The organism is Nocardiopsis oceani, assembly GCF_054777395.1.
Genome location: NZ_BAAHAR010000035.1, coordinates 55,721 through 101,008 on the forward strand (window position 1 = coordinate 55,721; position 45,288 = coordinate 101,008).

A 45,288-nucleotide genomic window follows, 5' to 3' on the forward strand; every position below is an offset into this window, starting at 1 on the left:
GAGGAACTCTTCTTCGTCTCCCACAGCGGACTCCTCGGCGAGATCATCGAGATTCTCGACCAGAACCCGGGAACCCGCCTGGGTGCACTGGCCGAACGCCTGGCGGACCAGAGGGAACGCGACCCCGGGGAGCTGCGCGCCTACCTGAGGTCCCTGCTCAGACTCAGCCTGCTGACCCTGCCCACCCTGGATATCGACATCCACAGCCCGGACCCGCTCCGCACCTTCCGGGACGGGATGGCCGGACTCGACCGTGCTTGGGCGGACCGTGTGGTCGTCGGGCTCGACCGGGTCGCCGAACTCGTCGCTGCCTACCCCGGAGCCGGGACGGACCGCCGCCGCGACCTGCGGGACGCCGTGCACGAGGCGCTGGGACAGACCCTGGAGTTCCTGGATCCGGAGGCCGCACCCATGCCCCAGGGGGTGCTCTACGAGGACGTCTCCCTGCCCGAGATCGGTGTACGCGCCAACCGGAACCGCTGGGACGAAACGATCCTCAACGACCTCCGCGGTCTCACCGGCATCCTGCCGTTGTTCGACATGATGCTCCCGCACCGGCTGGTCCTCCTCGGCTTCTTCCGTGCCCGTTTCGGGGAGAACGGGACCTGCGACGACGTCCTGAAGTTCGTCCACGAGTTCCACCTCGATATCTACGACCAGTTCCTCCAGGCCAGCTCCCAACGCACCCCCTTCGACGAGCAGGGCGAGTACGTCCCCCTCGACAACTGGCTGCGGATGTCGGAGATGACGGCGCTCGACACGGCCCGGGTCGAACTGGTCCGCCGCATGCGCCTGGCCCACGCAGAGCTCCCCGGGCCGGACGCCGATCTTGTCCTCGACGACGAGTTCATGGAGGCCGTCGCCGACCTGCTCCCGCTGCCCGTCCACCAGCTCGACTCCCGCAGCTTCTTCCTCCAGGTGGGGCGAGCGCCCCGGGGGGAACAAACTGCAGGGGGGCAGGCCCGGCCACAACCGCCCGAGGAGGACGGGCCGGAGAGCGGCGAAGAGCGCCCCCTGGCGGTGGTCAATCGCTCCTACAGCGGCCTGACCCTGCTCTACTCCCGTTTCCTGCACTGCTTCGAGCAGACCGGGGAGCCGGCAGTCCTCGACGAACTCCGGCGCACCCTTCTGGAGGTCTGCCCGGACGGGGCCGTCCTCGCCGAACTGACGGGCGGCTACGACAACACCAACCTGAACCTGCACCCCACCGTCACCGAATACGAGATCGTCTGCCCAGGTGAGGTCAGCTCCCGTCCGGAGCAGGAGTGCGTCCGGGTCGAGGAGCTCCAGATCCGGCACAGCGACGAGACCGGGCTGTACCTGTACTGCCCGCGGATCGAGCGCACCGTGATCCCCGTGTACCTGGGTTTCCTCCTGCCGTTGGCGCTCCCCGAGGTCCAGCGCGCCCTGCTCCTGTTCACCCCCACGGCGATGGCGCCGCTGGACCTGTGGCAGGGCACCCGCACGCTGGCCACGGACACTGATGTGACCAGCCGCCCCAGGGTGCGCTACCGCGGCCTCGTACTCAGCAGACGGGCCTGGCAGACGTCGTCCGGCCGGATGCCCGTCCGGACCAGCGAGCAGAGCGACGCCGACTGGTTCCTCGCCTGGCGGCGCTGGCACACCGCGCAGGGTCTCCCCGAGCGGGTGTTCGTGTCCGTTGACCGGCCGGAGCCCGGTGCCGACGACGCTCCGGAGACCGCCACACAGTCGACCAAACCCCAGTACGTGGATTTCACCAGCTTCTTCTCGCTCCAGCTGCTGGAGCGAATGGTGTCCGGACCGGACCGGCAGGTGGTGCTGACCGAGATGGAGCCGGGCCCGGACGAGCTCTGGCTGCGGGGCGCGGACGGCACTCACGTCACCGAACAGACCATCGAGATCACCAGGTCCGTCAGGCCCGCTGAGGGCCCGGCCGACGGGAACGGGAGTTGACCGCAGTGAGTGAGGCCCACGAAACCGGAGAGTGGATGGCCATCCACATCTTCTACGCTGCCGACTCCCGACCCGTGCTGACCGAGTGTCTACGCCCGCTCGTGCGCGACCTGCGGGAACGCGGGGTGCTGGAACGCTACTTCTTCATCAACTATTGGCTGGAGGGGCAGCACGTCCGGCTCCGACTCAAGGCCCGCACCCCGGAGCTCACCGGCACAGTGCGCGCGGCCGCAGAGGAGGCCATCCAGGCGTACCTGGAGCGGCGCCCGGCACTGTACGACTACGACTCCGAGTTCCTGCTCGAGATGTACGAGGACATGTTCCGGCTGGAGTACTCGGATGAGGAGCGGATCGCCCGTTACGGCGAGGACGCCCCGATGCCGCTCCGTCAGAACAACACCTACGACTTCCTGCCCTACGAACCCGAATACCGCAAGTACGGCGGGCCGAAGGGAATCGAGCTCGCGGAGTGGCACTTCGAGCACTCCAGCGACCTCGTGCTGTCCGTTGTTGACCAGGCCAACACCCACCTGCGTACGGTCCTGCTCGGGATCGCCTCCCAGCTCATGATGGTCATGGGCACCACATTCCTCAGCGACCGCGCGGCATTGAGGGCCTTCTACAGCGGCTACCACGACTTCTGGCAGAACGCCTTCGAGCTCACGGACCTGGCGGCGGTGGACCGGTACGAGGAGAACTTCGGGCTCATGGCCGCCCGGCTTTCCCCACGATTCTCGGAGATCGAGTCGGCGGTCCACGGCGGGGATGCGGCTCGGCTGAGTTCGTTCGTGCGGGCCTGGGCCGACCACTGCGAGGAACTGCGAGCCCGAGTGACTGCGCTCGCCGAGGCCGGAGAGCTGCTCTTCCCGGCTTGGGACCCGGCCCGGCCGCGGGAGCCCCGGGACGAGGGCGAGCCGAGGCCGGTGACCGACCCCGCGCTCGCGCTGCGCATCCTGCTCATGCCGTACATGCACATGACCAACAACCGGCTGGGCGCGACGATCGTGGACGAGGCCTACCTCTCCTACCTCCTGGGGCGGGTGGTCGACGAGGCCGAAAGGCCGCACGGGGAGAACAGGGTCTCCGCGGCGGCCGAGGCGGACCGCGTGGACCAGGTCGGCACAGGGGCCGTGGAGTGAACGCCCAGGACGAGGCCGGCGGTGCGGACACCGGCGACGGGGCCGCACCGATGCGGCCCAGCATCCGGGACGACATCGTCGTCGGACCGCCCCTGATCCGGCGCGGCCGGAGCATCCACGTCATCAAGGACCCGGTAGCGGATCGGCTGATGACGGTGGGCACCCGCGAGCACTTCATCATCACCAGGCTGGACGGCAGGAACAGCCTCCGCGACATCGCGGACGAGTACCGCACGGTGTTCCACCGCACCCTCGACGACCGTTCGTGGGGCACGATCATGGGCACGCTTGCCAGGCGCCGTCTCCTGACGGGCACCGCACCGCGGGCCCCAGGCCACACCCCTGACCGGCAGACCGAACCGCAGCGGGGCCTGGTCCGTGCCCGACTGGCGGTGGCTCGCCCCGACGTGCCACTGGGCGCGCTCGCCCGGCGGATCGGCCTGGTGTTCTCGCCGTGGTTCGTCGTATCGGCCCTCGTTGCGGTCGCGGTGACCCTCCTCGTGGCCGTACTCAACGCTCCGGTCCTGGTCGAGGCGGTTCAGGAGACCTGGAGCCGCCCCTGGATCGGGCTCCTCGTCTTCGTGGTCCTCTGGGGTTTCTTCGCGCTGCACGAGATCGGCCACGGCGTGGCCGCCAAGCACTACGGGGCCCGGGTGGCGGAGATCGGGGTCCAGTGGCGGCTCCCCTTACTCTCCCCCTACTGCGCTGTGGAGGACGTCCAGGTCCTCCCTCGCCGCCAGCGGGTCCATATCGCCTTCGCCGGGGTCTTCGTCAGCCTCCTGGTGATGCCCCCGGTCCTCCTGCTCTGGTGGGCGGTTCCGGAGGGCGGAACGGCGCACACGTTCGTGTCGCTCCTGCTGTTCTGCGGGCTCGTCGCCGGACTGGTCAACTTCCTGCCCTTCCTGGGACTGGACGGCTACACGATGCTCAACCACGCCTTGGGGATGGAGAACCTCGCGCGGGACTCTTTTGCACACGTCGGAGCCTCTGTGCGCGGCCGATTCGGAAAGGGCGCGCAAGGCGTGACGGGGAACGCCCGGGACGCAGGGGACGGCCAGGGCCTGGGAAGTGCTCAGTCGCCCCGGTGGGTTCGGAGCGTGTACGTCGCATACGCCGTCACAGCCGGCTTCTTCTACACAACGCTGGCGGCGGCGGCCCTGGTCCTGTGGTTCGTACTGCTGGAACTGGTGTTCGGTGCCCTGGCCGCCGTGCTCATCTTGGCGGGGACCGCGCTGGTCATCACCGGACTTTACCGCTTAGTGGCGTTACGGCAGCGAAGAAGTAGGACGGCCGGGGCGAAGGAAGACAGCGACACCACCCAACCGCGAAACCAAGAATCGGAGAAACGGAAGCCATGACAGAAGTGAACGGTGGCCGGCCCGCGATCACCGTCTCGGGCCTCACCAAGTCCTATGCTGGGAAACGGGTGGTGGACGACGTCTCGTTCACCGTTCGCAAAGGCGAATTCTTTGGGATTCTGGGCCCCAACGGGGCGGGAAAGACGACGACACTCGAACTGGTGGAGGGGCTGCGCAAGCCGGACGGCGGCTCCGTGAACCTCCTGGGCGCCTCCCCCTGGCCCAGGAACACCGAGCTACTGCCCCGCATCGGAGTGCAGCTCCAGTCCTCGGCGTTCTTCGAGCGCCTCAACGCGCGCGAGCAGCTCGTCGCGTTTGCCGCCCTCTACGCGGCCCCTGTCAGTCGGGTCGACGACGTCCTTGAACTGGTCGGCCTCACCGAGCACGCTCACGTGCGGGAGGACAAGCTCTCCGGCGGCCAGCGCCAGCGCCTCTCCATCGCCTGCGCACTTGTGCACGACCCCGAGGTCCTCTTCCTCGACGAGCCCACGGCCGCGCTCGACCCCCAGGCCCGCCACAACCTGTGGGACGTCCTGCGAGGGATCAAGGAACGCGGTAAGACGATCGTCTACACCACCCACTACATCGAGGAGGCCGAGCGCCTGTGTGACCGGATCGCGATCATCGACAGCGGCCGGATCATCGCGATGGACACCCCGGGCGCACTCGTCCGGGACCTGGACCGGCCCACCAGTATGGAGCTGCCACGGGAGGTGATCGAGGCCGACGCCATCCGAGGCATCGCCGGTGTCACCTCGGTGGTGGAGGAGGACGGAGTGGTGCTCTTCTCCGTCCTCGACCCGGGGCCCGTCATGAAGGAGATCACCGAACGGGGCGCCGCCGGGTCCCTCCAGGTCCGCACAGCCACCCTCGAGGACGTCTTCCTCGAGCTCACCGGACGGGAGTACCGCTCATGACCGCTCTCCAACAGATGTCCATAGCCGTGACCAAGGGGTTCGTGCGGGACCGGGCGGCGCTCTTCTTCGCCTTCCTCCTGCCGCTGTTCATCCTGATCCTGTTCGGCGTGCTCTTTGCCGATATGGGAGAGGGGCAGGATGCCGACCTCATGCCCATCCAGTACATCGCGCCCGGCATCCTCTCGTTCGGGGTCGCGATGTCCGCCGTCTTCGCATCCGCGCTGACCCTGGTCACGTGGCGGCAGAGCGGACTGCTGCGTCGACTCCAGCTGGCCCCGGTGCGGCCGATGACCATCCTCGTGTCCAGGTTCGGGGTGACGGTCGGGGTGGCGGTCGTCCAGGCCGTGCTGTTCCTGTCTGTGGCCTTCCTGCCGTTCTTCGGCCTGCGTCTGGAGAGCGGATGGTGGATGGCCCTCCCGCTCTTCCTCCTCGGTGTCGTGGCGTTCTTCTCACTGGGGATCATGCTCGGTACCCTCTTCCGGAGCGAACAGGCCGCCTCCGCCGCGTCCAACCTGATCGTGCTCCCGCTGGGCTTCATGTCCGGGACCTTCTTCCCCCTGGACTACGCGCCCGACTGGATGGACACGGTTTCGTTGGCCAGCCCGCTCCGGCACATGAACGACGGAATGCTGGCCCTTCTGGTGCGCGGTGAGGGGCCTGAGGCACTGATCGTCCCGAGCCTCGCGCTGGTGCTATTTACGGTGGTCACCCTGGGAATCGCAGCCTTCCGTTTCTCGCGGCAGGAGAACTGACCCGTCCGGATTGCACATCAAAAGCAAGGGTAGTGCCAAGAAGATGCAATCAGGGTTTGTCATTCTATTTGTTGAAGGGAGCGGCGGACTTCCGGAAGGAAGTGTGGCTCCTTTCGTCTAGGGATTTCGAGAAACAGGAGAATTTCATGAGCATGAACCAGACCAGCAAACTGTCCTCCCTGCAAAACGAGCTGGAGTTGCTGGAGTCGGAGACTTTTGAGGTCCTGGACCTTGTCGAGGCCCGTGAGGAGATGCTGGGCAGCACGACCTCCACCACGAGCACCTGCTCCAGCTGCTCCAGCTCCAGCTGCTCCAGCACCAGCTGCGGCTAGTTCTCTCCGAACCGAGTCAGGGCGGGCCGTGTGTTCGCGGCCCGGCCTGGCCCGGTCCGCGGCACCGACCGCGGTACTGACCGCCGTGTTGACCGGAGACGGTCCGCACGGTGGTCTCTGTGCGATGGGTCAACAAGATCGAGGGTGCTCCGTGTCCACTGCCCGCCACGAAACCAGGATCGATCCGGCGAACGGGGTCGCGCTGCTCGAGGACGGGCTGCGTCGCCGCTGGCGGCCCACCACGGGAAGAAACCCGGTGGTGACCGCCCTGGGGTGGGAGGACGTCACCGGGGCCGAGTTCGACCACACGGGGCCGGGGGTCTTCCTCACTCCGCGTTCGATCCTGGTCGGTCCGGTGGGCGGACAGGACTCGTCAGGGCCGTGTACGCACTGCCTGGCCGTCCGCTGGCAGCGACTGCGGCCGGAAGGTGAGCGGGCCGTCATCGAAGCTGGAGGGCGCTTCCAGGGCTGGTCAGAGCTCCCCTGGATCACCGACTTCGTTGTGGACACCACCCACCAGATCCTGGTGGCCGCGTCGGCGATGGGGGAAGGGGACGTACGGCCGGGCACCCCGAGCACGGCCGAGGTCGTCGAGCTGTCCCTGACCACGCTGGCCCTGCGAGTCTTCCCCCCTGCTGGCGGACTCCGGGTGCCCGAACTGTTCGCGCCCCGTGCCCGCCACGGCTGAGCACGGGCTGCCCGCCTTCACCACCCGCACCAAGCGGGGCCCCGACACCTACCGGCTGCGCTCCGCCGGGGACTTCGACGCGGACCCCGCCCTCTTCGCCAACCCCGTGTGCGGGGCGCTCGGGGACAGCGTGCACCTGGACCTGACCTCGCCCACGATGGCGCCGGCCGCCGGGCAGCTACGGATCTCCGCGGGCGGCCGACTCCTGGAGGTGGGTTGGTCGGGCCAGACCGACTCCTACCGGTCGAGCCGGACCGCCTCCGTGTTCGAAGGGTTGGAGCGGCACGCCGGAACCCAACAGCGCCGCCACAAGTCACTGGTTACCGGCAGCTATCAGAACTTGGTCGACCAGGGACACCGGGTGCTGGACCCGCGCGAGTGCGGACTCTACGAACCCGCGCTCTACGTGAGATCGGACTGGTTCCAGCAGTTCGATCCCGACCGCGGAATGGCCTGGGTCTGGGGTCGCTCGCTCAGCCACGGCCACCCGCTTCTGGTACCGGAACAGCTGGTCTACTACGTGCGGGACGGGGAGCCCGGTGCGTTCGTGAACGAGTGTTCCAACGGCTGCGCGGTCGGCGGAGCACCGGAGGAGGCCGCCCTGTACGCCCTCCTCGAACTGGTCGAACGGGACGCCTTCGTCCTGGGCTGGTACGGCTCGCTTCCGCTCCCGGAGATCGACGTCGATTCAGTGCGTTCCCCACGTACCAGGCACATGGCGGACCGGATTCGCTTGCACGGGTACGACGTACGCCTTTTCGACAACCGGATCGACTTCCCCTTTCCCGTGGTCAACGCGGTGGGGGTGCGTCGGGGCGGCGGTCTGGGAACCCTGTGCTTCGCAGCCGGTTCGGCCATGGACGCGGAGGGCGCCGCGGCCTCTGCACTGTCCGAGATCGCGACCTACATCCCCTCGCTCGCCGACAGGGTCACTGAGCTCAGGCCGGAGGTCGAGGCCATGGCCGAGGACTACGGCCTGGTGCGGGAGCTCAGGGACCACCCGCTTCTGTTCGCCCTGCCGGAGATGGCCCCGCACGCGGACTTCCTCCTCCGGTCCGCTCCGGTGCACCCCCTCGAGGACCTGTACCGCGACTGGGAGGAGCGGCGCCCGCGCAACACGGACCTGCTCGAGGATCTCGAACACTGTGTGTCGTTCGTGACCGCCGCAGGGTTCGACGTCGTCGCCGTGGACCAGACCTCCCCGGAACAGGAGGCTGTCGGGCTCTCCAACGTTCGCGTCATCATCCCCGGGCTGGCCCCCATCGACTTCGGTTGGGCGAAGCAGCGGGTGCTGTCCATGCCGCGTTTCCGGGCACTGGTCGAGAGGGAGAAGGTGCGTGGGGAAGGGATGCCCGAGCGCGTCCCGAACCCGGTTCCGCACCCCTTCCCCTAATTCCCAGGGCCAGCTGATGGCCGTGGGGGTTCTTCAGCCGACGCCGTTGGGCGGGGTGTTCGTGATCGGGTGATCCAATGGCCGCGCGGTATCGGCCGTTTCCACGGCGAACTTCTGGAGCAGCCGGAAGACCCCGATGCTCCCGGTCCCGCAGTGGTGGATCAGGGAGGCCGAGTACAGCTCGCTGAGGGCGAGGTCGAGCTCCTGCGGGGTCCCCTCGAAGCGGTCGAACAGCCTCTGGGTCGCGTCTTCCCTGGGCGCGGCCGTCGCGATCTCCAGGAACAGGGACCGCGCCTGCGGGCTCACCTGCGTGTAGCACTGGACCAGCTGTTCGCGGAGCGAGGTCCCGGACTCCTCAGCGATGGAGAGCTGGTCGAGCGGGGAGACCTCCAACAGATCGGAGAACTGGGTCAGGGTCAGGTGCGGGCTGGCCACGAACTTGGCCCCGGCCAGCCGCAACGCTCCGGGGAGCCCACTGCACACGTCGGCGATGCGCGCCAGGTCCTCGGGGGAGGCCGCCTCGGCCGCAGGACCGATGATGAGGTTCAGGAGCCGGATCGAATGGGCGCGTCCCAGTGGGAAGAGGGGGTGGTGACGGGCGCCGTGGAAGGCGATGAGCTGGGGCAGGCTGTTGCGGCTGGTGATGATGGTTCGGGACTCGGCGGAGCCGGGCAGGAAACGGGCGCACTCGGCAGAGTTCGCGACACCGGCGAGGATGACCAGGCACGGCCGACCGGTCACCGTCTCCCGCCACAGGGCCATCAGGTCCGACTCGTGTTGGTCGTCCGTGGCGGACCCGGACCCGGGCGCGGGGTCCGCGGAGTTCGCCCCACTCCGTAGCAGGAGTTCGCCCAGGATCCGGGTGCTGCTTCGCGGGCTCCCGTCCGGGTTCCTGAACCGGGCGAAGTGGACACCGCCGGGGAACCTCCCCGCGCAGCGGCGCGCCACCTGGAGCGCAGCCTCCGTCTTGCCGACACCCGGCGGCCCTGACACGATCACGGCGGGGGCGTCCGAGTCGGTGACCTGCTCGACCAGGGTGTCGACGTAGTCGTCCTTGCCGAGGAAGTCCGGTGACGCGGGCAGTCCCTGTGGGACACGGGTGGCCTCCATGGTGTTCGCCGATGTGCTGAGCGAGCCGTGGACCAGCTCCCGGGGCTCGGTCGCGACCTCGGCCTGTCGGAGAACCTGCAGGTGCAGGTGTTGGAGACTGGGGCGCGGCTCGATGCCGAGTTCCGTGGTCAGGTAGTCGTGGACCTTGCGGTACTCCTCAAGTGCGTCGCTGGTGCGCCCGGTCCGGTAGAGGGCCTCGATCATCTGCTCCCAGTAGCGTTCCCGCTCCGGCCGGTGGGTGATGGCCCGCCGAATCTGGGGGATGATGTCCTCGAGCCTCCCCATCGAGAGGTCGATGGTGAACCGCCGCTCCAGCACGTCGAACCAGCTGTCGTTGAGCGCCGGTGTCTCCTCTCGGTGTAGCGCCTCGGAGGGGATGTTGGAGAGCGCGGGGCCGCGCCACAGTTTCTCCGCCCTGGAAAGAACCGCACGTTCGCTTTCCAGGTCACCGGAGGCACGGTGCAGTGCGCCCTTCTCCAGTAGGCGCTGGAAGACGATGAGGTCGAGGGAGTCCCCGTCCGAGGGGATGGCGAAACGGTAGCCCCGCGACATCGTTTCGATCGGGTCGGAGCCCGGGTCGTGCTTTCGGAGTAGCCGGCGGAGTCGCAGGATGTATGTCGGGAGCGTGACATCCGCGTTCGCCGGCGGGCTCTCACCCCACAGCGTGTACTTCAGGTACTCCAGAGAAACGAAGGCATTGGTCTTCACCAGGAGGCTGGCGAGGATGGCGCTCGGCTTGGTCGGCGGGAGTACCGCGTCCTCACCATTGGAGACAATGGTAGCTGGGCCCAGTATTCTGAATTTGTATCTCATGCAGGCTCGAGATCATTCCTAGTCTGTTTCCAGGTGTGCTGGGGGAGTGCTCCCTGGGTTTGGAATGCGGGAACCGCGGGAAGTCTCTCCTGTTGGTCCGGGGCTGCTGGGCCGAGGCTTCAGATCTCGAGGTCTGGGAGCGGGGGGTGAAGTGCGACGCGCTTCGGCCTGCTGTTCGGCTTCTATTGAGTTGTCCTGATTCCGGGGGTCGGGTTATGCGTGGACCGGCGATGCGAGCTTGCGTGTGCTGGATTCAGCGTGGCCTGTTTTGCTGAGGGTTTCGGCGAGAAGTCTAGTTATTGCGGGCGGTGTGCGCAAAGGCTCCCCTTGGTTGTGAATATTTGTTACTCAGGGTTGGCAATGGTAAGTTTGCGCCCCCCGTCGGAGGGTGTCGGTTCGGGTGGAATTACCCTCCGTGGCTGTGCTCGTTCGGTTTATCGCGTCGGTGCAGAAGGAGGGGTGTTTCACGATTTTGTTACCGGCTGTTCGCCTAACGTCGTTCGGTTTTCGTGGGATTCAATGGGGCGGCGAAGCCGTTGTCCGACACCCTTTCCGGCGCAACCCGATCGCCCGCGAGCCCCCATGGATGGCCGCATGTGGCCACCTGTCGACTGCTCTGAGTGACCGGAGCGGGTGGCCGTTGCCGGGTGGTGCTGACACGACGTTCGGGACACCGGCTACCAGGGCAGACACGGGGAGCCCCCGCACCTAACGTCGAAGGGTCGTTGATCAAAGGTCCTGGAGGGTGGTCATGCGCGAGTGGCGCTCGGCCGTGGCCGCCGTCGCCCTCCTGACCGGCGTGATCGGCCTGGTGGGGGCGCTGCCCGCGCAGGCTTCCGGGCATGCTCAGGTGTCCGAAGCAGCGCAGACGGACTTCACCCCCGCCGAGGCAGTGGAGTTCGTCGACGCCCGGCTGTCCGAGCTCCTCAGCGAGCAGGGGATCCCCGGCGCGGTGGTCTCCGTGGTCTCCGACGGGGAGACGGTCCACTCCGCGGGTTACGGCTACGCCGACCCGGAGTCCGGTGCGGAGATGGATCCGGAGGGCACCGCCGTCCTGACCGGGTCGGTGGGCAAGTCCTTCACGGCCGCGGCCGCGTTGGAACTGGTCGGGGAGGGCCGGATCGACCTCCATGAGGACGTCAACGCCTACCTGCCCGAGGATACGCGGGTCCGGGACGCCTTCCCCGGGCAGCCGGTCACCCTGCACCACCTGCTCACCCACACCGCGGGTTCGAGGAGCACAGTGAAGGTTCGGCCACCGAGGAGCCGGCCGACGCCCTCGCGCTGGACGAGTACGTTGCCCGCTACCAGCCCGAGCGCGTATACCCGCCGGGCCGCTTCACCGCCTACTCCAACTTCGGCTACAGCTTGATCGGACACCTGGTGGCGGAGGTCTCCAGGATGCCGTTCGAAGAGTACACGGAACAGAGCGTGTTCGAGCCGCTGGGGATGGCCGACACCTCCTTCCAGCGGGGGGCTGGAGGACTGGCGGAGGTCCTGGAACCCGCGGTCAACCATGTGCTGGCACCGGACGGGGAGCTGACGCCGGCTCCCAGGGTGGGAGCCAACGAGTACGCGGCCGGATACGCGTTCACCACCGCCGCCGATATGTCCAGATTCATGAACGCGCTCCTGGACGACGGCCCCCTGGGCGGGGCAGTGATGCTCGACCGGCACGCCGAGCCGCACCCGGAGGCCGCCGCCGTGGGATACGGGACCTACGAGCGGTACACCAGCGAACCCCGCGTGGTCGGGCACTTCGGCAGCTTCCTGGGCGCCAACACCGAGTACGCCCTCGTGCCCGACCTGGACCTGGGGATCTTCGTCGCGGTCAACAGCGACGCCGACGCCGGCATGTTCGAGTTCGCCTGGACGCGGCTCGTGGACGAGTTGCTGACCGAGGTCGCCGGAGTGGAACCCGGCATCGACGCGACGGAGCCGCTGGAACTCACCGAGGAGGAACTGCGCAGGTACGAGGGCGGATACCACGCGGCGAGGGTCAGCGTCACCGAGGTCACCATGCTCCCCGCAATCCTGGGCAGTTACCGACCCGCCCGGGTGGCCGACGGCGCACTGTGGATGTCCTGCTCCACGGCTATGGACGACCAGCGGTGGTTCCCGGTGGGGGACGGCCTGTTCCGCTCCGAGGACGGTGCCGAGCAGGCGGCCTTCATCGAGGAGGACGGCGAAGTGGTCGGGTTCGTCTGCGACCGGGCGCCGACCCACCCGTACGTGAAGGTCGGCTGGTGGGAGACCCCGTTCCCTTGGCTGGTCGCGTGCGGGTTGTCGGCGCTGGTGCTGGCGGGGATGCTCGGCTGGCCGCTCGCCGCACTGGTCCGGAAGGTGCGCGGTCACCCCGCGCCGAAGCGCGGGTCCGGCGCTCGGACATGGGTGCGCCCGCTTGCCGGGGCGACCGGGCTGCTTACCCTCGCTGCCATGGCCGCTGTGGGGGCCTTGGCGACCAGCGAGGCGATGCCGTTGATGGTCTTCACCGGTGCGGGCGCGCTCGGGGTGCCGCTGGCCCTGGTGACACTTCCGGCCGCCGGTGTGGTCGCGTGCGCGGCCCTGGCCTGGTTCCAGGGCTGGTGGGACATCTGGGGCCGGGCCTCGTACACGGCGGTGGCGCTGGCCTTCACGGTCTTCTTGTCCGTGGCGTACCACTTCAACCTCGTGTGGATCCCCTGGGAGTGACACCCGGACCGGCGCCGGCACCCTCCTGGGTGCGCGTGGGCAGCGGGGTGCTGCCGAAGCGCACATCCCACGGAGAGCGGGGTCTGGTTGGTCACAAACAGGGAGAAGGGATACCGGCGTCGGGTGACCGGATGAAACACTCCGCTCATGCTCGGCGTCACCGACCTGCCCACTTACCTGGCAGGGCTCATCCTCATCGTGCTCCTCCCGGGGCCCAACTCCCTGTACGTGCTCTCCGTAGCGGCGCGCAGCGGTACCCGCACCGGCTACAAGGCCGCCGCGGGCGTGTTCACCGGAGACGCGGTGCTGATGCTGCTCGCCGCGGCCGGTGCCGCCTCGCTCCTCCAGACCAACGAGCTGCTCTTCTCGATCGTGAAGTTCGCGGGCGCCGCCTACCTGGTGTGGATGGCCATCGGGATGCTGCGCTCGGCGTACGCCATGTGGACGACCCGGCACGAGCGGGCCGAGGGGCAGCGGGCCGCCGACGCCGCGGCCGACCGGACGGGAACGGCGACCGCGGAACGCCCCTACCGCCGGGCGCTGGTGGTGTCGCTGTTCAACCCGAAGGTGATCCTCTTCCTGATCTCCTTCTTCGTGCAGTTCGTCGACCCCGCCTACGCCTACCCGGCGCTGTCCTTCCTGGTGCTGGGCATCCTCATGCAGATCGTCAGCTTCCTGTACCTCTCGGTGCTGATCTTCAGCGGGACGAGGCTGGCCGCGGCCTTCGGCCAGCGGCGCGGACTCTCGGCCGGGGCGACATCTCTGGCGGGCGCCCTGTTCCTGGGCTTCGCGGTGCGCCTCTCCGTCAGCAGCGCCTGACGACGGGAAACGGTCCGCGAGAGCGCTCGGCCGCGCGCCGTTCTCCGGAGGGCCGACCCGCGAGATTCAGCGCGGGGCGAGTCCGGTCATGAGGCGTTGGACGACCGTCTCCAGGTCCTCGTCGACGTCCCCGGTGGCGTTGTCGGCGCTGAAGGACGCGAAGCCGTGCAGGGCCGAGGCCACGGTGAGGGCGATGGCCCCCGGGTCGCCCTCGGTGATCTCACCCTGGCGCTGCCCCTCGGTGATGGCGTGCAGGACGATGGCCAGCAGGTCGCCGACGGCGGCGGAGAGCTGTTCGGAGATGTCGGCGTCGTGTTTGCGCGCGTACATCAGGTCCAGCAGGGCGGCGTTGTGCAGGGCGAAGCCCACGTAGGCGCGGGCCAGGGCGAGGAGGTACGCCTCGGTGCTCTCACCGGGGCGCGCCGCCTGTTCGAGCGCGGCCCGCAGGCGCTGGAAGCCGTTCAGTGCCAGGGCGTCGAGGAGCGCCTGCTTGTCCTTGAAGTGGCGTCCAGGGGCTGCGTGACTGACGCCCGCTCCGCGGGCGAGCTCGCGCAGGGAGAGCGCCGCGGGGCCGCGTTCGGCGAGGGTGCGCTCGGCGCTCTCCAGGAGGGCGGCGCGCAGGTCTCCGTGGTGGTAGGGACGGTCAGCCATGCCGGACAGCATAGCCCGATGTTTGCGATGACATCATTGTTGTCATTGACAACTTCCGGAAGTCGAGCCTAGGTTGGTGAGATGAGCGAGAGAAACGTCAGCCTCCCTGACCTGAGCGGCAAGACCGCCGTCATCACCGGCGCCAACAGCGGACTGGGGCTGGAGACCGCCAAAATCCTGGCCCGGCGCGGTGCCCGGGTGGTCCTGGCCGTGCGTGACACCGCCAAGGGCGAGGAGGCCGCTGGGGAGGTCCAGGGGGAGACCGAGGTCCGCCGCCTGGACCTGGCCGACCTGTCCTCCGTGCGCGAGTTCGCCGACGGGTGGAAGGGCGACCTCGACCTGCTCATCAACAACGCGGGCCTCATGGCGATCCCGGAGTCCCGCACCAAGGACGGCTTCGAGACCCAGTTCGGCGTCAACCACCTGGGCCACTTCGCGCTCACCAACCTTCTCCTGGAACACGTCACCGGGCGGGTCGTCACCGTCTCCTCGGGGATGCACCTGACGGTCCGCGGCATCAACTTCGCCGACGTCAACCTGGAGAGCGGCTACATGCCCTACCGGGCCTACGGGCAGTCCAAACTGGCCAACCTGCTGTTCACCCTGGAGCTGCAGCGCCTGCTGGAGGAGGCCGGATCGCCGGTGCTCGCCACCGCCGCGCACCCCGGCTACGCCGCCACCAACCTCCAGACCCGCAGCGAGAAGCCGCTCCAGGACAAGTTCATGTCCGTGCTGAACAAGGTCGCCGCGCAGAGCGCCGTGGCCGGGGCCCTGCCCACGGTCTACGCCGCCACACAGGACGTGCCCGGTGCCGCCTACGCCGGCCCCCAGGGAGTGTTCCTGAACGGCGCACCCGGCCTCGCGCGTAGGGGTCCCGCCGCCCAGGACCCCGCCGCGGCCCGGCGCCTCTGGGACCTGTCGGAGGAGATGACCGGCACCTCGTTCCCGCTCTGAGAGGCTTCGGACCGAACACCGTGAACGGCTCCGCCCCGGGCACAGCCCGCGGGGGAGCCGTCCTGTTCTGCGGCCCTCCCGCAGCCCCTTCCCGCGGCCCTCCCGCGGCTAGGGAACCAAGGTGAGTTCGTCCGTGCTGGCCTCGCGGACGGCCTCCTCGGTCACCGCCCAGGGCAGGGTCTCGCCCTCGGCCCACAGCTCCAACTGGTCGTCGTAGTTGGGGTGGAAGGCGTGGCCGGAGTTGCCGGTGAGGTTGATCCACGTGGAGGAGTCGCGGTCGGACAGGTCCACGACCATCCGCATGGACGGGACCGTGGTGACGCCGAAGCCCTCGGACGCGTCCCAACCCGTGGCGTTCACGATGTCGGACCCGCCCGAGGTCTCTACCGGGCCGCGGTTGAACAGCCACTCCACGGGGCCGATCCCCGACGTGCCGAACGACTCGTGTGTGGCGGTGAGGGTGTGCAGGTCGCCCCAGCGCCAGTCGGCGGGGTCGTCGCCGAGTAGTTCGGTGAGTTCCTCGACCCCCGCGTCCATGGCCGCGGCCAGGACCTCCTCCCGGCCGCTGGCCTCGTCGCCCTCCCACCAGGAGGACCCGGGGTCCTCGAGCAGCTGGGACACCACGTGCATCGCTCTTGAGCCGCCGCCCATGGCGTGCTCGCCCCATTCCCCGGCGCTGTCGGGGTCGTCCGGCTCACCCGGCTCACCCAGGTCGACCAGTTCGTCGAAGAGCAGCGGCAGGAGCTGGCGCCAAGTGGCGTTGTAGAAGGCGGCCCCCGCGGAGTCGGGCTCGTTGCGGTGGTCCCATTCGCGCAGCAGCTCCTGGGCCTCGGCGGTCGTGCCCTCGACCTCGGTGTCCAGCAGGAACGGGGTGACCTCCATGGCGCTCGTGTGGAGCGAGTCCATGAGGATCTCCTCCATGTTTTCGGTGGTCACCGGCCCGTCGGCGATCGCCTGGTCCAGCAGGTCGTTGATCCGCTGGCCCCGGTAGCCGTAGTTCCAGTCCGAGGTCAGGAAGTGTTCGTAGTCCTCGTCGACGACCGACTCGTTCGCCGTGGAGATGACCCCGGATTCGGGGTTGTACACGCTGGGGAGTTCCTCGAACGGGATGTACTCGTCCTCCCAGTCGTAGTCCGAGTCCCACCCCGGGGCGGGCCAGCGGCCGTCGCCCTCACCCCGGACCGGTACCAGGCCGGGTGCCTGGTACCCGATATTGCCCTCGTTGTCGGCGTAGACGAGGTTCTGCGACGGCACGTCGAACTGGCTGGCGGCCTCGCGGAAGCCGTCCCAGTCGCGGGCCCGGTTCATACTGAAGATCGCGTCAGCCGCGGTGCCCGGTTGGAGGGCGGTCCAGCGCAGGGAGACCTCGTACGGGCCGTCGTCGCCCTCGTCGGCGTTGGCGCCGATCTCGCCCAGGTTCTCGCCGGGCGGGCCCGCCTGCTCCGTCGACAGGATCGGTCCGCGGTGGGTGGAGCGGATGGTCACGTCGACGTCCTCGCCCCCGGAGACCTCGACCGTCTCCTCGATGACCTCAAGCGGGTGCTCCTCGCCGTCCACCACGTAGTGGTCGTCCTCGACCTGCTCAAGGTAGAGGTCCATGACGTCGGGGTTGAGGTTGGTGAAGCCCCAGGCGATGGACTCGTTCTGGCCGATGACCACGCCCGGCAGGCCGGAGAAGCTGAACCCGCTCACGTCGAACGGGCACTCCTCGGTGATCTCCGTGCAGTGCAGGCCCATCTGGTACCAGGTGGACGGCATGGAGGCGCCGAGGTGGGGGTCGTTGGTGAGCAGGGGCGCGCCGGTCTCGGTGTGCTCACCGGAGACGACCCAGGAGTTCGAGCCCAGGTCGGGGCTGTCGGAGGGGCCGACGAGGTCGGGGATGGCCTCGCTGACACCGGAGAGCTCGGCGAGCGCGTCGGAGGCCCCGTCCGGCATGTCCGGGGCCGGGGACAGGTCGGCCTCGGGCTCGGCACCGTTGTGCTCTTCGGTGGCGGTGATGGGGTCGTGCTTGTCGGAGGGATAGGCGGGATAGAGCTCATCGATCCGGTCCTCGTCCATCCCTTCGGCGAGGAGCAGTGCGCGCTCGGTCTCCTGTTGGAGGTTGCCGCCGAGGTCCCAGGCCATGGCCTTGAGCCAGGCGAGGCTGTGCACGGGGGTCCAGGGCTCGACCGTGTAGTCGTCGGCGGTGACGTTGAGGAGTCCGTACTCGAGGCTGGCGGCGAGCCCCTGGTTGTCGTCGATCCAGGCGTTCACCCCGGCCGCGTAGGCGTCCAGGTAGCGCTGCGTGTCCTCGTCGAGGAGCTCGTACTCCTGCTCGGCGATCCGGTGCCAACCCATGGTGCGCAGGTAGACGTCGGTCTCCACCTGGTCGGGACCGAAGAGTTCCGCGGTGCGCCCGGCGGTGACGTGGCGGCGGAAGTCCATCTCCCAGAAGCGGTCCTGCGCGTGGGTGAACCCCTGGGCCGTGAACAGGTCGTCGGCGTTGTCCGCGTAGGCGTGCGGGACCCCGTGGTCGTCGCGCAGCGCTGAGACGGGGGAGTCCAGCTCGGAGAGGGAGAGCTCGCCGGAGGTCTCCGGGAAGGAACTCCGTACCGCCCAGACCCCCAAAAGGGACGTGACGAGGGCAAGTGACGCGACAACGGCGACAGACCCCAAGAGGACACGAAGAAGGACACGCTTACGCATTACACCCATGGGCGGAACTCTAGAGTGGCCCGGGTCACGCCCACCAGAGTCCCGAAGGTGACAATCCCAATTGTTACCAATCGGTAGGAAACGCGGCTTCCGTGCGCTGCGTGCGGCGTCCGGAAATCGGTGGCGAATCCGACCAATACCCGGGCGCTCCGGTCACGAATACCTCACGGGCCCCTTCGCTCACGACGCGGGAGGTCCCGTCCAGCCACCTCGTGAAGGGAAACCGCTGCCATGGGACGCACGTGCCGCCGCGCCACCGCCCTCCTGTTCTCCGCCTTCGCCGCCACGGCCCTGCTGGGCCTGGCCGCCTCGCCCGCCCAAGCGGCCTCCGCCGACGCCGGGGCCGCCGACGCCGAACCCTCGGCGTCCTCGCCGGGCGTGCTCGGGAGTCTCGTCGGGGACGGCGGTCTGGCCGGAGACGGCGGCCTGGTCAACATCTTCATCGGCAACTACCAGGTCAGGAACTAGCCAGCTACTGCATCCCCGTGCGGCCGGAGCGAGACAGTCCCCGGCCGCACGGACATGTCCGGGACGAGCTGGCGGCGAGGGCCCCGCATGCCATGTGACGCGCCTCACGCCATCCTCTTCGCGCGACGCCCCGAATCACCCGTGAACCGAGTTAAGAGAGTGAAAGCGGTCAACCTTCAGCAATGGGGCGATCGCTTGGGAGGCGGGGCACCGCCTCCGGGCCAGCAGACCCGGCCTCCCACGAGCCCCACACCCGCGTCCCCTCCGCTGCTCGCACGGAGGCGCCGAAGCGATTGGAAGGTTTTCGATGACGAACACCGGCCACCCCCACCGCCTGCCGCTCACGGCCGCCCAGAAGGGGCTGTGGTACGCCCAGCAGATGGACCCGGGAAACCCGGTGTACGCCATCGCCGAGTACCTGGAGCTCAATGGTCCGCTGGACGTGCCGACCCTGTGTTCCGCTATCCGTCGGGCGGTGCTGGAGACCGAGTCGCTGCACCTGCGCTTCGGCGAGGACGAAGGGGTTCCCTGGCAGGAGGTCCGCCACCCCGAGGACTGGTGGCCCGACGTCGTCGACCTCACCGCTGAGGACGACCCCGCCGAGGCGGCCCGCAGGTGGATGCGCGAGGACCTCGCCCGGTCCCTCGACGTGCGCGGAGACACCCTGTTCGCCGAGGTCGTCTTCCAGCTCGGCCCGGAGCGCCACTTCGTCTACCAGCGTGTCCACCACCTGCTCCTCGACGGCTACGGGGCGATGCTGGTCCTGGGCCGGATCACCGAAGTCCACGACGCCCTCGTCGCCGGAACCGAGCCCGGACCCAACCCCTTCGGGCCGATGAGCCGGCTCCTTGACGAGGAGGCGGCCTACCGCGAGGACGGAACCGCCGCGGAGGACGAGAGCTTCTGGGCGGAGCGGATGGCCGACGCACCCGAAGCGGTCGGCCTGGCCGGTCAGCCCACGCGGATGCCGACCAGCCTCAACCGGGCCACCGCCCACCTGCCGCGCACGGTCGCGGCCGGGCTCCAGGCAGCCGCCCGCGAGCAGCGGACCAGCCTGCCCGCCGCGGTCCTCACGGCCACCGCCGTCTACCTCCACCGGCACACCGGCGCCCGCGACATCGTCCTGGGGCTGCCGGTGACCACGCGCCGCACCCCGCACGCCAGGTCGGTCCCGGTCGCGGTTTCCAACATCATCCCGCTGCGCGTGCGGGTCCGGCCGGACCGGCCCGTGTCCGAACTCATGGGGCAGGTCGCGCGGGAGACCCGGCAGGTCCTGCGCCACCAGCGGTACCGCTACGAGGAGATGCGCCGGGGCGGCGGCTCAGGCAGTACCGGCCGAAGGGTGACCGGCCCGTCGGTGAACATCATCCCGCCGCTGGGGGAACTGGTCTTCGCGGGCCTGCCGGCCACCACGCACAACCTGTCGGTCGGGCCGATCGAGGACCTCTCCGTCATCTTCCACGGGCTCAGCGCCGCCAGCGACATCCGCGTGGACTTCGACGGCAACCCCGACCTCTACACCGCCACCGAGCTCGAGGACCACCAGCAGCGCCTGTTCCACGTCATGGGGGCCATCGCCGACGACGCCGCCACCCCGGTGGGCGTCCTCGACGTGCAGTCCCCGCGGGACGAGCGGGAGGCGCTGGAGCGGGCCGGCGGCGCCACCCGCACGCTGCCCGACCACACCGTCGCCGCCGAGTTCGAGCTCACCGCCTCGCGCACACCCGGGAACACCGCCGTCGTCGCGCCCGACGGCAGCCTGACCTTCGCCGAACTCGACGACCGCTCCGACCGCTGGGCGGCCCGGCTCGCCCAGCACGGAGTAGGACCGGGCAGCGTCGTCGGTATCCGCCTGGGGCGGCACACCGACCTCCCCGTGGCCCAGCTGGCCGTACTCAAGGCAGGCGCGGCCTGCCTGCCGCTGGACCCCGGCTACCCCGAGGGCCGCCTGGCCGCCATGGTCCGGGACGCCCGACCGGACGTGGTCCTGGCCCACCGCGCGACCGTGCCCGGCACCGCCGCCACCGACACCGGCACCGTGTTCATGGACGACCCGGCCATCCGGGCCTGCGTGGAGCAGGGGCCCCGCCCCAGCCTCGCCGAACTGACCCGAACCGCCACCGCCGACGACCTCGCCTACGTCATCTACACCTCCGGTTCCACGGGCACCCCCAAGGGCGTGGCCGTGGCACACCGGTCCCTGCTCAACCTCCTGTACTCCCACCGCGAGCGCGTCTTCGGCCCCGCTCAGGACCGCCTCGGCAGAAGACTCAGAGCGGCGCACACCGCCGGACTCTCCTTCGACGCCTCCTGGGACCCCTTCCTGTGGATGGTGGACGGCCACGAACTGCACCTGGTCGACGACGGACTCCGCCGCGACCCGCAACGGCTCACCGCCCACCTGCGCGAGCGCGGACTGGACGCCGTCGAGACCACCCCCTCCTTCGCCCGCGCGCTCCTGGACGAAGGGCTGGGAGGGCCCGGCGGGCCATCGGTCATCGCCCTGGGCGGCGAGGCCGTGGACCGCGAGCTGTGGGACACCCTCGCGTCCCTGGAACACGTGAGCGCCCACAACCTGTACGGCCCCACCGAGACCACGGTGGACAGCCTGACCGCGCCCATCACCCCCGGCACCGAGCCCGTGATCGGGACCCCGGTCGCCAACGCGCGCGCCTACGTCCTGGACTCGGGGCTCAGGCCCGTGCCCGAAGGGGCCACAGGAGAGCTCTACGTGGCGGGCGAGGCCGTCGCCCGCGCCTACCTGGGCCGCCCCGTCCTGACCGCCGAGCGGTTCGTGGCCGACCCCTTCGCCGCTGACGGCGGCCGGATGTACCGCACCGGCGACCTGGTGTCCCCGGGCCCCGGCCACACCCTGCGCTTCCTGGGCCGGGCCGACGACCAGGTCAAGGTGCGGGGCGTGCGGGTCGAACCGGGCGAGGTGGAGGCGGTCGTCCGGGCCGCGCCCGGTGTGCGCCGGGCAGCGGTGGTCCCGGTCGGCGACGGCGCCGACACGCGCCTCGTGGCCTACGTGGTCGCGGCGGACACCTCCGACATCGAGGTGAGCCCCTCCGGCACAGAGCAGGTCCGCGCGCACGCGGCCGACCGGCTACCGGGCTTCATGGTCCCCGCGCAGGTCGTGGCGGTTCCCGAGCTCCCACTGACCCCCAGCGGCAAGCTGGACCGCGACGCCCTGCCCGCGCCCACCACCCAGGACTCCCGGTCCCGCCCGCCGCGCACGGAGCGCGAACGGCTGCTCTGCGCGCTCTTCGCCGAGGCCGTCGGTGTGGACACCGTCGGCGTGGACGACGACTTCTTCGCCTTGGGCGGCCACTCACTGCTGGCCACCCGGCTGATCGGCCGCATCCGCTCCGAGTTCGGAGCGGCCCCCGCCATCCGCGAACTCTTCGAGAACCCGACCGTCGCCGCCTTGGCCCGGTCGCTGCCGGAGACGGCCGAAACGGGTCCCCGCTTGGAGGTACGCGAACGCCCCGACCGCATTCCCCTGTCACACGCCCAGCGCAGGCTGTGGTTCCTCAACCGGTTCGCGCCGGGCTCGGGCGCCTACAACATCCCGGCGGCGCTGCGGTTGCGCGGCGAGCTGGACACCGGTGCCCTGCGCCGCGCCCTGGACGACGTCGTCGAGCGCCACGAGACCCTGCGCACCGTCTTCCCCAGCCACGGGGAGGAGCCCGAGCAGCGGGTGCTGGCCTCGCGCGCAGCCGACCTCGACTACGCCGCGGTCACCTGCCCGGAGCAGGACCTGGAGCGTGTCCTCGCGGCGGAGGCCGGGCGGGGGCTGGACGTCACCGCCGAGACTCCGTTCCGGGTCCGGCTCCTGCGGGTCGGCGACAACGACCACGTCCTCCTGCTCGTCCTGCACCACATCGCCGGAGACGGCTGGTCACTGGGCCCGCTCGCCCAGGACCTGGCCGCCGCCTACGCTGCCCGCTCCGAGGGCCGGGCACCTGAATGGGCGCCCCTGCCGGTCCAGTACGCCGACTACACCCTCTGGCAGAACGAGGTCCTCGGCTCCGCCGACGACCCCGACAGCGAGATGTCGCGGCAGCTGGGCTTCTGGCGCGACGCCCTGCGCGGTGCCCCCGAGGAGGCGCTCCTCCCGGTGGACCGCCCCCGCCCCGAGCGGTCCAGCGGCCGCGGCGGCTCGGTACCGCTGGCCCTGTCCCCGGAACTGCACGAGCGCCTGAACGAGCTGGGCGACCGGCACGGCGCGAGCCTGTTCATGGTGCTCAACGCCGGGCTGGCCGCCCTGCTGTCCCGCCTCGGCGCGGGCCCCGACCTGACCGTCGGCACACCCACGGCGGGCCGGTCGGAGGCCGAGCTCGACGCGCTGGTCGGCTTCTTCGTCAACACCGTCGTCATCCGCACCGACGCATCCGGGAACCCGACCTTCGACGACCTGGTCATCCGGTCACGGGATGCCAGCCTCGCCGCGTTCTCCCACCAGGACGCGCCCTTCGACCGCGTGGTGGAGGAGCTGCGGCCGCCGCGCCGCGGCTCGCGCCACCCGCTCTTCCAGGTCATGCTCGCCCTCCAGAACATCCCGGCCGCGCAGCCGTCGCTGGACGGGCTGGAGACCAGCGTGCAGGAGGGGGCCGGCACCGACCAGGCCAAGTTCGACCTCACCCTGAACCTCACCGAGCACCAAGGCACCGACGGCTCCGCCGACGGGCTCCTGGGCGACCTGGAGTACGACGCGGACCTGTTCGACGGCGACACCGCCGCGTCGATCGCTGCGCGCTTCACCCACCTGCTGTCGGTGCTGGCCGAGGCGCCGGACACCGGCGTGGCGGAGGCCGAGCTCCTCCTGCCCGGCGAGCGGGACGCACTGGCCGCGGGTGCGGCCGGACCGACCCGCCCACACGAGCCCGAGACGATCCTGGACGCGTTCACCGCCCAGGTCCTGTGCACCCCGGACCACACCGCCGTGGTCGCCGGCGACGTCACCCTCACCTACGCCGAACTCGACGCCCGCGCCGAGAGCCTGGCCTGCCTGCTCGCCGACCGCGGTGCGGGCCCCGGAACGGTCGTGGCGACGATGCTGCCCCGCTCGGCCGACCTCGCGGTCGCCCTGTTGGGCGTGCTCCGCAGCGGAGCGGCCTACATGCCGGTCGACACCTCGTACCCGAAGGAGCGGATCGACCACATGCTGGCCGACGCCGCACCCGCGCACGTCCTCACCACCACGGGCGACCGGACACGCGCGCCCGCCGACAGCACGGTGCTGCACCTTGACGCCCTGCCGCCGGACACGTCGATGAACGCCGCCCCGCCCGGGCCCGGCCCCCACGACGCGGCCTACGTCGTCTACACCTCCGGTTCCACCGGCCGCCCCAAGGGCGTGGTCGTCGAGCACCGCTCGCTGGCCAACCTGTTCCGCTCCCACCAGGAGCGCGTGTTCGAACCGGCCCGCGCCGCCGCCGGCCGGCACCTGCGGGTCGCGCACACCGCCGGGGTCTCCTTCGACGCCGCGTGGGACCCATTCCTCTGGATGGTGGACGGCCACGAACTGCACGTCGTCCAGGACCCGCTCCGAGGGGACGCCGAACGCCTGGTCGCGCACCTGCGCGACCGCCGGATCGACGCGATCGAGACCACCCCGTCCTACGCCCGCCAGCTCCTCGCGCTGGGACTGGTCGCCGGCGGTACCGACGACGGTTCCGGCTCCGGCCCGAGCGTGATCGCCCTGGGCGGCGAACCCGTCGACCCCCGGCTGTGGCGGGAACTGGGCGAGGCACCGGGACTTGTGGCCCACAACCTCTACGGGCCCACCGAGTGCACGGTCGACAGCGTCACCGCCCGCTCCGACGAGGAGGACGAACCGGCCATCGGCAGACCGATCGCCAACACCGGCGCGCGCGTGCTGGACACCCGGCTGCGCCCGGTCCCCGCCGGGGTGGTCGGCGAGCTCTACCTCACCGGCGCCGGGATCGCCCGCGGCTATCTCGGCCGCCCGGGCCTGACCGCCGACCGCTTCGTCGCCGACCCGTTCGCCGCCGACGGATCCCGCATGTACCGCACCGGCGACCTGGTCACCCGGCGACCGGACGGGGTACTGCGCTACGTCGGCCGCGCGGACGGCCAGGTCAAGATCCGGGGCCACCGGATCGAGCTCGGCGAGGTGGAGGCCGTGGTGGCCGAACACCCCGACGTCGCCCAGGCCGGGGTCGCCCTCACCCGCACCAAGGACGGTGACGCACGGCTGGCCGCCTACGTCACCGCCCGGTCCCGCGTGGCTCCGGACACCCGCGGGGTCCGAGACCACGCCGCCCACAGGCTCCCCGCGGCCATGCTGCCCGGCGTGGTCATGGTGCTGCCCGAACTCCCGCTGACCCCCAACGGCAAGCTCGACCGGTCGGCGCTGCCCGAACCGGAGGCCGTCGCCGGCGGCGGCCGGGGTCCGCGCGACCGGAACGAGGCCGTGCTGTGCGAGCTCTTCGCCAAGGTCCTGGACGTGCCAGAGGTGGGCATCGACGACGACTTCTTCGAGCTCGGCGGCCACTCCCTCCTCGCCGTGCGCCTGGTCGCCCGCATCCGGCACGCGGTAGGCGCCGAGGTCGCGGTCCGCACCCTGTTCGAGGCGCCGACCGTCTCCGGCCTGGCCGCCGCGCTCGGCACCGGACGGCACTCCCGTCCGCCGCTACAGCCGGTCTCCCGGCCCGAGCGGACTCCGCTGTCCTTCGCGCAGCGCAGGCTCTGGTTCCTCAACCGCATGGACACCACGGCGGCCGACTACAACCTGCCCATGGCGGTGCGGATCACCGGAGTACCGGACACGGAGGCCCTTCGCGGGGCCCTCGGCGACGTGACGGCACGCCACGAGAGCCTGCGCACCGTCTTCCCCGACGCCGACGGCGAGCCCTACCAGCGCGTGCTCCCGCCGGAGTCCTCGGCCCCGGAGACCGGATTCACCGAGGTCGCCTCCGAGGAGGAGCTGCACCGGGCCCTGGCCCGGGAGGCAGGAAGGGGGTTCGACCTGGCGGTCGAGACACCCCTGCGCGGGCACCTGTTCAAGGCGGGACCCGACCACGTGCTGCTGCTGGTCCTGCACCACATCGCGGGCGACGGCTGGTCGACCGCGCCGCTGGCACGCGACCTCTCCACCGCCTACACCGCCCGCGTGCACGGCACCGCCCCGCTCGGCCGGGACCTCCCGGTCCAGTACGCCGACTACGCGCTGTGGCAGCGCGAGGTGCTGGGCGACGACAACGACCCCGAAAGCCCGCTCCGGCACAGCCTCGACGCGTGGGCGCGCCGCCTGTCCGGCGCCCCCGACGAGCTCAGGCTGCCCTCTGACCGCCCCCGGCCGCGCACCACCTCCCAGCCGTCCGACAGTGCGCCGGTCGACCTCGGCGCGGACCTGCACGAACGGCTGCTGCGCGTGGCACGGTCCACTTCCACGAGCCTGTTCATGGTGCTCCAGGCCGGTCTCGCCGCCCTGCACACCCGCCTGGGAGCGGGCGAGGACATCGTCATCGGCACCCCGGTCGCCGGGCGCACCGACCCCGCGCTGGACGAGCTGGTCGGGTTCTTCGTCAACACGCTCCCGCTGCGCACCGACACCTCCGGCAACCCGTCCTTCACCGAACTCCTGGCCCGCGTGCGCGACGCGGACCTGGACGCCTTCGACGACCAGGAAGTGCCCTTCGAACAGATCGTGGAACGGCTGAACCCGTCCCGAGCGCTCGGGCGGCACCCCCTGTTCCAGACCGTCCTCACCCTCCAGAACAACGAGACCCCCACCTTGGAACTGCCGGGGCTGGACGTGCGGCCCGAACCGGGCGCCACCGCGCCGGGCGCCAAGTTCGACCTCTCCTTCGACCTCGCCGAACAGACCTGTTCCCTCGGCGGCGTCGGGGGAGTCGCGGGCAGGCTGGAGTACAACAGCGCGATGTTCGACCCGGCCACGGCACGGCTCCTCGTCGAGCGGTACGTGCGGCTGCTGGACGCGGCCACCCGGGCCCCCGAGACCCCGCTGGGACGGCTGGACATCCTCTCCGGCGACGAGCGGGCGGGCCTGCTCTCCGACGGCCGGGGCCGCAGCCGGGAGCTCCCGGCCGAGACCGTCGTGGAGCTGTTCGAGGACCAGGTCCGGCGCACCCCCGACGCCACCGCCCTGGTGTGCGGAGGGGAGCGGCTCAGCTTCGCCGCTCTCGACCGGCGGGCCAACTGCCTCGCGCGCTCACTGGTCAACCTCGGGAACGGACCCGGCGACGTGGTCGCCGTCCTGCTCCCGAGATCGGTCGAGACCGTGGTGAGCCTCCTCGCCGTCCTCAAGAGCGGGGCCGCCTACCTCCCCTTGGACGCGGACCACCCCGACGAGCGGCTGGCCGCCATGGTCGAGGACGCCGAACCGCGGCTCGTGCTCACCGACGCAGCACTCGCGCACCGGCCCGCACTCACACCCCGGACCGCGGGCGGGACCGAGGTCCTGGAGGTGGACACCCTCGCGGACCGGCACGGGAACTGCCACTGCGCCACCGCGGGCGCCCCGACCGACCGCGAGCGCGTCCGTCCGCTCTCCGCCTCCGACGTGGTGTACGTCATCTACACCTCCGGTTCCACCGGCCGCCCCAAGGGCGTCGAGGTCGAGCACGGATCCCTGGTCAACCTGTTCCTGAGCCACCGGGAGGAGCTCTTCGCCCCGGTAAGCGAGGAACTGGGCCGCAGGCTCCGCGTCGCGCACACCGCGGGCGTGGCCTTCGACGCCTCCTGGGACCCGGTCCTCTGGCTGGTCGGCGGCCACGAACTCCACATGGTCGAGGACGACGTGCGCCGGAACCCCTCCGGTCTGGCCGACTACCTCGGCCGCAACGGGGTGGACACCATCGAGACCACACCCAGCTACGCCCGCAGGCTCATCGCCGAGGGGGTGCTCGACCACGCGGACGCGCTCTCGGTTGTGGCGCTGGGCGGAGAGGCGGTGGACACCGACCTCTGGGAGACGCTGAGCCGACGCCCCGGCGTGCGCGCCTACAACTTCTACGGGCCCACCGAGACCACGGTGGACGCCGTCGTCGCCGGGATCGGCGGCGAGGCGGGACCCACCATCGGCAGACCGGTCGGCAACATCCGGGTCTACGTCCTGGACAACGGGCTCCAGCCCGCGCCCGTGGGTGCCCTCGGCGAGCTGTACATCGCCGGGGCCGGGCTGGCGCGCGGCTACCGCAGCCGACCCGGTATGACGGGCGAGCGGTTCGTCGCGGACCCCTTCACCGCCTCCGGCGGGCGCATGTACCGCACCGGCGACCTGGTGCGGTGGCGCTCCGACGGCACCCTGGACTTCGTCGGCCGCGCCGACGACCAGGTCAAGCTCCGCGGCTTCCGCATCGAGCCCGGGGAGGTCAAGGCGCACCTGGTCGACCACCCCGACGTCGCCGAGGCCGCGGTCCTGGTGCGCCGCACGGCGAGCGGGGACGCCAGGCTCGTGGCCTACCCCGTGCCGCGCCAACGGCCCGGCCCCACCGACGCGGAACTGCGCCGACACCTCGGCGCCCAGCTGCCCGAGTACATGGTCCCCGCGGTCTTCGTCCGCCTGGAGTCCGTGCCGCTGACCGTGAACGGGAAGGTGGACCACGCCGCCCTGCCCGACCCCGCGGACCACGCCCCCCAAGTGACCGGGATCCCCGAGACCCGCCGCGAGGCCCGGCTGTGCGCGCTGTTCGCGGAGGTCCTGGACCTGCCGAAGGTCGGCGTCCACGACGGGTTCTTCGAACTGGGCGGCCACTCCCTGCTGGCGGCGCGCCTCGTGGGCAGGGCCAGTACGGCCCTGGGACGGGAGGTCACCGTCCCCATGCTCTTCCAGAACCCCACGGTCGCCGGGCTCATCGGGGCCGCCGACGGCCTGGACGATCCGGACGGCCCGGACGGCGCCGAGGGCGGAGCCGCGAGGAGCGGGCTCGGCCGGATCCTGCCGATCCGCGCCACCGGTGAGGGCGCACCGCTGTTCTGCGTGCACCCTGCCGGGGGACTGGCCTGGTCCTACTCGGGGCTGGCTCGGCACGTCGGCGCCGACCACCCCGTCTACGGCCTCCAGGCCCCGGGACTCGCCCCCGGCGACCCGGACACGGACCAAGCACCGGACCTGAAGGCACTGACCGAGGACTACGCCGCCCGCATCCGCGAGATCCAGCCCGAGGGGCCCTACCACCTGCTGGGCTGGTCCTTCGGCGGCAACATCGCACACGCGCTCGCCGACCACCTCCAGGAGAGCGGCGACGAGGTGGCCACACTCGCTTTGCTGGACTCGCACCCGTTCGGGCAGGACGCCGAGGCGGACTTCGCCGACGACGGCGAGGTCCTCACCGCGCTGCTCCGGGCCCTGGGCTACGTGCGGGAGAGCGGGGAGCTCCCCGCGTCGCCCGCGGCCCGGGACGCCCTGGAGGTCTTCCGCCGGAACGGCGACCCCTTGGGCGCGCTTTCGGAGGAGACGGTCGACGCCATGCTCCGCGCCTTCGACCAGCAGGTGTCGCTGCTGCGCCACGGGCGGCCCCCGGTCTTCGACGGGGACGTCCTCTTCTTCACCGCGGCCCTCGACAGCGTCCCCGGTGCCCCGCTCCCGGAGCGGTGGCGCCCCTTCGTCGACGGCCGGATCGACGACCACGACGTGGACTGCACCCACGCGCTCATGGCCAGACCGGAGCCGCTGTCGGTGATCGGTCCCGTGGTCGCCGACCGGTTGGCCCGGCCCCTCACCAGCCGAGCCTGAACCATCCGGCCGGAGCCACCCGGCCGCGGCCGCACCTGAGCCCTCGGCCACCTCAGCCACATTTCGCCAGAACACCAGTCAAAGAGCAGAAGGAACCAGCCATGCAGAACCCGTTCGACGACACCGACTCCACCTTCCTCGTCCTGGTCAACGACGAGGACCAGCACTCCCTGTGGCCCGCCTTCGTACCGGTCCCGGCCGGGTGGGTCGTACGCCACGGCCCGGACGAGCGCCAGGAGTGCCTCGCCTACATCGACGCCAACTGGACGGACATGCGGCCCCACCGGGTCCGCCAGCTCGACGCCGCCTGACCGCCCCGGCCCGGTCGGTCGGCCGCACCGGCCGACCGGGCCACCGACCGCGAAGGGAGTGACGTGGACCCCGAAGACCATGTCATCGACGTCGAGGGCCTGAGCAAGTCCTTCGGAAAGCACCGGGCGCTCCGGGAGATCGACCTCCGGGTGCCGCGCGGCCACGTCCTGGGCCTTCTCGGACCCAACGGAGCCGGGAAGACCACCACGGTCCGCGTGCTCACCACCCTGCTCCGCCCCGACAGCGGACGCGTCCGCGTCGCCGGGCACGACGTCGTGACCGAGCCCGGAGCGGTCCGCCGCAGTATCGGGCTCTCCGGCCAGTACGCGGCCGTGGACGAGAAGCTCACCGGCTTCGAAAACCTGCGCATGGTGGGCCGCCTGTACGGGATGAACCGCAAGCAGGCCGCCGAACGCGCCCGCGAACTGCTGCGCCGCTTCCGGCTCTCCGACGTGGCCGGCCAGCGTTCGGGTGCCTACTCGGGCGGTATGCGGCGCCGCTTGGACCTGGCCGGGGCCCTGGTGGCCCGGCCGGAGGTGGTCGTCCTCGACGAACCCACCACAGGCCTGGACCCGCGCGGGCGGATGGACACCTGGGACATCGTCTCCAACCTGGTCGAAGACGGCACCACCGTCCTCCTGACCACCCAGTACCTGGAGGAGGCCGACCAGCTCTCGGACACGATCGTCGTCATCGACAAGGGGACCGTGATCGCCCGGGGCAGTTCCGACGCGCTCAAGGAACACATGGGGGTGTCGAGGATGGACTTCGTCCTCGCCGACGCCGTGGACCTCGACCCGGCTGCCGCAATCGTCGCCGACTACGGCAGCGGTCCGCCCGAGGCGGACCGCGGCGCCCGCCGCCTGTCCGTGGCCACATCCGAGGGCCAAGGGGCACTGACCCGTGCGCTCGCCGCGCTGGAACGCGGCGGCGTCCCCGTCGTGGAGGTGGCGCTGCGCCGCCCCACCCTGGACGAGGTGTTCCTGGAACTCACCGGACAGGGCGAGCAGGACGAACCGGCGGCCGAACCCGCCCCACTCGGCGGAGGCCCGCGGTGAACACGCTCATCAGATCGGTGTCCGACAGCGGAGTGGTCGCCCACCGCAACCTGCTCAACGTCCTCAGGACCCCGGGTTCCATGGTCTCCGGCGTGATCCAGCCGGTGATGTTCGTGCTGCTGCTCGCCTTCGTCTTCGGGGGCAGCCTGGGCGGAGCGGAGTACCGCGAATTCCTGATCGGCGGGATCTTCGCGCAGACCCTGCTGTTCAACTCGTCCTTCACCGCGGTCGGTCTGGCCAACGACCTCCAGAAGGGCATCGTCGACCGCTACCGGTCGCTGCCCATGTCCCGGATCGCGGTCATCCTGGGCCGGACGATCTCGGACCTGGCCACCAGCTCCCTCTCCCTGCTGGTCACCGCACTCGTCGGCCTCGCCATCGGCTGGCGCGTCACCACGGGCGCGGGCGAGGTGTTCCTCGGCGTCGCGGTGCTGCTGTTCTTCGCCTTCGCGACCTCCTGGATCGGCGCCTTCATCGCCCTGACCGCCCGCAGCGTCGAAGTCGCCCAGAGCCTGGGCCTGGTCTGGCTCTTCCCGGTCGCCTTCGTGTCGGGCGCCTTCGTGTCCATCGAGGCGATGCCCGCCCCGCTGCGCGTGGTCGCCGAGTGGAACCCGGTCACGGCCGTGGCCTCCGCCGCCCGGGAGCTGTTCGGCAACGCGCCCCCCGCGGGACTGGCCCAGCCCACCGGCTGGCCGGCGGAGAACCCGGTGCTCTACGCGGTGCTGTCCTCGGCCGCCATCATCGCCGTCTTCGCGCCCCTGGCCCTCAACCGCTACATCCGCATCAGCGCCCGCTGATGACACTTTCGGCTGTGTGCCGGGCGGGTGTGGAAGGCCCCGGTGCCCTCGTGCGTGAAGCCCATCGAGTCGTAGAGCGGCCGCCCGTCGGCGGAGGCCACCAGGACAACGTTGCGTTCGGGGTGTGCAGCGATGACCGCGGCCATGACGGAGCGGCCGACACCCCGGGATCGGTGCCCGGGGAGCGTGGCCAGCCAGAACACGCACACGACGTTCCCGTCGTCCAGGGTCAGGCAGGCGGCGGCCGGGTCGCCGTCGCGTCGGACCAGCCAGGCGTCGAAACCGGGAACGTCCAGGAAGCCGGCGGGCAGGAGGAGGTCCGGCTGGCGGCGGGGGAGGGGGAAGCCGAACACGATCGTGTGCTCCGCTACCGCGAGGTCGGCGGGGTCCCCGACGCGGACCACCTCGTGTTTTGCGGTCGGCGTCGGGAGGGACCGGTCGCGGTGCAGGACCGGCCAGGCGGCGCGTTCGAAACCGGGGACTTCGAGCTGCGCGTAGGGGTCCTCCAACGCCACGGAGCCCGGGAGGCGCAGGGCTTCCAGAGCTTCCGGCGGCAGCTCGGACGTCGGGTCGACCACGTTCACCCGGACCTCCTCCCCGCCGAGCAGGACGTCCGCGTTCCCGTGGCGCCGTGCCTCGGCCCGGCCGGAGCGCAGGTACCGCCACATCGAGGAGGAGTTGTGCGCGTACGCCCGAACGGCGTCCATGGGCGGACCTTTCCGGTGGGAGATTCAGGGGAGGGGGAGGTGCGCGAGGTCGCCCCCTCCGGTGAGCCCCTGAGCAGGGGCTACGGAGAGGCCACGCAGGATCTCCGCCCGCGACTCCGACCACCGGTCCCGCAGGTCCGGGACGAAGGTGTGCCAGAGAGGCCCGTCGAAGGCCGACTCGGTGTTGGCGGCGAGGGCGGACGGGTCAGGCGCGAGCGGGGTGAGGCGGGTGGGGCCGGGCCCGATCCGGGGATACAGCACCGACCGCACCGGGACGCGCAGGCCCGGAGCGGCAGAGGGGAAACGCTTCCGGAACCGCACCGGATCCACCGCGTACTTGCTGTACGGGGAGAAGGCGTGGCCCTCCGTGGTGACGTGGCTGCCCAGGAAACGCAGGGTCTCGGTGAGGTCCGCGCCGGGGCCGACACGGACGTCCACGTGGGTGTCGAGGTAGGACAGTCGAAGCGTCACGCATCCGAACCTATAGCGCCCCGTCCCCGAGATGCGCGGGCCCGCCCTGCCCTGACAGGACGGCCGACGCCCCTGTGCCGCTAGAGGCGCGCACCCTCCTTGACGGCCTCGGCGCGCAGCTCGGCGACCAGGGCGGCGGCGGGCAGCTCCCGGGAAGCGCGGAAACCGGTGCCCGCCCACAGGGCCATGCCCTCGGGGTCGGCGGCGCGGGCCGCGGCGGCGCGCAGGGGCTTGGTCATGTGGTGGACCTCGGGGTACGCCGAAGGGGCATCCCGGTGTTCGGTCATGAAGCGGTTGGTCAGCCCGCGTGCCGGACGGCCGGTGAAGGCCAGCGTCAGGGAGGTCTCGGTGAAGGCGGGGTCGGCGAGTGCGGCCTTGTGCAGGGGTTGGGCCCCGCTCTCCGGGCACCGGAGGAAGGCGGTGCCCAGCTGGACCGCGGCCGCCCCGGCGTTCAGGGCTGCGGCGATGTCCGCACCGGTCATGATCCCGCCGGCGGCGATGACGGGGACATCGACGGCGGCCACGACGTCGGGGAGGACCTCCAGGAGCGGACGGTCGTCGCCGCGGGCGGGGTCGAAGGTAGCGCGGTGGCCGCCCGCTTCCAGACCTTGGACACACAGGCCGGAGGCGCCTCGGGCCACGGCGGTGCGGGCCTCGTCGACGGTGGTGGCGGTGACGACCGTGGCCGACCCCGTCGCACGGAGGCGTTCCAGGACCTCGCCGGAGGGGCAGCCGAACGTGAAGCTCACGAGTGGGACGGCGGCGGCCGTCAGGACGTCGAGCTTGGCGTCCCAGGAGTCGTCGTCGTAGCGGGCCGGGCCGACCTCCACCTCGTAGCGCCGCGCGTCCGGGGCCAGCTCCGCCCGGTAGGCGTCCACCGCGGCGGTGCCGGCGGTGCTGGGGCCGGGCACGAACAGGTTCACCCCGAAGGCACTCGTGCCCTGGTCCTGGACCGCGCGGACCTGCTCGGAGACGGCGTCCGCGGTGAGGTATCCGGCGGCGAGCGACCCCAGGCCGCCCGCACTCTCCACCGCGGAGACCAGCGCTGGTGTGGACGCGCCGCCAGCCATCGGAGCCTGGAGGATCGGGCGCTCCCGAAGGAGTTCGGACAGCTCCATAGTCACTCACTTCCCCTGCGTCAACCGGTACCCACGTCAACCGGATCGAAGGCTAACAGGTGGCGCTCCCACGACCGCGGGCCGCCTTACGCCTTCTCTCCGGGCAGGTCTTGGACCCGTTCGCCGGGCTGTTCCCCGGGCCGGTCGGGGGATTGCTCTCCGGGTTCGTCGGCGGCCCTCCGGGCCGCCTCGTTCTGCCGCGCCGCCCACGTGAAGTCCGCCGACTCAGGGAAGCAGCGGGCGAGCACGAGGGCGGCTACAGCCAAGACCAGGGCGACCGCCCCCAGGGAGGACACGGCCAGGGGGATGCTCCACACCTCCCACAACCAGCCGAACGCACTCGTGGTGAGGGCACCGCCGAGCAGACCCACCACCGTCACCGCCGAGAACATCGTGTTCCGGTTGGCGTCCGTGAACATCTGCTGGCACCACTGCCCGCTCAGGACCCCGCCCATACCGATGAGGAACTCCGCAGCCATCAGTCCGGCCCACAGCGGGACCACCTCGTACGCCATCAGTACCAACGGCAGCCCGATCCCCGTCGAGACCACCGGGCCCCACACCTGGGGTCGGGTCTGGTCCACCCACCGCGAGCAGAACGCTCCAGCGGTCAGCGACACGGTCATCAGCAGCATGAACAGGCCGTTCCGGCGCACGTCTTCGTCGCCGTACTGGGCCAGCAGCAGCGGCTGCCACGCAACGACCAGGAGCATCGTCGCCACCATCAGGGACACCGCCAGCGCCACCTGGGGGACGAACCGGCGGGTGGCCACCAAGAGCACTGACTCCAGGACGATGGTGCCGATGCGCCGGTCAGGCTGCCCCGGCGTGGCTGGGAAGCACACCGGTACGAGGACGGCCAGAACCAGCACCAGCACGCCGCCCGCGGCGATCAGGGCATCTGCCGACAGCCACGTCCCCGCGACCATCACCGACGCCGCACCCAGGACCGAGCCCGCCCGGGCGGACACCGCGCCGACCCGGACGACGCGGGAGATCCGGGTGTTCCGCTCATGGTCCCCGATCCGGTTGATCAGGATCGCGCTCAGGGTGCCGGACTTCAGTGACGCGCCGATGTGGCCCAGGCACATGCCCACCAGGGTGAGCGCGAGGCCGTCGACGGACCCGAGGGTCACGAATCCCGCACCCCACACCATGAGCCCGGTCCAGAGCAGGCGGCGGTGGCCGAACCGGTCACCCAGGGCACCGCTGGGCGCTTCCATGAGCAGCCCGATCACCTGGCCGCCCGCGATGACCATGCCCACGGCCCAAGGGTCGGCGCCGCGCGCGATGATCACGGTGACGAAGACCGCGCCGAATGCGAAATCGGACAGGGTGCTGAGCATCGTATAGACGCTGAGGCGGGCGAGCAGCGGGACCTTGGCGCGGTCCGAGGGCGGGGGATCGCCTGGTGGGGGGCGGTCGGCGGCGGGGGGTGGTGCCATGGCTGTCCTTGCCCGAAGGGCCCGTGACCGCAACCGCGAACAGGGCCGGTGGAGTGGAGTGCGCCGACGGTAACAGCACGCTGCCTCGTCACTCCACGTGTTTTCTGACCGCACAGGGTCAGGAGCCCGGCCGGAACGGCCATCGCGCCCGGCCAGAAGCTCAACCGGCGCACCGCCGCACCGGTCCGGCTGCCTAGGGCATGTGGTCCGCCCGGCCCTGAACCTCCTGCTGATCTCCGTGCACGCCCGCCTCGTACGGCACGGTGTGGAACAGCGGCACCAGGACCGTGTCCACGACCTCGACGACCATGCCGTCGGGAATGGGCTCCAGTTGGAACAGGAAGTGGTTGCGCAGCAGCGACTGTCCGACGTCCAGCCGCGGGCCCACCACCGCCTCGGGCGGGATCTCGCCCCGCTCCACGGCCCTTCGCGCGACCTCCGCCATCATCTGCCGGCTCATCCCCCGCGAACGGGCGCGGACCTCTTCGGCGTGGTCCGGGTAGGGCAGGGTCTCACCGAGCAGTCCGCGCAGCGCCGTTCCGGCGGGGCTGTCGAGCATCGCGGCGGTCTGGCGGAGCACCGCCAGCAGGTCACCCCGCAGACTCCCGGTGTCCGGGATCTCGGACGGGTCGGGAAGCAGGTGGTAGACCGCGTCCATCACCAGTTCGGCTCGGGAGTTCCAGCGCCGGTACAGGGAAGCCTTGCTCGCCTTGGCCCGCTCGGCGACACCCTCCATGGTCAGCGCCGCGTAGCCGTGCTCCCGCAGCTCCTCGATGGTGGCTTCGAGGATGGCGCTGACCAGTGCCTCCCCTCGGCGTCGGGGGCGTTTGCGGTGGTCGGTGTTCTCGGCGGACATGACCGCATCCTATGGAGCCGGGGTGACGCGGCCGACCCCGCCGTCCACCGTGACCCTCGCCCCTTCGGTGAGCACGGACGTGCCGGTGCCGGTACCCATCACCGCTGGGAGGCCGTACTCGCGGGCCACGATCGCCGCGTGTGAGGCGATCGCCCCCGAATCCACCACCACCGCGGCGGCCCGCTGGAACAGCGGGGTCCAGGCCGGGTTGGTGTACGGACAGACCAGGACGTCCCCCTCCCCGAGCCGGTGGAAGTCCTCCGCCCCGCGGATGATCCGGACCGTTCCGGTGACCGTTCCCGAGCTGGCGGGGGAACCGGTGACCAGCGCGTCGCCGTCGGCCTCGCGCGGGTAGACCCGGGCCGGGTCGAGCAGCCGCACCCCGGCCAGCTCGGCGCGCTTGGCCGCCCGCTGCCGCACCAGGGAGCGCAGCCGCTCGGCCTGGGCCTCGGGGATCGTCTCGGCGTCCTCGACCTCTTCCACCTCCGCCATGCGCAGGTGGAAGACGTCGAAGCCCGCCGTCAGCACCCCCGCCCGCCGGAGCCGCTCGCCGATCTCCAGCAGGGAGCGGCGCAGCGCCGGGAGCATCGCGGTGAAGTAGAAGTGGGAATCCTCGCGGAAGGCCACGCCGCCCTGTGCCGCCCGCAACCAGCGTTCGATCCGGGCGCGTGCGCGGCGGCCCCGCAGCAGAGGGTGTTCGAGCAGGCGCTCCAGCGCCTCCGCGGACCTGGACGCGGCGCCCCGTTCCTGCTCAGCCGCCTCGGGCTGATCGAGCAGGGAGCGCACCAGGCCCAGCACCACCTCGGGTGACTCGACCAGGGTGGGCGCGCTGACCAGCAGCGGGGACGTGGTCTCCCGGCGCCCGTACTCGCGCAGGAAACCGTCGAGGGCGGCGCGGAAGTCGGCCGACCCGGTGCCGGTGTCCCCTCCCAGCGCGCGCAGCACCTCGTCGGGTTCGTGCTCGGTGACCAGCTCGTGCAGCCGGGGTTCGGTACGGGCCAGGTCGGTCAGCGCCTGCAGCGCCTCGTTCGAGTCCTCGGTCCGGGTCCGGGCCCCGCCGAGCAGGTCGGCGATCAGCTTCCCGCGGCCCAGGAGCCTGGTGGCCAGCGCCATTCGGGCCAGGGCGAGGCCGCTGCCGGGCAGGTAGTCGATCCGCAGATCACGGCAGGTATCCATCAGGGCCAGCGCCCGGCCGGGGACCGCAGTCAGTTCCGCCCAGGTCAGGGCGGACAGGTCCAGGGCGTCCAGAGCGTCGGCCTCGGCGACGAGTTCCGCGAGCCGGGGGTCTTCGGCCCAGTCGGCCGGTCGGAACCGACGGGCCTTGCGTATCAGCTTCCAGGGGGTGAGTACCGCCTTCGGCGCCGGGCGCGGTGAGGGCGGGACGATCTGGACGACCACCCCGTCCTCCTCGCGGAGGAAGTTCGCGAAGGCGCCCCGGAGGCCGTAGTACTCGGTGATCTCCCGCATCATCTCGGTCGGACCGTGCCCCAGCCAGGTGCTCACGTCCATGGGGTAGGGGCGGACCGGGAGGTACTCCATGAGGATCGCCCCCTGGAGGCGTTCGCGCCGGTTGAGCGGGGCGGAGGGCGGTGGTAGCGCGGTCATCGGCCGGGCCTGCACGATCCGGAAGCGCCCGTCCGAGAGCGCCCACTCGATGTCCTGCGGGCGGCCGAAGTGCTCCTCGACGGTCCTCGCGTGCGCGGCCAGTACCGTCAGCTGCGCCTCGGAGAGCAGCGGAGCCCGCGAACCCGTACCGGTCCCGCCTGATTCGGCACCGTGCTCCTCCCTGACCCCGCCGCCCGCGACCGAACGGACCACCACCTCGCCCCGCCCCGGGGTCCACTCCACGACCTGTCCGCGCTCGTCCAACAGGTAGTGGTCGGGGGTGACCAGGCCGGACACCACCGCCTCGCCCAGCCCGGACCCGGCGTCCACGACGGTCCGGTCGCGTGCCCCGCTCACCGGGTCGGCGGTGAACATCACCCCGGCCACCTCGGAGTCGACCATCACCTGGACGACCACGGCGATCCGCACGTCGGCCTGGTCCACCGAGCGCTCCCGCCGGTAGGCCACCGCCCGGTCGGTCCACAGCGAGGCCCAGCAGTGGCGCACCGCGTCCACCAGGGCCTCGGCCCCGACCACGTTCAGGTAGGTGTCCTGCTGCCCGGCGAAAGCCGCCCCGGGCAGGTCCTCAGCTGTGGCGCTGGAGCGCACCGCCACCGGGACGTCCTTACCCAGCCGCTCGTACGCGGCCGTAACCGCCTCGCGCAGCCCTTCGGGCAGGTCGGCACCGACCACCGCGGCACGGAGCTCGGCGGGATCCCACTCCGGCCCGTCCGCCTCCGCGGAGGTGAGCAGATCGGCCAGCCCCGCGGAATCGGCGACGGCGGCGTAGGCCCCGGTGGTCACGACGAACCCCTCCGGCACCGGCAGCCCGGCGCGCAGCAGTTCTCCCAGATTGGCGGCCTTGCCGCCGACGGTGGCCAGGTCCTGCGCGCCGAACGTCGCCAACGGGGCGACCGGCGGGCTGTGGATAGCGGCAGTTGAGGTCATCGGTGCTCCCGGTCGAGTTCGGTCTGCGCCTTGGTGCGCAGGGGTATCGCGGGCAGGGCCAGGGCCAGCAGGAAGGCCACCACCAGCAGTGGGGCCACGGTCAGGACCGCCGCGGGGACGGCGGCGCCGAAGGCGGCCTCCACCAGCTCCCTGCTGTGCGCTGGCAGAGCGGCGATCGCCTCCGGTGTGAGGGCGTCGAGGTCCGCGGCCTCGGCGGGGACCCGGTCGGCGAAGGAACGGGTGATCAGAGCGCCCATCAGGGCGACGCCGACACTGGCGCCCACCTGGCGCAGGAAGAGCACCGAGGAGGTCACCACCCCGAGGTCGGACGGGTCGGTGGCGTTCTGCGCGGCCAGCATCACCACCTGCATGACCATCCCGACCCCGAGGCCGATCAGGAAGAGCATCGCCACCAGCCCCGGAACACCCCACTCGTCGCCGAACAGGCCGAGCAGCAGGGCGCCCGCGGCCATCAGCGCGGTACCGCTGATCGGGTACCGTCGGTACCGGCCGCTCCTGGTGATCAGCCGCCCTGAGACGGTCATGGTGACCAGGGCCCCCGCCATCAACGAGGTCACCAGGAAGCCCGCCTCGGTGGCGGTGGTGCCCAGCCCCATCTGGGCAAAGGCGGGCATGTAGGTCAGAGTGCCGAAGAGGGCGAAGCCCACGGTGAAGCTGAGCAGGACCGGGACGGTGAACCCCCGCTGGCGCAGCAGGCGCAGCGGTAGCACGGGATCCCGGGCGTATCGGGCCGAGACCAGCCAGAGCACCAGCGCGGCGGCGGTGGCCCCGGCCAGCACCGGGACCACCCACCCCGGCCGCTGCCCGCCCCCGGCCAGCAGGTCGGCCAGGAGCACGGTGCCGACCACGGTCGCGGCCAGCGCGGCGGCGCCGAACAGGTCGACCGGCTGGCGGTTGTGCGGCCTGGGCAGGTGGAGGGTCAGGGCGAGGGCCACGAAGGCGACCGCGCCGAGCGGCACGTGGATGGCGAAGATCCAGCGCCAGGAGAGTAGGTCGACCATCACCCCGCCGAGCAGGGGGCCGCCCACGGCGGGTAGCACGTAGGCGGCACCGAACAGTCCCAGGTAGCGGCCGCGCTCACGGGGGCTCACGATCTCGCCGACGGTGGCCTGGGCCCCGATCATCAGACCGCCACCGCCCACGCCCTGCAGTACGCGGGCGCCGACGAAGAGCGGGAAGGAGGTGGCCAGCGTGCACAGCAGCGCGCCGAGGACGAAGAGCACCAGGGCGGCCAGGAGCAGCGGTTTGCGGCCGAAGCGGTCACCGAGCCTGCCGTAGACCGGCAGTACCGCGGTGGCGGCCACGAGGTAGGCGGTGATGACGGCGGGCATCTGGTCCAGCCCGCCGAGCTCCCCCGCGATCTCCGGCAGGGCGGGGGCGACCGAGGTCTGGTCCAGCGGGGCCAGCACCATCACCAGCAGCAGCCCGGGCAGGGTCAGCGCCAACGACGTCTGTTTGCCGGCCATCACACTCCCCAACCCTTTAGAGAACGAACAGTTCTCTAAAGGCTAACCCGGCGCTTTAGAAAACACAACGTTTCCTATCGGTGAATCTCCTGGGTCCCCTTGGTGTCCCCCGCGGCCCCGCTGGACTCGCACATTCGGCCCGCGCCGGCCCCGCCCCTACGGCCCGCGCCGGCCCCGCCCCTACGGCCCGCGCCGGCCCCGAACCAGCCCGCCGGGATACGCTCGGCGCGACAACCGACCTTGGGAGGAACCACATGACAGCGACCGCGGTCGTCACCGGAGCGAGCAGCGGGATCGGTGCCGCCACCGCGCGGGGGCTCGCCGCCCAGGGCTACGACGTGGTCCTGGTCGCCCGCCGCGCCGAACGGATCGAAGCGCTGGCCGAGGAAATCTCCAAGGAGGGCCACAGCGCCCGCGCCCAGGTCCTCGACGTCACCGACCGCGCCGAGGTCGACGCCTTCGCCGGGGCCCTGGGCTCCTGCGACGTACTCGTGAACAACGCGGGCGGAGCGATCGGCACCGAGACCGTCGCCACCGCAGACCCCGCCGACTGGCGCCGGATGTACGAGGTCAACGTCCTGGGCGTGCTCAACATGACCCAGGCCCTGCTGCCCAAGCTCACCGAGAGTGGAGACGGGACCGTCCTGATCGTGTCCTCCATCGCCGGGCACCTGGTCTACGAGGGCGGCGGCGGTTACGTGGCCGCCAAGCACGGTGCCCACACGCTTGCTGCCACGCTGCGCCTGGAACTGGTGGGCGAGCCGGTCCGGGTGCTGGAGGTGGCTCCCGGCATGGTCAAGACCGAGGAGTTCTCCCTCAACCGGCTGCGCGGCGACGCGGAAAGGGCGGAGTCCGTGTACGCGGGTGTTCCCGACCCGCTGAGCGCCGAGGACGTCGCCGACACCATCGTGTGGGCGGTCACCCGGCCCCCGCACGTCAACATCGACCTGTTGGTGGTCAAGCCCCGCGCGCAAGCCGCACCGCACCGGGTCCACCGGGTCAAGGAGTAACGCCCCGCCCGGATGCTCCCCGAGGGTGCGGGTCACCCGTTCGGAGATGTCCGCCGGCCGATGTGCCGGGTTCGGCTCGCATGATTTGCTGTGAGGTGGATTACACGACCGGCGGGGGCGGCGACCGAACGCCTCTGCCGACCGTGCGGTCTTCTGCCACGCACAGCTAGGAGCACGGACTTGAGCACGACCGACCCTGTCCCCAGCTACGCCTCCGGAACCTCGACGACCCCTCTCCTCGGCGACACCATCGGCGTCAACCTGGCCCGCATGATCGCCGCCCACCCCGACCGCGATGCCCTGGTCGACCGGACCTCCGGGCTCCGACTGACGTACCGGGACTTCGGCGCCGAGGTGGACCGGGTGGCGCTGGGCCTCCTCGACCTCGGGGTGGCCAAGGGCGACCGGGTCGGTATCTGGGCACCGAACCGCGCCGAGTGGGTGTTCGTGCAGTACGCGACGGCCAGGATCGGCGCGGTCCTGGTGAACATCAATCCCGCCTACCGCACGCACGAGCTGGAGTACGTGCTCAACCAGGCGGGCATCTCGGTGCTGGTCTCCGCGCCCTCCTTCAAGACCTCCGACTACGCGGCGATGATCGAGGAGGTGCGCGGCAAGTGCCCCGAGCTGCGCGAGGTGGTGCTCTTCGACGGCCCCGGCTGGGAGTCACTGCTGTCAGCGGGGGACCGGGGCGATCCGGCGCGGCTGTCCGGGATCGGCGCAGCCCTCTCCCCGGACGACCCGATCAACATCCAGTACACGTCCGGGACGACCGGATTCCCCAAGGGCGCGACCCTTTCCCACCACAACATCCTCAACAACGGCTTCTCTGTCGGTGAGCTGCTGGGATACACCGAGGCCGACCGGATCGCCATCCCGGTGCCCTTCTACCACTGCTTCGGCATGGTGATGGGAAACCTGGCCGCCACCAGCCACGGCGCCTGCATGGTCATCCCCGGGCCCGGGTTCGACCCGGTTACGTCGCTGGAGGCCGTCCAGGCGGAGCGCTGCACCTCGCTGTACGGGGTCCCCGCCATGTTCATCGCCGAGCTCGCGCTGCCCGACTTCGACGACTACGACCTCTCCACCCTGCGCACCGGGATCATGGCCGGATCACCCTGCCCTGTCGAGGTGATGCGCCAGGTCATCGAACGGATGGGGATGTCCGAGGTCTCCATCTGCTACGGCATGACCGAGACCTCGCCGGTGAGCACCCAGACCAGGCGGGACGACTCCCTCGAGAGGCGCGTGTCCACCGTCGGCCGGGTCATGCCGCATCTGGAGGTCAAGGTCGTCGACCCGGGCACGGGCGTCACAGTCCCGCGCGGGACACCCGGCGAGCTGTGCACCCGCGGCTACTCGGTGATGCTCGGGTACTGGAACCAGCCGGACAAGACCGCGGAGGCGGTCGACGCGGGCCGGTGGATGCACACTGGCGACCTCGCCGTTATGGACGGGGACGGCTACGTGAGCATCACCGGGCGGATCAAGGACATGGTGATCCGCGGGGGCGAGAACATCTACCCGCGCGAGGTCGAGGAGCTGCTGTACACCCACCCGGACCTGCTGGACGCACAGGTCATCGGTGTTCCGGACGAACGCTACGGCGAGGAGCTCATGGTCTGGGTCCGGATGCGCGAGGGCGCCGAACCCCTCACCGCCGAGGCGCTGCGCTCCTTCTGCGAGGGCCGGATCGCGCACTTCAAGATCCCCCGCTACGTGCACGTCGTGGACGAGTTCCCCATGACGGTCACCGGCAAGGTCCGCAAGGTGCAGATGCGCGAGGAGGCCGTCCGCCTCCTCGGCTGACGTTTGGGAACCGCGCGGTCCCCGAGCCGGGGGCCGGTAAGGGGTCGGCTACTGGAGACCGGGAACCGGGGTGTCCGAGGAAGCCTCCGGTTCCCCGCGTCGCCTACTTCGGGTCGAGCTCCTTGGCGAGCATCTCCACGAGGTTGTCCAGGGCCGCTTCCGAACCCTCTTCGTCGCAGATCAGAGTGACCCTCTGGCCGTGGGCGGCGCCTATGGACATCACCGCGAGGACGCTGCGCGCGTCCACCGGCCGGTGGCCCTCGCGGGAAACCATCACGGGAAGGCCGGTCTCGTTGACCGCCTTGACGAACAGGGCAGCGGGTCGGGCGTGCAGGCCGAGGAGGGAGCCGATGACCACGGTGCGCTCGGTCATGTCATTCCTTGGGAGGTGTCGGCCGGGGGTGGGGAAGCCCGCGAGCGCGCTGTCGGCCGCGCCGACGGTACTCCGGGCCGTACCCGTGGTCCGCGTGGCCCAAGCACCCGTTCCGGGGCCACGAGCGGGGCGCCGTGCCAGCCCAGGGCGACCGTAACCGCACCGGTGCCCCAGGTGGCGGGAAGGTGATCTGCACTAGAGCAGGAAGATCGGCGGGCCTGCGGTGATCGTGGCCGATGAGGGCGGCGCGATCCAATAACGACGCCGTGAGCTGTCTGCACCGTCTGCCCCTGGCCGAGCCTGACGCTCACAGGAGCGTTCTGGCGTGGCTACCGGGCCCGTCCCTGCGCAGGGCTGTTGCATAATCGGGCGAGGGAGATGTTATCCCTGATCAGGGGAGCCTGAGAAGTTCGAGAGGGTGCGTAAAGGCCTCGTGGGACACCCGGCGCACAGCCTCGGGGATGCTGTTCATCTCCAACTCCGTCAGCAGCGGGATCGCCAGGTTGTGAAGCATCGCCATATGTGCAACAAGCCATATGTGTAACTAGCCATATGTGCAACAACCCTGCCCCGGCGGAGGCTACCCGGCAACCCTTAGGATGCCGAAAGCTTCAAACAATGATGCCCGGGTAGAGTGACTCTTGGTTTGGGTAGTCTTCTGCCTGGGTTTTTCTATCGGCTGACGGTTCCCTCCTTTCCCGCCGCCCGATTGTGGCCGTCTCCGCTACGCGCGTCAAGGTCGTCGCCATCGAGCGCTTCGCGCATCAACGGCGCTCCACCTTGACACGCTCCGCTACGACGGCGGGTTGGCGGCTACGGGAAAGAGGGGGCGCGTGGTTGAGGTCCGAGCCATTTCGGGCTTCGCCCGAAAAGCTCATTCTGTCGGCCTGGCGGCCGATGCCTGCCACTCCGCCGGAGCGTTGGCGGCTGGGGGTGTCGCGGCTGGTCAAGGTGTGCGGCGGACCACGAACAGCGCGGCCTTCGGCCGGTGGGCCACTCCGCCGGAGCGTTGACGGGTCGGGTGTCGCGGCCGGTCAATGTGCGCGGCGAACCCCTCCGTGTGGGCCATTCCCCGATGATCTTGCTACCGGAAGCAATTTCGGCGCCGAGATTGACCCTAGTAGCAAGATCATTCCCACGAGGGCGCGGATTTGCCCGCTTTGCCCAGGAATGCGAACAGGGGGTTGGCCCCCTTTTCCTGGAAGGCTTAGTTCCGGAGGGAGGAAAGGCGGGCCGGGGTGGCCGGGTAAGAGTTTTATATCCTCCGAGCTAGTGCTTTTCCGGGGCGTTATTGATATCCTTAGGGCATGACTTCTTCTTTCGGGCAGTGCGGGAACACGGCGGGCAATACCCCCGCCGTTTCCGCCATGGATGCTGCCCGGAAGAACATCGCTTCGGAAATGGCGGAGGTGCCTCCGGCGGGTGCGGCTGGTGAGGTCCTGGACGTGATCTCGCAGGTGTGCGAGGACATGGAACAGGCCCAGCTCGCGATGCTGCTGCGCCTGACCCAGCTGGAAGCAGCCGGCACCCTGTTGGAGGCCGGTGGGCAAAGGTCGGTGCAGAACTGGCTGATCCACTCGGTGGGCATGGTCCCCGTTGAGGCCAACGGGCGCGCCGAGCTGGCCCGCCGACTCTTCGCCCAGGAGCTTCCTGCCACCCGCCAAGGCCTGGACTCTGGGTTGTTGTCGATCGGGGAGGCGGTGGCGGTGTGCCGGGCCGCTGAGAGGGCGGTCAAGGCGCGCAACACCGGCCGCCACCCCGATGCCGGGGAGTTTCGGCGGATGATGGAGGCCGGGATCGTGGCCGCTAAGGCCAAGGAGCCGGCGATGTCGACCTCCCACATCGCCCGGCT

Annotated in this window: 31 protein-coding genes and 1 pseudogene (1 of these 32 running past the window's edge); 20 read left to right on the forward strand and 12 right to left on the reverse strand. The window is 70.7% G+C overall.

Annotation, left to right across the window (positions count from 1 at the left end; all coding sequences use genetic code 11):
• The 8 genes from ACYVDG_RS21230 to ACYVDG_RS21265 all read left to right on the forward strand — a co-directional run.
• Nucleotides 1-1,935, forward strand: partial view of a lantibiotic dehydratase gene (locus tag ACYVDG_RS21230; protein ID WP_460756168.1) — the 3' portion only. The gene continues 912 nt to the left of window position 1, outside the view; 1,935 of the gene's 2,847 nt are visible here — the last part of the coding sequence; its start codon lies beyond the left edge, outside the window; the stop codon is at nt 1,933-1,935.
• Nucleotides 1,936-1,940: 5 nt separating this feature from the next.
• Nucleotides 1,941-3,074, forward strand: coding sequence for a lantibiotic dehydratase C-terminal domain-containing protein (locus ACYVDG_RS21235; RefSeq protein ID WP_460756170.1), 1,134 nt, complete (start codon nt 1,941-1,943; stop codon nt 3,072-3,074).
• Nucleotides 3,071-4,432: a M50 family metallopeptidase gene (locus ACYVDG_RS21240; protein ID WP_460756173.1), complete on the forward strand. Its 1,362-nt coding sequence runs from the start codon at nt 3,071-3,073 to the stop codon at nt 4,430-4,432. Before ACYVDG_RS21235 ends, ACYVDG_RS21240 begins: the two co-directional genes overlap by 4 nt.
• Nucleotides 4,429-5,349, forward strand: coding sequence for an ABC transporter ATP-binding protein (locus ACYVDG_RS21245; RefSeq protein WP_460756176.1), 921 nt, complete (start codon nt 4,429-4,431; stop codon nt 5,347-5,349). The genes ACYVDG_RS21240 and ACYVDG_RS21245 overlap by 4 nt, the downstream gene beginning before the upstream one ends.
• Complete coding sequence (locus tag ACYVDG_RS21250) at nt 5,346-6,101, forward strand: ABC transporter permease (protein ID WP_460756179.1); 756 nt, start codon at nt 5,346-5,348, stop codon at nt 6,099-6,101. The genes ACYVDG_RS21245 and ACYVDG_RS21250 overlap by 4 nt, the downstream gene beginning before the upstream one ends.
• 146 nt (nt 6,102-6,247) lie before the next feature.
• Nucleotides 6,248-6,433, forward strand: a complete 186-nt coding sequence (locus ACYVDG_RS21255) for a lantibiotic protein (RefSeq protein WP_460756183.1) — start codon at nt 6,248-6,250, stop codon at nt 6,431-6,433.
• A gap of 151 nt (nt 6,434-6,584) precedes the next feature.
• Nucleotides 6,585-7,121, forward strand: coding sequence for a hypothetical protein (locus ACYVDG_RS21260; protein WP_460756186.1), 537 nt, complete (start codon nt 6,585-6,587; stop codon nt 7,119-7,121).
• Complete coding sequence (locus ACYVDG_RS21265) at nt 7,105-8,514, forward strand: YcaO-like family protein (RefSeq protein WP_460756189.1); 1,410 nt, start codon at nt 7,105-7,107, stop codon at nt 8,512-8,514. Before ACYVDG_RS21260 ends, ACYVDG_RS21265 begins: the two co-directional genes overlap by 17 nt.
• Before the next feature lie 33 nt (nt 8,515-8,547).
• Here ACYVDG_RS21265 and ACYVDG_RS21270 read toward each other — a convergent pair whose 3' ends face one another.
• Complete coding sequence (locus ACYVDG_RS21270) at nt 8,548-10,437, reverse strand: AfsR/SARP family transcriptional regulator (protein ID WP_460756192.1); 1,890 nt, start codon at nt 10,435-10,437, stop codon at nt 8,548-8,550.
• Between the two features lie 751 nt (nt 10,438-11,188).
• Here ACYVDG_RS21270 and ACYVDG_RS21275 point away from each other — a divergent pair.
• The 3 genes from ACYVDG_RS21275 (at nt 11,189) to leuE (ending at nt 13,947) form a co-directional block, all read left to right on the forward strand.
• Nucleotides 11,189-11,809 carry a serine hydrolase domain-containing protein gene (locus ACYVDG_RS21275; RefSeq protein ID WP_460756195.1) on the forward strand — a complete coding sequence of 207 codons (621 nt, stop codon included), beginning with the start codon at nt 11,189-11,191 and terminating at the stop codon, nt 11,807-11,809.
• Entirely contained in the window at nt 11,722-13,128 is a 1,407-nt protein-coding gene (locus ACYVDG_RS21280; RefSeq protein WP_460756277.1) for a serine hydrolase domain-containing protein, read from the forward strand. The genes ACYVDG_RS21275 and ACYVDG_RS21280 overlap by 88 nt, the downstream gene beginning before the upstream one ends.
• Nucleotides 13,129-13,275: 147 nt before the next feature.
• A complete protein-coding gene (gene leuE, locus ACYVDG_RS21285) occupies nt 13,276-13,947 on the forward strand; it encodes a leucine efflux protein LeuE (protein WP_460756199.1) in 672 nt (223 codons plus the stop codon).
• A gap of 66 nt (nt 13,948-14,013) precedes the next feature.
• Here leuE and ACYVDG_RS21290 read toward each other — a convergent pair whose 3' ends face one another.
• Entirely contained in the window at nt 14,014-14,598 is a 585-nt protein-coding gene (locus ACYVDG_RS21290) for a TetR/AcrR family transcriptional regulator (RefSeq protein ID WP_460756201.1), read from the reverse strand.
• 81 nt (nt 14,599-14,679) lie between these two features.
• Here ACYVDG_RS21290 and ACYVDG_RS21295 point away from each other — a divergent pair, with 81 nt between their 5' ends.
• On the forward strand, nt 14,680-15,552 hold the full coding sequence (locus tag ACYVDG_RS21295) for an oxidoreductase (protein WP_460756206.1): 873 nt from the start codon (nt 14,680-14,682) through the stop codon (nt 15,550-15,552).
• A 108-nt stretch (nt 15,553-15,660) separates the two neighbouring features.
• Here the strand turns inward: ACYVDG_RS21295 and ACYVDG_RS21300 are convergent, their stop codons facing one another.
• Nucleotides 15,661-18,237, reverse strand: a complete 2,577-nt coding sequence (locus tag ACYVDG_RS21300; protein ID WP_460756282.1) for a penicillin acylase family protein — start codon at nt 18,235-18,237, stop codon at nt 15,661-15,663.
• A 240-nt stretch (nt 18,238-18,477) separates the two neighbouring features.
• Here ACYVDG_RS21300 and ACYVDG_RS21305 point away from each other — a divergent pair, with 240 nt between their 5' ends.
• The 5 genes from ACYVDG_RS21305 to ACYVDG_RS21325 all read left to right on the forward strand — a co-directional run bounded on the left by ACYVDG_RS21305 (nt 18,478) and on the right by ACYVDG_RS21325 (nt 31,607).
• Nucleotides 18,478-18,714, forward strand: coding sequence for a hypothetical protein (locus ACYVDG_RS21305; protein ID WP_460756210.1), 237 nt, complete (start codon nt 18,478-18,480; stop codon nt 18,712-18,714).
• A 307-nt stretch (nt 18,715-19,021) separates the two neighbouring features.
• A complete protein-coding gene (locus tag ACYVDG_RS21310) occupies nt 19,022-29,440 on the forward strand; it encodes an amino acid adenylation domain-containing protein (protein ID WP_460756216.1) in 10,419 nt (3,472 codons plus the stop codon).
• A 101-nt stretch (nt 29,441-29,541) separates the two neighbouring features.
• Nucleotides 29,542-29,751: an MbtH family protein gene (locus tag ACYVDG_RS21315; protein ID WP_460756219.1), complete on the forward strand. Its 210-nt coding sequence runs from the start codon at nt 29,542-29,544 to the stop codon at nt 29,749-29,751.
• A gap of 63 nt (nt 29,752-29,814) precedes the next feature.
• A complete protein-coding gene (locus tag ACYVDG_RS21320) occupies nt 29,815-30,810 on the forward strand; it encodes an ATP-binding cassette domain-containing protein (RefSeq protein ID WP_460756222.1) in 996 nt (331 codons plus the stop codon).
• The gene (locus ACYVDG_RS21325; protein WP_460756226.1) at nt 30,807-31,607 is read left to right on the forward strand and encodes an ABC transporter permease; all 801 of its coding nucleotides are present in this window, start codon (nt 30,807-30,809) and stop codon (nt 31,605-31,607) included. The genes ACYVDG_RS21320 and ACYVDG_RS21325 overlap by 4 nt, the downstream gene beginning before the upstream one ends.
• On the opposite strand, the gene ACYVDG_RS21330 is transcribed toward ACYVDG_RS21325, so the two are convergent.
• The 7 genes from ACYVDG_RS21330 to ACYVDG_RS21360 all read right to left on the reverse strand — a co-directional run bounded on the left by ACYVDG_RS21330 (nt 31,583) and on the right by ACYVDG_RS21360 (nt 40,244).
• The gene (locus tag ACYVDG_RS21330; protein WP_460756231.1) at nt 31,583-32,314 is read right to left on the reverse strand and encodes a GNAT family N-acetyltransferase; all 732 of its coding nucleotides are present in this window, start codon (nt 32,312-32,314) and stop codon (nt 31,583-31,585) included. The two genes, ACYVDG_RS21325 and ACYVDG_RS21330, sit on opposite strands and share 25 nt — an antisense overlap.
• Before the next feature lie 24 nt (nt 32,315-32,338).
• The gene (locus ACYVDG_RS21335; protein WP_460756235.1) at nt 32,339-32,785 is read right to left on the reverse strand and encodes a hypothetical protein; all 447 of its coding nucleotides are present in this window, start codon (nt 32,783-32,785) and stop codon (nt 32,339-32,341) included.
• Nucleotides 32,786-32,865: 80 nt separating this feature from the next.
• Nucleotides 32,866-33,903, reverse strand: a complete 1,038-nt coding sequence (locus ACYVDG_RS21340; RefSeq protein WP_460756285.1) for a nitronate monooxygenase — start codon at nt 33,901-33,903, stop codon at nt 32,866-32,868.
• A gap of 86 nt (nt 33,904-33,989) precedes the next feature.
• Nucleotides 33,990-35,348, reverse strand: a complete 1,359-nt coding sequence (locus tag ACYVDG_RS21345; protein WP_460756239.1) for an MFS transporter — start codon at nt 35,346-35,348, stop codon at nt 33,990-33,992.
• Nucleotides 35,349-35,541: 193 nt separating this feature from the next.
• Nucleotides 35,542-36,204 (reverse strand): TetR/AcrR family transcriptional regulator, encoded by a 663-nt coding sequence (locus ACYVDG_RS21350; protein ID WP_460756243.1) that lies wholly within the window; start codon nt 36,202-36,204, stop codon nt 35,542-35,544.
• Between the two features lie 9 nt (nt 36,205-36,213).
• Nucleotides 36,214-38,757, reverse strand: coding sequence for a PEP/pyruvate-binding domain-containing protein (locus ACYVDG_RS21355; RefSeq protein WP_460756249.1), 2,544 nt, complete (start codon nt 38,755-38,757; stop codon nt 36,214-36,216).
• Nucleotides 38,754-40,244 (reverse strand): MFS transporter, encoded by a 1,491-nt coding sequence (locus tag ACYVDG_RS21360; protein ID WP_460756252.1) that lies wholly within the window; start codon nt 40,242-40,244, stop codon nt 38,754-38,756. Before ACYVDG_RS21360 ends, ACYVDG_RS21355 begins: the two co-directional genes overlap by 4 nt.
• A gap of 254 nt (nt 40,245-40,498) precedes the next feature.
• On the opposite strand from ACYVDG_RS21360, the gene ACYVDG_RS21365 reads away from it, so the two are divergent.
• The gene (locus ACYVDG_RS21365; protein WP_460756255.1) at nt 40,499-41,254 is read left to right on the forward strand and encodes an SDR family NAD(P)-dependent oxidoreductase; all 756 of its coding nucleotides are present in this window, start codon (nt 40,499-40,501) and stop codon (nt 41,252-41,254) included.
• A gap of 180 nt (nt 41,255-41,434) precedes the next feature.
• On the forward strand, nt 41,435-43,063 hold the full coding sequence (locus tag ACYVDG_RS21370) for an AMP-binding protein (protein WP_460756261.1): 1,629 nt from the start codon (nt 41,435-41,437) through the stop codon (nt 43,061-43,063).
• A 103-nt stretch (nt 43,064-43,166) separates the two neighbouring features.
• On the opposite strand, the gene ACYVDG_RS21375 is transcribed toward ACYVDG_RS21370, so the two are convergent.
• Complete coding sequence (locus tag ACYVDG_RS21375; protein WP_460756266.1) at nt 43,167-43,436, reverse strand: HPr family phosphocarrier protein; 270 nt, start codon at nt 43,434-43,436, stop codon at nt 43,167-43,169.
• A gap of 391 nt (nt 43,437-43,827) precedes the next feature.
• Nucleotides 43,828-43,950: a hypothetical protein gene (locus ACYVDG_RS21380; RefSeq protein ID WP_460756270.1), complete on the reverse strand. Its 123-nt coding sequence runs from the start codon at nt 43,948-43,950 to the stop codon at nt 43,828-43,830.
• Nucleotides 43,951-44,743: 793 nt separating this feature from the next.
• Here ACYVDG_RS21380 and ACYVDG_RS21385 point away from each other — a divergent pair.
• Nucleotides 44,744-45,288, forward strand: a pseudogene (locus ACYVDG_RS21385) (HNH endonuclease signature motif containing protein); the annotation flags it as partial.

What these genes read in the sequence shown, in the direction of transcription:
- ACYVDG_RS21245 (WP_460756176.1), top strand. Translation starts at nt 4,429, where the DNA reads ATGACAGAAGTGAACGGTGGCCGGCCCGCGATCACCGTCTCGGGCCTC.
- ACYVDG_RS21250 (WP_460756179.1), top strand. Translation starts at nt 5,346, where the DNA reads ATGACCGCTCTCCAACAGATGTCCATAGCCGTGACCAAGGGGTTCGTG.
- ACYVDG_RS21255 (WP_460756183.1), top strand. Translation starts at nt 6,248, where the DNA reads ATGAGCATGAACCAGACCAGCAAACTGTCCTCCCTGCAAAACGAGCTG.
- ACYVDG_RS21270 (WP_460756192.1), bottom strand. Translation starts at nt 10,437, where the DNA reads ATGAGATACAAATTCAGAATACTGGGCCCAGCTACCATTGTCTCCAAT.
- ACYVDG_RS21275 (WP_460756195.1), top strand. Translation starts at nt 11,189, where the DNA reads ATGCGCGAGTGGCGCTCGGCCGTGGCCGCCGTCGCCCTCCTGACCGGC.
- leuE (WP_460756199.1), top strand. Translation starts at nt 13,276, where the DNA reads ATGCTCGGCGTCACCGACCTGCCCACTTACCTGGCAGGGCTCATCCTC.
- ACYVDG_RS21290 (WP_460756201.1), bottom strand. Translation starts at nt 14,598, where the DNA reads ATGGCTGACCGTCCCTACCACCACGGAGACCTGCGCGCCGCCCTCCTG.
- ACYVDG_RS21295 (WP_460756206.1), top strand. Translation starts at nt 14,680, where the DNA reads ATGAGCGAGAGAAACGTCAGCCTCCCTGACCTGAGCGGCAAGACCGCC.
- ACYVDG_RS21300 (WP_460756282.1), bottom strand. Translation starts at nt 18,237, where the DNA reads ATGCGTAAGCGTGTCCTTCTTCGTGTCCTCTTGGGGTCTGTCGCCGTT.
- ACYVDG_RS21305 (WP_460756210.1), top strand. Translation starts at nt 18,478, where the DNA reads ATGGGACGCACGTGCCGCCGCGCCACCGCCCTCCTGTTCTCCGCCTTC.
- ACYVDG_RS21310 (WP_460756216.1), top strand. Translation starts at nt 19,022, where the DNA reads ATGACGAACACCGGCCACCCCCACCGCCTGCCGCTCACGGCCGCCCAG.
- ACYVDG_RS21315 (WP_460756219.1), top strand. Translation starts at nt 29,542, where the DNA reads ATGCAGAACCCGTTCGACGACACCGACTCCACCTTCCTCGTCCTGGTC.
- ACYVDG_RS21330 (WP_460756231.1), bottom strand. Translation starts at nt 32,314, where the DNA reads ATGGACGCCGTTCGGGCGTACGCGCACAACTCCTCCTCGATGTGGCGG.
- ACYVDG_RS21340 (WP_460756285.1), bottom strand. Translation starts at nt 33,903, where the DNA reads ATGGAGCTGTCCGAACTCCTTCGGGAGCGCCCGATCCTCCAGGCTCCG.
- ACYVDG_RS21345 (WP_460756239.1), bottom strand. Translation starts at nt 35,348, where the DNA reads ATGGCACCACCCCCCGCCGCCGACCGCCCCCCACCAGGCGATCCCCCG.
- ACYVDG_RS21350 (WP_460756243.1), bottom strand. Translation starts at nt 36,204, where the DNA reads ATGTCCGCCGAGAACACCGACCACCGCAAACGCCCCCGACGCCGAGGG.
- ACYVDG_RS21355 (WP_460756249.1), bottom strand. Translation starts at nt 38,757, where the DNA reads ATGACCTCAACTGCCGCTATCCACAGCCCGCCGGTCGCCCCGTTGGCG.
- ACYVDG_RS21360 (WP_460756252.1), bottom strand. Translation starts at nt 40,244, where the DNA reads ATGGCCGGCAAACAGACGTCGTTGGCGCTGACCCTGCCCGGGCTGCTG.
- ACYVDG_RS21365 (WP_460756255.1), top strand. Translation starts at nt 40,499, where the DNA reads ATGACAGCGACCGCGGTCGTCACCGGAGCGAGCAGCGGGATCGGTGCC.
- ACYVDG_RS21375 (WP_460756266.1), bottom strand. Translation starts at nt 43,436, where the DNA reads ATGACCGAGCGCACCGTGGTCATCGGCTCCCTCCTCGGCCTGCACGCC.
- ACYVDG_RS21380 (WP_460756270.1), bottom strand. Translation starts at nt 43,950, where the DNA reads ATGCTTCACAACCTGGCGATCCCGCTGCTGACGGAGTTGGAGATGAAC.